This window comes from Priestia endophytica, assembly GCF_026790145.1.
GTDB classification, from domain to species: domain Bacteria; phylum Bacillota; class Bacilli; order Bacillales; family Bacillaceae_H; genus Bacillus_I; species Bacillus_I endophytica_A.
In genome coordinates this window covers 1-57,671 of sequence record NZ_JALAMS010000002.1, presented here as the reverse complement: position 1 = coordinate 57,671, position 57,671 = coordinate 1, and the positions used below count along the sequence as shown (strand labels likewise).

Genomic DNA, 57,671 nt, shown 5'->3' with positions numbered 1-57,671 from the left:
AAGTAGAGAAAACGCCAGAAGCAATTGCGGTAGTGTGCGAAGATGAAGAACTAACATATCGAGAATTGAACGAACGCTCGAATCAGCTGGCACATTATCTACAGAAACGGGGAGTGGGATGCGAATCATTGGTTGGGATTTGCGTTACACGTTCACTCGAGATGATTGTCGGCCTCTTAGGAATCATGAAGGCAGGAGGAGCTTATGTTCCAATTGACCCAGCGTATCCGGAAAGTCGGCTGCAGTATATTTTAGCGGATGCTCATATAAAGGTACTGGTGACACAGGAAAAGTTACAGCAAAAAATGATTTTACCTAAATCCGTTGACATGATTTGCATTGATCGTGACCGAGCAGAAATTGAACAGGAAGTAACGACGGTGTGTATGAGTGAAGTGACAAGCTATAACTTAGCTTATATTATCTATACCTCAGGGTCCACTGGAAATCCTAAGGGAGTGATGATTGAGCACCGGAATACAGTAACAATGATTCATTGGGCGCATCAAACTTATTCCAGAAAGGATTTAGCAGGAGTGTTAGCTTCAACTTCGCTATCCTTTGATTTGTCAGTCTTTGAAGTGTTTGTTCCCTTAACAATGGGTGGCAAGGTGATTGTTGCTGAAAATGCTCTTCACCTAGATAAGCTGTCTACCAAGGGAGTAACTTTGGTCAACACTGTACCATCAGCAGCAAAGGAGTTGGTTCGAGCAAATGCAATCCCTTCTTCGGTAAAGGTGATGAATTTAGCTGGAGAGCCATTGCAGCACTCACTTGTCCAAGACTTATATGAGAGAAGTACGATTGAGAAGGTGTACAACCTATACGGTCCATCCGAAGATACTACGTATTCCACATATATGGAATTAGAAAAGGGTGTCATGTACAGGGTACCACCAATTGGTAAGCCCGTCTTCAATACAGAAGTATATATACTGAGCGCGAACCAGAAAATGGTTCCAATTGGTGTAATCGGTGAGCTTTACATTGGGGGAGCAGGATTAGCACGTGGATACTTAAATCACCCTGACTTAACAAACGAGCGTTTTATTCCGCATCCGTTTAAAGGAGAAGAGCGAGTATACCGGACTGGAGATCTTGTCAGGTATCTGCCGGACGGAAATTTGGAGTATCTCGGTCGAATCGATCATCAGGTGAAAATCCGTGGGTTCCGGATTGAACTAGGGGAAATTGAAGCAACATTACAAAATCATACATTGATTAACGAAGTTATTGTGATGGTGCGTGAAGATTATCCTGGTGATCCGCGTTTGGTTGCCTATGTAGTGGGGGATGGGGATGTTCATACGTGGCGTAGTTATCTCAAGACCCAGTTACCAAATTATATGGTTCCAGATCATTTTGTCAGATTGACCGCATTTCCACTCACCCCCAATGGAAAAATTGATAGAAAAGCATTGCCTGTACCAGAGTGTAAGGAAATAGCGAGTGGTTATATTGCTCCTCGTACACCTACGGAAAAAACCATCGTTTCAATATGGCATCAAGTTTTAGGTATAGAAAATATCGGAATTCAGGATTCGTTTTTTGAAATCGGTGGCCATTCATTACTTGCTACACAGGCTGTTTCCAGTCTTAAAGAAGCTTTTGGAATTGATTTACCATTGCATGATGTATTTACGTATCATACGGTGCAGGAATTGGCAGAACGGATTAATCAATTGCTCTATAGCGAAAATAAAGAAATGCAGAATGATAGTAAGGAGAATGTAAGTTTTCAAGACTATATTCAAAAAGAAACAGAAGTGAGTAATGATGAAGAATTACTTGAACTTCTTAAGCAATTGGAAGAGTTATCAGAGGAAGAAGCGCAAGGTATATTCGAGAGTAATTTGCTTGAGAAAGGGGTAAAAAATGAGAAGTGATTTACTTGCAAAGCTGAGTTCACTTTCTCCTGAGAAGAGAGCTTGGCTTCAGGAGCAGATGCAAAAAAAGGGGAATAAAGAAGCACTTCCGTTGTCATATGCACAACAACGTTTGTGGTTTATGGATAGATTTAACCCAAACAGTTCATTATATAATATCCCGACAGTATGGCGTCTAAAGGGAACCTGGATACCTGAAGCTTTGGAAAAGGGATTCAATCGACTGATTGAACGTCATGAATCGTTACGTACCGTTTTTAAGGAAGTAGGAGAGCAACCTGTACAACATATTGTCGAATTCCTTCCTAGAACATTACCTGTGAGGGATTACTCTCACCTTCCTCTAGAAGTAAAAGAAAAAGAGATAAATAGTTTAATTACGAGAGAAGCGCAAGAACCATTTGATTTAATGAATGGCCCTTTAATTCGTAATCAGCTTGTTCAATTAGGAAAGGATGAATGGTTATTGCTGTGTACCATGCATCATATTATTTCTGATGCGTGGTCTATCGGTATATTAATGAATGAATTACTTGCTTTCTATGAGGAAGAAACGAGCGGAAACCCTGCTAGATTAAGTTCACTATCAATTCAATATGCAGACTTTGCGAAGTGGCAAAAGAAGTGGTTGCAGGGTGATGTGCTAAATCGTCAACTCACGTATTGGCAGGAAGAATTGTCTGGGGAGCTTCCCATACTACAACTGCCAGTGGACCGCCCTCGACCGGTTACGCAAACGTACGCTGGAGACACCTATCACGTGGTTTTTCCTCATAAATTACTCAGTCAATTGAAGGATATAAGTCGCCAAGAAAGGGCTACCTTATTTATGACTTTAATGGCTGCATATCAGAGCTTTCTTGCTCGTTATACGGGGCAAAAAGATATTCTCGTCGGAAGTCCGATTGCGAATCGGAATCATAAGGGAGTAGAAGGATTAATCGGTTTCTTTGTTAATACGTTGGTTTATCGAGCGGATTTGAGTGGAACTCCTACTTTTCGGGAGATTTTGTTTCAAACAAAGAAAAAGGCGTTAAAAGCGTATGAATATCAAGATATACCGTTTGAAAAAGTGGTAGAAGCTGTGCAACCCGAACGAAGTATGAGTCATTCTCCTGTCTTCCAGACCATGTTTACACTACAGAATATAAAACCAGAACGACTAGAGCTGTCTGGTAGAAGCTTAGAAATGATAGAAAGTAATATTTCTATTGCGAAATTTGATTTGAGTTTAACTGCTTACGAAGTGGAAGAAGGTCTATTTGTCTCTTTTGAATACAATACAGATTTATTTGATAGTAGTACCATTGCACGTATGGCAGGGCATTTTGAGAACTGGTTAAATGAAATTGCGTATCATCCAGATGAATCATTTACAAAGCTGTCAATGTTATCGGACACAGAGCAGAAACGGCTCTTAGAAGAATGGAATGACACTGACGTAGCTTATGGACATGAGAGCATGATTCATGAACTGTTTGAACAGCAAGTTGCACGTACACCTCAAGCGGTGGCGGTAGTTTATGAAGATGGACAGCTAACGTATCAAGAACTCAATGAAAAAGCGAATCAAGTGGCGCATTATTTACAAAAGCGAGGTATAGGACCTGAGTCATTGGTCGGTATATGTGTTGAACGTTCACCTGATATGATTATTGGTCTCTATGGAATTCTTAAAGCGGGTGGGGCTTATGTCCCGCTGGACCCAAGTTATCCTGAAAACCGCCTGAGATACATTTTAGAGAACTCACAAATTCAAGTAATTTTAACAAAAGAAGCACTACAGGACTGGTTACCTGAAGATATCCAAGCAATTTGTTTAGACCGTGATCAAGCAACGATTTCTAAAGAGAGTAATTTGGCTCCAGTGAGTGGAGTAACAGCAAATAACTTAGCGTATATCATATACACTTCGGGTTCGACAGGGAATCCAAAGGGAGTTATGATTGAACACCACTCGGTTATCAACCGACTACAGTGGATGCAAAAAAAATATCCATTATCTGAGGAGGATGCAATCCTACAAAAAACGCCATTTTCGTTTGATGTTTCTGTCTGGGAATTATTTTGGTGGTCATTTGTAGGAGCACGTGTTTGTTTACTTCCACTCGGGGGTGAGAAAGATCCTGCGATGATTGAGAAGTATATCGAACGATATCGTGTGACCACGATGCACTTTGTTCCGTCGATGTTATCTACTTTCTTGGATTATATGGAACAATCTAAATCGAAAAAGAATGTATCGTCTTTAAGTCAGGTTTTTACTAGTGGAGAAGAGTTAAACATTGAACAGGTTCGCCGGTTTAAGGGGGTATTTTACGATATTCAGCAAACGAAGTTAAGCAACTTGTACGGCCCTACCGAAGCGACTGTGGATGTCACTTATTATGAATGTGATTTAGAAAAAGAACTAATGCTTATTCCAATTGGTCGTCCGATTGATAATACAAAATTGTATGTGTTGGATCAAAATCAACAGGTGGTACCGATTGGTGTGGCGGGGGAACTTTACCTTGGTGGAGTAGGCTTGGCACGTGGCTACTTCAATCGATCAGAGTTAACTGCCGAACGTTTTATTCCGCATCCATTTAAGGAAGGGGAACGACTCTATCGGACGGGTGACCTGGTGAGGTATCTGAATAATCGTAACTTGGAGTATATCGGAAGAATAGATAACCAAGTGAAAATCAGAGGCTTCCGAATTGAGTTGGGAGAAATTGAAGCGGCCTTACATGATCACTCATCTGTAAAAGAGGCTATCGTGTTGGTGAAGGAAGATCGTCCAGGAGACAAGCAGTTAGTAGCTTATGTAGTGGGTGAAGGGGACGCTGGAGAGTGGCGTGAGTATCTCAAGAAGCAACTGCCGCATTATATGGTTCCGGCATACTTTTTCAAAATTGAAGCGATGCCACTCACTCCAAATGGTAAGGTTGATCGGAAAGCCTTACTGGAAATGGAAGCACAGTTCATAAGTGAAAATATTACTTCACCACGAACACCAGTGGAAGAGCTCATCATTTCCGTATGGAGTCAAGTGCTAGATATAGAAAATATTAGTGTTCAGGATTCTTTCTTCGAACTTGGTGGTCATTCATTACTTGCTACTCAAGTAGTTTCACGCTTACAAGAAATTTTCCAAATCGAATTACCGGTACGTGAACTGTTTGAGTATTCAACGGTAGAGGCACTGGCAAAGCGATTAGATCAGTTGTGTAAGGGAGACAAAAAAAGAGAGATTCCACCACTGATTCCGATGGAACGAGGGGAAGCCATTCCGCTTTCTTATGCCCAACAGCGCTTATGGTTTATCGATCAATTTACGCCTAATAGTGCACTTTACAATATACCGATGGTATGCCGCCTTACAGGGAATTGGATACCCCAAGTATTGGAAAGGGGATGGAATCAGCTGATAGAGCGTCATGAATCATTGCGGACGGTCTTTCATGAAGTGAACGGTCATCCTGTGCAGCAGATTCAACCGTATGCTTTCTGCTCCCTTCCACAAATGGATTTAACTATGCTTTCTCCAGAAGACCGAGAAGCAGAAGTTAAACGTTTGATTCAGCAAGAAACAGAAGTGCCATTTGATTTAGGGGAGGGCCCACTGATCCGGGCAATTATTTTGCAAGTGGGAGAGGAAGAATGGATTCTCCTTTGTACTCTGCATCATATCATTTCGGATGGATGGTCCATAGGAGTTCTACTTGAAGAGTGGATGGCCTTCTATGAGAAAGCCATGGATGGGAAGGTAGCAGAATTTGAACCATTACCGGTTCAATATGCAGACTTTGCCCAGTGGCAAAAGGGATGGTTGAAGGAAGAAGTGCTTGAGCAACAACTCCAATATTGGAAGGAAGAATTGTCTGGGGAGCTTCCTGTACTTCAACTGCCTAGGGATCGTCCTCGTCCCGCAATACAAACCCATCGTGGTTCGACATACACTGTGTTGCTGCCAAGTACGCTGCGCGACAAACTGAACGAATTTAGTCGTCAAGAAGGGTCGACACTCTTCATGACCCTGTTGGCTGCTTATCAGAGTTTTCTATCTCGCTATACAGGACAGGAAGATATTCTCGTTGGAAGTCCGATTGCAAATCGAAATTACAGAGAGATAGAAGGGTTAATTGGTTTCTTCGTCAACACGTTAGTCTATCGGGCTAATCTGAGTGGCGAACCGACATTCCAGGATATCTTATCTCAGGTTCGTCAAAAGGCATTGAAGGCGTATGAATATCAAGATATTCCTTTTGAAAAAATTGTAGAAGTTGTACAACCAGAGAGGAGTACAAGTCATTCTCCAATTTTTCAGACCATGTTCATCTTGCAAAATATGAAACAAGAGTTCCCAGTGTTGTCTGGTAGAAGTATCGAAATGATAGAAAGCCATAGTCCAATCGCAAAGTTTGATTTAAGTGTAATGGTAGTTGAGACGGAAGAAGGATTAATTTTTACTTTTGAATACAATAAGGATTTATTCAATGTTACAACTATTGAACGGATGGCAGGACATTTTGAGAAATGGTTACACGAAGTTTCTCATCACCCACAAAGACCATTGAATAGTCTGAGTATGCTATCTGAATCTGAGCGTGCTTTGTTATTAGAAACATGGAATGACACTGCAATAGAAATGTCACATCAGGGCCTTATTTGCGACAGATTCGAGGAACAAGTAGCAAGGCGTCCTGATGCGATTGCAGTAGTTGATCAAACAAGAGAGTGGACTTACAGTGAACTGGATGCCCAAGCAAATCAGTTGGCAAATGCTTTACAGAAAAAAGGAGTTACTCCCGAATCAGTTGTGGGCGTTTACCTTCCGAGGTCGGCTGAGCTCATGGTAAGTTTACTGGGCATATTAAAAGCTGGTGGGGCTTATGTCGTCTTAGATCCGTTGTATCCAAAATCAAGGTTACAATACATGATTGAAGATGCAGGAATTCAAATCGTGGTGACGACGGCAGTGCAAAAAAGCCTTTCCGAACAGGTCGAAACGGTGAGGTTAGAAGAAATAATAGAGGAAAGTGTAATAGCACCGAAGCGACATATAAATCCAGAGCACTTAGCTTATATCGTCTACACCTCTGGTTCTACTGGAAAGCCAAAGGGTGTCATGGTTGAATATCGCTCATTAATGAATATGGTCTCTTGGCATCAAGAAGTTTATCAAATTACAGCAGAGGATCGTGCGACTCAGATTGCGGGGATTGCTTTTGATTCGGCTGTCCAAGAGATTTGGCCGTATCTTACTGCTGGTGCAGCACTCTACCTGTCAACAGAGGAGTTGAGAATTAATCCAGAGGCGCTACGAGATTGGCTCATTGATTCGCGGATTACGGCTAGTTTTGCACCTACACCTATTCTGGAAAGACTCTTGAAATTATCTTGGCCAGAAAAGATTGATCTTCGTTTTATTATTACGGGAGGAGATCAATTAACACAGTATCCATCTGAACAAATTCCCTTTGCGGTAATTAATCAGTATGGTCCATCAGAAAATACCGTCGTTACCACGGATTGTTATGTACCTGTAGGAATGACAGCAGGTATGCCATCGATTGGTCGACCGATTGCGAATACAGAAGTTTATGTGTTAGATTCTCATCTTCAGCCAGTACCAATTGGTGTGATTGGAGATCTCTATATCGGAGGAAAGAGTCTTGCTCGCGGATATGCCAATCGTCCGGATCTCACAAAGGAAAAATTTATTTCAAATCCATTCAAGTCAGGGGAACGCCTCTATTACACCGGAGACAAAGCAAGTTATCTTCCTGATGGTGCTCTCCAGTTCCATGGGCGTATAGATGACCAAGTGAAAATTCGTGGTTTCCGGATTGAATTGGGAGAAATTGAAGCAACTTTACAGGCGCATTCGTCTGTGAAAGAAGCTGTTGTATTGGTACGAGAGGATGAGCCAGGTGACAAGCGATTAGTAGCTTATGTAGTTGGGGAAAGAAGTGTTCATGAATGGCGAGAACATCTACAAACACATTTACCAAATTACATGGTTCCAGCAAACTTTGTTGAGATGGCATTTTTACCACTTACACCAAATGGAAAACTTGATTTGAAGGCATTGCCTATACCTGGTGAACTATCTACTGAAAATAATGTATACCCAAGAAATCCAATGGAAGAGCTTATTGCCTCAGTATGGAGTCAAGTGCTAGGGATAGGAAATATTAGTGTTCAGGATTCTTTCTTCGAACTTGGTGGTCACTCATTACTTGCTACTCAAGTAGTTTCACGCGTACAAGAAATTTTCCAAATCGAATTACCGGTACGTGAACTGTTTGAGTATTCAACGGTGGAGGCACTGGCAAAGCGATTAGATCAGTTGTGTAAGGGAGACAAAAAAAGAGAGATTCCACCACTGATTCCGATGGAACGAGGGGAAGCCATTCCGCTTTCTTATGCCCAACAGCGCTTATGGTTTATCGATCAATTTACGCCTAATAGTGCACTTTACAATATGCCGATGGTATGCCGCCTTACAGGGGATTGGGTACCCCAAGCATTGGAAACGGGATGGAATCAGCTGATAGAGCGTCATGAATCATTGCGGACGGTTTTTCATGAAGTGAACGGTCATCCTGTGCAGCAGATTCAACCGTATGCTTTCTGCTCCCTTCCACAAATGGATTTAACTAAGCTTTCTCCAGAAGAGCAAGAAAGAGAAGTGAAGCAATGGATTCAAACTGAAGTCGAAGCTCCATTTGACTTAGAGCAGGGGCCGTTGTTCCGTGGGCAAATCGTGAAAATCTCAGAAGAAGAATGGATTCTTCTTTGTAACATGCATCATATTATCTCGGATGGATGGTCGATGGAAATCTTGCTCCAAGAATGGATGGCATTTTATGAGGGGGCAGTTGGCGGAAAATCAACAGAGCTCGCACCATTACCAGTTCAATATGCCGATTTTGCTCAATGGCAAAGGGAATGGTTGAAAGAGGAAGTACTAAATCAACAGCTCGCATATTGGAAGGAAGAGCTGTCTGGTGAGTTACCGGTCTTAATGTTGCCAATGGATCGTCCTCGTCCTGCGATACAAACTCATCATGGATTAACACACACTGTGTTGTTGTCACGCTCATTACTGGACAAACTTAACGAACTTAGTCGTCAAGAAGGGGTAACGCTTTTCATGACCCTATTAGCATCGTATCAAAGCTTCCTTGCTCGATATACAGGACAATCGGATATTCTTGTTGGAAGCCCGATTGCAAATCGAAATTATAGAGAGATTGAAGGACTGATCGGTTTCTTTGTCAATACGTTGGTTTATCGAGCTGATTTGAGTGGCACACCGGCATTTCAAGAGTTGTTGTCTCAAGTACGGAAAAAAGCATTGAAGGCATATGAGTACCAAGATGTTCCGTTTGAAAAAATTGTAGAAGTTATCCAACCTGAGCGAAGTACAAGTCATTCTCCGATTTTCCAAACTATGTTTACTTTACAAAATACTAGACAAGAGCTACCAGAGCTTCATGGACGGAATATTGAAGCAATGGAGAGTTACGCTTCAATCGCTAAGTTTGACTTGAGTTTAAGTGCCACAGAAGTAGAAGAGGGTTTATTGCTTTCTTTTGTTTATAAGACTGATTTATTTGACAGTGGAACTATCAGATGCATGGCTGAGCATTTTGAAAACTGGTTGAATATAATTGTGGAACATCCTGATAAACCATTATCGAAGTTGCCGATGCTATCAGAATCTGAGCAGCAACAACTTGAGGAGTGGAATGATACTGCCATAGCGTATCCCCGTGAGAGTGTGATTCATAAATTGTTTGAAGAGCAAGTGAATCGTACACCTGATACGGTGGCAGTGGTAGATGAAAATCAGCAGCTGACATATCGAGAGTTGAATGAAAAAGCAAACCAATTGGCCCATTATCTTCGGAAATGCGGGATTGGGGCGGAATCATTGGTCGGGCTTTGCTTCCAGCGTTCAGTTGAGATGGTTGTTGGTCTCATGGGAATCTGGAAGGCTGGGGCAGCCTATGTTCCATTAGATCCATCCTATCCAGAAAGTCGCCTACGATATATTCTGGATGACGCAGGAATCCAAGTATTAGTTACGAACGAGGAATTAGAAGGTTGGATACCTAAAGAAGTCACGGCAGTTTGTTTGGATAGGGATCAAGAAATGATTTCGCAAGAAAGCAAACTGTCACCAGTATGTGAGGTAACAGGAGAAAACCTAGCGTATGTTATCTATACTTCTGGTTCGACAGGGAATCCCAAAGGGGCTTTAGTACAGCACCATTCTGTAATAAACCTGTCGTATGGTTTACAAAAAGAAGTTTTCTCACATGAGATACCTGCTAACATGCGTGTTGGTTTAAATGCTTCCATTGCCTTTGATGTATCTATTCAACAATTACAAATGCTGTTGTATGGTTCGAGTTTGTATATTATTCCGAACGAAGTTCGCAGTGATCCTCAACAGTTTGTAGGGTATATTCGTGAGAACAAATTGGAAATGTTCGATATAACACCGTCGTTACTCCAATTACTCCTCGATAGCGGGTTGTTAGAAACAAATGATAGTGTTCATGTTCCAAGCAAGGTGTTGGTTGGTGGAGAAGCAATTATGCCGTCATTATGGGAACAACTAGTAGGAGCTGACAAAATTGATTTTTATAACGTATATGGCCCTACAGAATGTACTGTTGATGCAACATGCTATCATATTAAAAAAGATAGCACGAGAGTTACCATCGGGCGTCCGCTACCAAACGTTCAAACTTATGTATTAGATAAGAATTTGTTACCAGTTCCAGTTGGTGTGATGGGTGAACTTTATATCGGTGGAGCAGGTCTAGCGAAAGGATACTTGAATCGTCCAGAGTTAACGTCCGAACGATTTATTCGTCATCCATTCAAAGAAGGAGAGAGGTTATATCGGACGGGAGACCTCGTGAGATATCTTCCTGATGGTAATTTAGACTATCTAGGCAGAATAGATAATCAAGTGAAAATTAGAGGATTTCGGATTGAACTTGGAGAAATTGAGGCTACCTTACAAGAGGACTTCTTGGTAAAAGAAGCAGTTGTGATGGTTAGGGAAAACCAGCCGGGAGATAAGAGGCTGGTAGCTTATGTAGTGGGAGAAGGGAGTAAGGAGGAATGGCGCGAGTATCTCAAAACAAAAATGCCAAACCATATGGTTCCTTCCTACTTTGTCGAAATGGAAGAGTTACCATTGACCATAAATGGAAAGATTGATCGAAAATCTTTGCCTATACCAGATTATCAAGGCACACAAGAAGGTTACGTAGCTCCAAGAAATGAACGTGAACAAATACTTTCTGTAATTTGGGAACGTGTGCTGGGTTTAAAACGTATTGGCATTCATGACAACTTTTTTGAAATCGGTGGAGACTCAATTCTCAGCATTCAGATTGTCTCCCGTGTGAAGCAAGCAGGTTTACAGTTGACTCCAAAACAAATATTTGAACACCAAACGATTGCCGAGCTGGCGCAAGTAGTCAAAGAAGAAGAGGGGGTACAAGCCGAACAGGGAATTGTAACTGGAGATATGATTCTTACACCTATTCAGCAAAGTTTTTTTGCACAAAATCATTCTAACCCACATCATTGGAATCAATCCATGTTCTTTAGAACAAAAGAGCGACTGGACATAGTATCACTGGAGAAGTCAGTGCGTAACCTTCTGCTTCATCATGATGCCCTGCGTTTAAGATATGAATGTTTACCTGATGGAGCTTGGAAACAGTGGAATGAAGGAATAGAAGAACAATCGACGCTGATTGTAATTTCATTAGAAGAAGTGCCGCAAGCAGATTGGTATCAAGTGATTCAAAAAGAGATTAATATTGCACAAGAAAGTTTGAATTTACATGCCGGTCCGTTAATGAGGATGGTATATTTTGATGAAGGTGAGAAGAAGACTGGCCGATTATTTTGGTCAATTCATCACTTAGCAGTAGATGGTGTTTCTTGGCGGATTTTATTGGAAGATCTGCAAACTGCATATACTCAAGCAATTCAGGGACAGAAAATTCAATTACCTATGAAGAGTACATCCTTTAAAGCGTGGTCGGAGAAATTACATCATTACGCTGAATCTACAATATCGCAAGAAGTGCTTGATTACTGGAAGCAGCAGTCCAAACAAGAAGTAGTTATGCCACCAGTGGATGTAACTGTTAATGATTCAATAAACGAAGTAACTGAGGAAATTACCGTGGTACTAGATGAGAAAGAGACCCGTACGTTATTGCAAGAGGTTTTAAGCACTCATCGTGCCCAAATTAATGAAGTACTATTAGCAGCATTGGTACAAGCTACGACAGTATGGACAGGACAGCCGATACTGACCGTGGATTTAGAGGGGCATGGTCGAGAAGAAATTATTGAAGACGTTGACCTATCGAGAACAGTGGGGTGGTTTACAAGTATTTATCCTGTTCACTTAAATATTACCGGTGCCCACACGCCAATTGCAGCATTAAAAGCAGTTAAAGAACAAGTGCGCAAAATTCCTAATAAGGGCGTTGACTATGGGATTTTGCGGTACTTGAACGCAACAATGTGTGAGCAATTGGGGTCTCAACATACACCGTTCATTAGTTTTAACTATCTTGGACAATTTGACCAAATGTTTTCTGACGATGCAATGTTTGTTCCAGAGAACGGATTTAAGCGTTTAGATCATGCTTCTGGGTCCAAGCGATCGCATTTAATTGATGTAATTGGGATTGTAAAGGATGGAAAACTTCAGTTCACTTGGGTGTACAATGTTGGACAATTTGCGAAATCAACTATTCAAAGTATTGCAGAGAATCTGATCCATCAATTGAGCAGATTGATTCAATCTTCGGATGGAGAATCTGCAATGACCGTTTCGGATTTTGCGATGGCTAATCTTAACCAAGTAGGTTTGACAAAAGTACTATCCAAGATGAATCGTGGAAAGAACTATCCGATTAACGATTTGTATCCACTATCGCCTTTGCAGGAAGGTATGATTTTTCATACACTACATGACCAAGAGGATGAACATGTAGCGCCGTATATAGTGCAATTAAGTTTCATGATTAGAGGGGAATTGGATATTCCTACCTTCGAGCAGGCGTGGAAATTGGTGATTCAGCAGCATGAGATTCTTCGTTCAGCATTTGTTTGGGATGAAATTGAAGAGCCTTTACAAGTGGTGTATGACAACATTCCATTTAAGATGAATGAAGAAGATTGGCGTACGCTGACTGCTGAAGAAAAAGAGGCGAAAAGAAAAGTCTTTTTGGCATTAGATCGAAAACAAGCCTTTCTTTTTGATAAAGCGCCATTGATGCGGGTGACTGTCATTCAAGAGGGTGAGGAAGAATATCGGGTTGTTTGGACACATCACCATATTCTGTTGGATGGATGGAGCCTACCACTGGTCTTTACCGAATTGCTTACAGTGTATCAGAAGATAATGAATGGAGAAGCTGTGAATTTACCTAAGTCATCGCCATACAAGAAATATATCCAATGGCTAAGAGAACAGAATCAGGATCAGGCGGAACAATTCTGGAGAGAGAAACTTAAAGGTTTTACAGCGCCAACCCCGCTGGGCTTAGAAAGTAAAGAGCAAGAAAAAGGTTACACAGAGAAGGTTACTCATTTATCAGAAGAGCAGACCCAAGCTTTACAAAGCTGGGCGAAGCGCAATAAGCTCACTTTGAGTACGATAATTCAAGGTGCGTGGGCGTATCTCATGAGCCGGTATAGTGGTGAAAATGACATTGTCTTTGGTGTAACTAGCTCAGGGCGCCCTACGGAGATTATCGATGTTGAACACATCGTAGGTCCTTTTATTACCACATCACCGACGCGAATCCAGTTGATAGATGATACAAAAGTAAGGGATTGGTTGCAAAAGATACAAGAGGAAGAGATAGAAAGAAGACAATATGAGTATGCTTCTTTGACAGAGATTCAGGGATGGAGTGAAGTTCCTAGAGGAACACCGCTGTTCAATAGTTTGTATGTGTTTGAAAACTATCCAGTGAAAGAGGAGTCTTCAGGAACTTTAGAAATTGGCGAGTTGGAAGGAGTAGAGCAAACCCACTATCCATTAGGGTTGGCTGTTGTTCCAGGAATCCAGTTATCATTAAAGTTAATGTATGATCGTAGCAAGTTTAATAGATTAACCATTAAACGGATGCTGGTGCATTTACGCCAAGTGTTAAAGCAAATGATTGAAAACGTTGATCAAACTCTGTCGGAGCTAGTGTATGTTACGGAAACAGAACAGAAGCAACTGTTAGAACAATGGAATGATAATGCTATATCATATCCACGTGAGAGTGTGATTCATAAATTGTTTGAAGAGCAAGTGAATCGTACACCTGATACGGTGGCAGTGGTAGATGAAAATCAGCAGCTGACATATCGAGAGTTGAATGAAAAAGCAAACCAGTTGGCCCATTATCTTCAGAAATGCGGGATTGGAGCAGAATCATTGGTCGGGCTCTGCTTCCAGCGTTCAGTTGAGATGGTTGTTGGTCTCATGGGAATCTGGAAGGCTGGGGCAGCCTATGTTCCATTAGATCCATCCTATCCAGAAAGTCGCCTACGATATATTCTGGATGACACAGGAATCCAAGTATTAGTTACGAACGAGGCATTAGAAGGTTGGATACCTAAAGAAGTCACAGCAGTTTGTTTAGATAGGGATCAAGAAATGATTTCGCAAGAAAGCAAACTGTCACCAGTATGTGAGGTAACAGGAGAAAACCTAGCGTATGTTATCTATACTTCTGGTTCGACAGGGAATCCCAAAGGGGTTTTAGTGCAGCACCATTCTGTAATAAACCTGTCGTATGGTTTACAAAAAGAAGTTTTCTCATATGAGATACCTGCTAACATGCGTGTTGGTTTAAATGCTTCCATTGCCTTTGATGTATCTATTCAACAATTACAAATGCTGTTGTATGGTTCGAGTTTGTATATTATTCCGAACGAAGTTCGCAGTGATCCTCAGCAGTTCTTATCTTATATTCGGGAAAATAAGTTGGGAATGTTTGATATAACACCTTCAGTGCTCCAATTACTCATAGATGAGGGGCTGTTAGAAACAAATGATGGTGTTCATGTTCCAAGTAAGGTACTATTCGGTGGCGAAGCGATTGTACCGTCACTGTGGGAACGATTAGTAGCAGTCGATAAGATTCATTTTTATAACATGTATGGTCCTACAGAATGTACTGTTAATGCGACATACTATCATATTAAAAAAGATAGTAAGAGGGTGACCATTGGGCGTCCGTTGCCGAACGTTCAAGTCTATGTATTAGATAGAAATTTGCTACCTGTTCCAATTGGTGTAACGGGTGAGCTCTATATTGGTGGTGCAGGCATAGCGAGAGGATACTTGAAGCGCCCAGAGTTAACAGCTGAACGATTTATTCGTCATCCATTTAATGAAGGAGAACGATTATATCGGACGGGAGATTTGGTTCGCTATTTAACTGATGGCCATTTAGATTATTTGGGAAGAATCGATAATCAAGTGAAAATTCGAGGCTTTCGGATTGAACTTGAAGAGGTTGAAGCGAATTTAGAAAGTCATCCATCGGTGAAAGAAGCAGTAGTCTTGGTAAAAGAGGATAAACCAGGAGAGAAGAGATTGATCGCCTATGTAGTTGGAGAGGGAAGTATGCATGAATGGCGTGAACATCTTAAGACACAAGTACCGAATTATATGGTTCCTGCACACTTTATTGAGGTAGACGCGATTCCGCTCACAACGAATGGAAAGGTTGATCGAAAAGCATTGAACAGCTTAACCATTCAAAGAGAAAATAACTTCTCTACATCAATTATACCAAGGGATGAAATTGAGTATCAGCTGATTAAAATCTGGCAGGATCTGCTACAGATAGAAGATGTCTATGTAAACGATGATTTCTTTAATAGAGGGGGGCATTCTCTCCTTGTAATCAAATTGATTTCAAAGATTAGAGAGACATTTGGAAAAGAGATTAAGGTGTCCACACTGATTAAGAATCCAACAGTGGAAGGAATCGCCTGCCTCATTCGTGACAAGCATGATATGACAAAATCTTTATTGACTCTGGTTCCCCTACAAGAGTCAGAGAAAAAGCCTTTCTTCTGTGTTCATCCGTTTATGGGGAATGTATTCTGTTACATTCAACTAGCAAGATTACTCAAGAACCACTGCTCATTTTATGGTCTACAGAATCCTCTCGTAGAGAAAAGACAAATGGATGGGTTGACTTTGTCGGAAGTAGTTCAACTCTACATAGAGGAAATAAAGCGCGTTCAGCCAGAAGGACCATATCGTCTAGGAGGATGGTCTTTGGGTGGTGCCATTGCCTATAAAATCGCAACTGTACTAAGGAATCAAGGAGAAGAAGTTGAGTTGTTGGTACTTATGGATACTAAGGTGCCTTCAGAACAGGATTACAAAACAAAGGAAGATGTGATCTCTTATATAACTAAGCATTTCATTCATTTTGATCAAGTAGAACAGGGAGAAGAACTTGTTCATCAACAGGATATACTTGTTGATCGGTTAATTGGGGAAGGAGTGCTCCCACCCGATGCGGATCTTACGAGTTTAAAACAAATGGCCAATGCTCACAGGAAATGTCTAAATTTAATGGCAGAGGATGTTTTAACGCCATATTCTGGGGAAGTAATCTACTTTAGTGCTGAAGAAGGTATAGAGTTGTTTACGGATTGGCAGCCTTTATTACGGGGGAAAGTGAATAAGTATTTGGTTCCTGGGTCGCACGAAGAAATAGTCTTTTCCCCAGCTGTGGAAAAGATATCTAAATATCTCGTAAATAAATTAGAAGGGATAAAGGGAGTTGACTTTTTGTTAGCTCGAAAGTAGAGAACCTAGAAAGATAAAAGTTTATCAGTATGGTCCTGAATTAGGTGAGCGAGTACGGCGTCACCTTAAGCTAACCAATGATTCTTAGGGAGTCGATGAGACGTATGTGAAGGTCAAAGCGCAATGGGTATACCTATATTGTGCTGTTGAGTCGGAAGGAAATACGATTGATGTTTATTTAAGCAAAACAAGAGATCATCAGGCTGCAAAGCGCTCTTTCAAGAAAGCTTTGCAGTCTTTTTATGTTTCAAAAGCCTCGTGTTATCACAGTAGACAAGAACCCAGCCTATCCTATAGCAATTGAAGAGTTGAAGAAAGAGAAAAAGATGCCTGTAGGCAACCAAATAAGACAGGTGAAAGATCTTAATAACATCGTAGAACAAGACCATCGTTTTATTAAAAAGAGAGTTCGTGCGATGTTAGGATTGAAATCTTAGCGTACAGCCAAGAATATTTTGAGTGGAATAGAAGTGATGCATATGATCAAAAAGAAGCAAGTTTACCAAGGGGTGAAGTCTGCCCAAAATTAAAAAGAATTCATTCATAAATTGTTTGGATTAGCTACATAAACTAGCAATGTAAAGGAAATTGATATTCTATGTTTCTAGCGAGTAGTTTTTGCGCCAGAACCAAAAATATCCGTACTATGAAAACGAAAGTACTTTCATTAGTATAATAAGTGAGTTTTAACCAGTAAATGGTTTTTTGAACAATATATAAAGGGATGATAAAAATGAAAGCTATTGTGTTTGGAAGTACAGGGTTTATCGGAAGTCATACTGTTGAGCAATTAGTATTAAAAGGTCATGAAGTGACAGCTGTTGTGCGTTCACATCGTAACGTTGCTTTTTTAAAGTCTTTAGATGTTAGGATTGTTGAAATAGACTACTCGGATACTGCATCCATCAAAGAAGTAATCGAAGGTCATGAAGTTGTTTACAACTGTATAGGGAGTGTTGGTTTAAGTTCAAAGATTGATTTAGAGCATTCAGTAGAAATTGAACTTACAAAAAAGTTAGTGAGAGCAGCTTCTTTAAGTGCTGCAAACCGATTCATTCAGCTAAGTTCTATTGTGGTATACGATTTTCATAGCAGTGAGCCGTTAGATGAGTCATATTGCATAAAACCACAATATCCCATTCAACAACTGCTCCTGAGACGAGAAGAAGTAGTAAGGAAAATAGGGGAAGAAACAGGTATAACAACAATTATACTACGCCCAGCAAGTGCAATTGGTCGTCGGGATTATACGTCTTTCTTCTCACGCTTATTTCAACAGCACATGAATGATCAGTTTCCACTCGTTAAAAATGGTAAAACGAAAGTATCGCTTGTTGACACAAGAGATGTAGGGCAAGCAATGGAGTGGCTCGGGAGGTATCCATTTCCTACAGGAAGCACAAATATATTTGTATTAAAAGGGTTTGATACAACGTGGAGAAACTTGAAGGAAGAGATTGACGAAGCAAGAGGAATGAAGGCTAACATTTACGATTTATCTTGTGTTGTTGAGAATCCAATGTCATATAGTTTAAAGACGTTTCATACGGACCGGATTTGGAATGATGAAAAAATAAGGAAGCTTGGATTTACAACAAAATATTCTCAAAAAGAAAGTATCAAAGATGCGGTTCAAAGTTTACTCGAAAGGGAAAAAGATACAGGTGTTGAAGGCAGATGAATTGACTCCAAAAAAGCAAAATTCATATAATAAATTCGTAAGTCTGATGAGAAGGTGAATCAAAGCGTTACGCTTTGATTATCATGAAAATTGCTGAAGGATTAGAAATACTGAAGTTAGAAATGGGTTCTGGAGAATAGAAAATGGTTGTTTATCCTACGGTTATCTATGATAAAGAGTCTTGTGTGCTTGTTGATACAGGAATGCCTGGTTATGCAAAAGAGCTTTACAACTTAATGAGTGAAGAAAATCTAAATCCTGAACGTCTTACAGGAGTTCTGTCAACACATCAAGATATTGATCATATCGGAAACTTGCCACAGCTGATAGAGGAGAACGAGAACCTACATACCTATGCTCATGAAGAAGATAGGCCATATATTGATGGAGAAAAGCCGTTTATTAAATTAGATGAAGAAAAGAAGAAACACGTGACAGGTTCACTAAATGAGCATGAACGCTTATTGTTTGATGAGACGTTTTATAATCCCGAAAACAAAAATGTGACACATGTATTAAAAGATGGCGAGACGTTGCCTATTGCGGGTGGAGTAAAAGTGATTCATACACCAGGTCATACGCCAGGACATATTTCTCTTTATCATGAACAAAGCAAAACATTGATTGCAGGAGACGCAATGATTGTAGAAAATGGCGAGCTTTTAGGTTCGAATCCTCCATTTACGCCAAATATGGAACAAGCTCTCGAATCTCTCAACAAATTTAAACACTTAGAGATTGAAACGTTAATTGGTTATCATGGAGGAATACTTAAAGGAGATATCGAGAAACGTCTTCAAGAATTAACGTCACATTCTAAGTCTTAATACTTGACCTATGAAATAATAAGTTCCTTCATAATATAATTTCTTTGAAAAGAAGAAATGCTGTTCAAAAAGGGGCGATGGAATGGCTAATGAGAAGATTTGGCACGATGTTGATCAGTATTTGAACGGTAAATTAGTTGGTGCTCATGATGTCTTTGAAGAAGTGTTAAAAGAGAATGAAAAAACAGGGTTGCCTGCAATTGATGTATCACCTACTCAAGGTAAATTTCTTCACTTACTAGCAAAGATAAAAGGAGCAAAACGTGTTTTAGAAATTGGCACACTTGGAGGATATAGCACGATTTGGCTTGCGAGAGCTCTTCCTAGTGATGGCAAACTTGTGACATTAGAAGTGAATAAAAAGCATGCAGAAGTAGCACGGGGTAATTTGAAGAGAGCACATGTAGATCATCTTGTTGAAATTATTGTTGGTTCTGCACTTGAGACGCTTCCATTGTTAAAAGAGAAGGGAGATCCGTTTGATTTAATCTTCATTGATGCTGATAAGCCTAACAATCCACACTATTTAAAATGGGCTCTTCAACTGTCAAAGAAAGGTACGGTTATTATTGGAGATAATGTTGTACGAGAAGGAAGAGTTATTGAAGAAGACAGTGAAGATGAAAGCGTAAAAGGGATTCGCGAATTTATCGATCTATTAGCGGGTGAAAAACAAGTTGATGCAACAGCTCTTCAAACGGTTGGAAGTAAAGGGTATGATGGTTTAGTTTTCGGTATTGTAGGGTAAAGAAAGCATCCATTCTTTATACAAAGAATGGATGCTTTTTGGGGGAGGATTAGGTTAAAGGGAAGGTTTCTTAGGGTGGTTGTGATGAGACTCTACAAAGTAATCATCAAATGTTTCGATCTTTTCAACTTCAAGCGATTGTCCGTCGCTTTTTAAGCAGAAGTAAGCAGAAAGATAAATAATAAAACAGAGAATAACAATAGAAAGCATCGTAAATCTCTCCTCACTTTCGATATTTGCTTCAAGTGTAGAGTATGAAACGCTTTGCAGGTCAAATAGAAAATGAGGGAAGGATGAGAACATAAAAAATAACGGAGGAAACTCGCTAAAAAGTAACGAGCTTCCTCCGTTATTCATGTGTGCTATAACTTGGATGATTAGCTAACGATGAAATAAATGGCTACAGCGACCAAGTTTGGCGCAGCGACTGAGAGCAATCGCTTTGATTTTTTCCAACTCTTCATGTTGCGGTCTTTCTTTTCGAAAGAAAATTTATTTTTATCTTTTAATGTGATACTGTGAACGAAGTAATCGGCTGAAAATAAGAACGAAACCCAGCCTACGCCACCTGAAATAAAGTAAAGATATGACCCATTCCCTGTAAAATAAAAGGCGGCCAATGACACCAACAATATAATAATGCCAATCATAAATCCTTTTTTAATCAAATTGATTCCTCGATTCCTTGATGGATTATTAATTCTATTTTAACATATTTCTGCAAGAAAGTGTTAGATAACGCTAAATACGATCATTAATGTTGTTTGTAAAACTAATAATCCTATCATATATAAGCCGAAATTTCCAGAGTCAGCTTGCCCTTTTTTTCGATTGAAAGTAACGAAATAGAGCGTGATTAAAGCAATTGTGAGGACAATATTGATGTCCAGAGTCTTGAAAAAAATGCATAATAACAAATTAGAGGTGATCCATTGAAAATTAGAAAAGCAAGTGAAAGAGATATAAAAGAGATTGCCAAAATCTATGTTGATAGCTGGCGAACAACATATGATGGTTTGGTACCTAGGACGTTTCTAAATGAATTATCATATGAGACGTCACAGCATAAATGGCAGTCGTTTTATGATGATGACGTAAATGAAACGGTTATGTATGTAGCGGTGAATGATATGGAGAAAGTGGTAGGATTCGCAGCAGCTCGGTGTATGCTTCATAAGAAACGTGAAGGTGAACTGTATGCTCTATACCTTTTAGATCAGTGCCAAGGGAAAGGGGTAGGAAGATCTCTTGTTAAAGCGGTCGCAGCTCATTTTATCCAAAATGACGTTTCTTCCATGTTTGTATGGGTGATGAAAAATAATCGTGCTGGTCGGGGGTTTTATCAATCTTTAAAAGGTACATATACAAGAGGGCGTCAAAGCGAATTTGGGGGATATGTTGTTGAAGATGAGGCCTATAAATGGGATGATCTTTCCCTTTTAACATAATAAAAAAAGAGACCTATTATATTATATTTAGATTAGACAAGTAAAACAGTTGGTAATAATAAGACCCCACATATTAGACATGTCTAATATGTGGGGTCTTATTATTATATCTTCGTAAAGTAATCAGTAAATTTTTCATTTTCTTTTGCCCATAATTGCTTATTTTCTTTTTCTAACTTTTTCATTCCTTCATAAAACCGGTAATTTGACGATACAAATCCTCAGGATGAGTTAACGTAACCATATGATCTGCACCAGAAATTTCAACAATTCGAGCGTCTGACTGCTTTCGAAAGTAGTCAGCGACACGAAGGTTATCGGGTAATTCCTCCGTACCAATCATAAATAAAGTTTTAACAGTCAACTCATCCAGTCTTTCGGCTGCAGGAGGATTCGGCCAAATCATATCAAAAGCTGGCCAATTAAATGTCCTTTTGATATGGTGTCGAAGCATTTGTTCAGTAAGCTCTTTGTGGGGACTAGCCTGGACAACACGATACGACAGTGCACTTTGTGAAACCTTAATCATTTTGTCTATATCTGGTGCAGCCGCACTTACCTTATTCATGTATTTTGCAAACTCCGATGAATAGTTAAACCCTGTCAATGCGGGTGCGATTAAAACCAATTCCGATACGTATTCAGGATATTCTAATGAAAAGTCTGTTGCAATCTGTCCCCCCAGAGAATGTCCGATCAATGTGGCCTTATGAATATTCAGATGGTCAAGAAGCCCCTTCAAATCTTCCACACAATTAACATCTCCTACTGGATTCGGTGATTTCCCGGCTCCGCGTCCGTCAAAAGCAACGACCTTGTAGTGTTTTGCTAAAAGTGGCGCAACAAATGTCCAGTCCCGTAAATCAGCGCCACCACTGTGAAGAAGAACGACAGGGCGCCCGTTACCATTAACCTCATAATACAAATCCATTGAAATCCCTCCATTACAATTTAATATTATAATTTAATAATTAAAACTATGTTATCTTTCTCAAATAATTCTTCCTTTTCCTGGATTAACTTACGCTTCAAGAAGCGCCTTTTAATTTCCTTCCTTATTCTAGAATATGGCCTTTTTATGCAAAAAAGGCGCATATCCTTACTCTGGAAATGCGCCCTTTTCATGAAGACTTGGTTTCAAGGTAATATTAATAACAAGCTTCCGCATTAGTCCCCTTTACTTTAAGTGAATTTCGCTGAAATCTTCGGGATATACCGAGTGTTTTTTTTTGTAAATAATAAGATTGTTAAACAATAAATTGAGGAGGACTTGTATGCAACAGCATCAACAAGCTAAAGAGAATTTGGGTTCTATTATGAAACCAGAATTTTCCGGAACTGATGCACAAAAAGTAAAACAAGAAATTCAAAAAGATGTAAGCGAAGGACAAGGAGCAGTGACTTCCCGAGAAGCAGGAGCAATACGTGATTAAAAAACCACTCTGAGTGGTTTTTTTCTGCTTCAAGATTAAACACTTTACATCTCTCATTTGGATTTGATCGAGATGCTGCAAATTTAATAATTAAGCACGGTTGGTTTGAAAGACCACCTCAAGAAACGCATTTTATACATACTAAACTATATTTTCAACCTTTATTTTCTTAATACAAAATGTAAATAAAAAAGGATAATTAGCCCTCATAATAGACTAACTATCCTATTAATTATTATCTTAATTTAATGTAGTAGGTCTCTTTTTTTGATTTTTTTACATATATTTATAATATTGTAATATAAAGTTTGTTTTTATTGAATATATAGTGAAATACTTTATGTGATAAATACCATGCAATTAAAAGCTTATATTTAAACATTTTATTGTGTATTTAATTATTTTTTGATTTTTTTATATAATTTTATTGACGTACATAATACTTTTTTAATAAAATAATAAAAGATTATATTCATTACAGTATGTATATTCTGACTTTTTTGTTGATTCACACAAATGAAAGACGATATCAGGCTGTGAGATTTTTTAGGGGGATTCATCATGGAAGCAGCTGTAAAGAAAGAAACACAGCAGCCGGCGGAATTAAAAAAGAAACATCCGCCTGGACTCTACTTATTATTTGCCACAGAGGCATGGGAACGCTTTAGTTATTACGGAATGAGAGCTATTCTTGTTTTGTATTTAACAGCTACTGCCGCAAGCGGCGGGCTTGGTGTTGATAAAGCAACAGCATTAAGCTTATACGGCACATTTACAAGTGCAGTTTATATTACGCCAATGATTGGTGGCTATTTAACAGACCGTTATCTTGGCCGAAGATTAGCGATTACGCTCGGCGGTATCATAATGGCGGTCGGGAACTTCTCTATTTTCCTTCATCAAAGTATGGCGGCTTTATACATTGGACTTGCCCTACTTATTATCGGGAATGGATTTTTCAAACCGAACATTTCAACGCTTGTTGGAGACTTATACGAAGAAAACGATCCTCGACGCGACGGAGCGTTTACAATCTTCTATATGGGAATTAACGTTGGAGCATTCTTCGCACCGCTTGTTGTTGGATTAATGAGCTATAAATATGGTTTCCTAACAGCGGCAATCGGAATGATTGTTGGACAAGTTTTATTTAATACATTAGCAAAACGCTACTTAGGTGATCTTGGTCTTAAACCAACAAGAAAAATTCAGCAAGAAAAAACACATACAACAAAAGCACCATTAACAAAACAAGAAAAAATGAGAACACTTGCGATTGTTATTTTAGCTTTCGTGACGATTGCTTTCTGGACAGCATTTGAACAAGCAGGAAGCTCGCTAACTCTATATACGCAAGAACACATTGACCGTCATATTGGAAGCTTCACAGTTCCAACAGAATGGTTCCAATCGTTAAATGCAATGTTTATCGTTCTATTAGCGCCAATTATGTCTATTGTTTGGTACAAGCTTGGGAAATCAAAACGCGGTGACTTTAAAACACCAACAAAAATGGGTATGGGATTAATCACCGTTGGTTTAGGGTTCTTAGTATTAGTATCTGCTGTATTACAAACAGGAAACAGCTCAGAACTAAAAGTAAATTTATTGTTTATGGTTTTCACTTACTTCCTACACACGCTAGCTGAACTAATGATTTCACCAGTTGGACTATCAATGGTAAGTAGACTTGCTCCACTGAAACTTGCTTCTCTTCTAATGGGAGTATGGATGGCAAGTTCTGCAGTAGCAAACAAGCTAGCAGGGGTGTTAGCAACATATACGCAATCATTCGGATATTTGAAAATATTTGGTGTAATTAGTGCCGTAACCATTGTTCTTGGAATTATCGTCTTATTCCTTTCAAAACCAATTGCAAAATTAATGGATTAATCGAAAGCTGCCTTTTTAGAAGGCAGCTTTCTTTTAGTATATTCACTTCATGAGGAAAACGTTTTCCTTACCTTGATTGTAAAGCCTTTTTCAAAAGTGTTAAGAAACAGGATAATAATGAGTAATAAGACTCTATATAGTAATTATGTCTTGTTTTTATAGGGGAATAAAGTTGTTGACTTCAAACTAAAGGCGAGTATATAATCAGAAACATAAGGAAAACGTTTTCTTTAATTTCATTATCAAAAGACTGAATATTCGATATTGTATTAGTTATCTTTTTTTACTCACTCGCGATAAAACGGTAAGCGTTTACTTCGGAGGGTGAGAAACACCATACTAAAGGGAGAGGTAGGAATCTATCATGAAAAAAGTGAAAGTTGGAATCGTTGGACTTGGACGTTTAGGAAGACAGCATGCGGAGAACTTAGCGTTTCGTATCCCAAACTGCGAACTTACTGCTGTATGCAGCATTATTGAAGAAGAAGCGAAAAAAGCGCAAGAAGAGTGGGGTGTAAAATATGCCTACACAAACTACGATGAAATGATTAAAAATGAAGAATTAGATGCTGTTTTAATTGCGTCTCCATCGGGTTTTCATTGTGAGCAAATTGAAAAAGCGCTTCGGGCGAATCTTCACGTTTTTAGTGAAAAACCGCTTGGTCTTTATTTAGAAGAAGCAGTGCGCGTTGAGAAAGCGGTTAAGAAGCATGAGGACAAAGTATTTATGCTTGGTTTTATGAGAAGATATGATAAATCATACGCATATGCCAAGAGAAAAGTAGAAAAAGGAGCAATCGGAGAACCTGTCTTGATTCGCTGCTACGGACTTGATCCAAGTAAAGCAATAGGTGGCTTTATGAGTTTTGCGAAAAACAACTATAGCGGTGGTTTATTTTTAGACATGGCTATTCATGATTTAGATCTAGCACGTTGGTATCTTAATTCAGAAGCAAAACAAGTATGGGCAATTGGTGGTGCTTATGGATATCCTGAAATCGGACAATTAAATGATGCTGAAACAGGGGCTGCCTTAGTGAAATTTGAAAACGGAACAATGGGTGTTTTTGTAGCAGGTCGAAATTGTTCACACGGCTATCATATTGAAACCGAAATTATCGGAACAGAAGGAACCTTAAGAATTGGAACAACACCAGAGCGAAATATGGTCACAGTATTCAATGAAACAGGAGCTGTAAAAGAGTGTTCAGAAGGATTTTTAGAAAGGTTTGAACAAGCATACTTAAGTGAAGTAGAAGAGTTTATTAATTGCATAAGAGAAGAAAGAAAACCAGCCGTAACAGTAGAAGATGGCGTTTTATCCACTGCTTTAGGATATGCTTGCAAAGAATCATTTGAAACAGGAGAGCTTGTTAACGTTCAATCTCCCTATAACGTGGCTCGTTCTACAACATAACGCTTGTTCCATCGTAGAAAGATATCGTTTGCTTGCTATGAAAAAGAGAAGATAAGTTATAATTGAAAGCGTTATCAATTATAGGTTTCATAGTTTATGAGAACGGGAGGAACACGATGTGGGAGAGAATACAGGGAAACAAAAGGAGCCAGCGAAGAAAATAAAAGTAATTGCGTTTATTTCAACGTTTGGCGGTTTGCTTTTTGGGTATGATACAGGGGTAATTAACGGAGCATTACCTTATATGTCAATGCCTGATCAGCTTAACCTTACTCCATTTACAGAAGGACTAGTTGCAAGCTCCCTTTTGTTAGGGGCTGCGTTTGGGGCCTTGTTTGGAGGACAACTTTCAGATCGTCATGGCCGTCGCAAAAATATTATGTTTCTAGCTCTATTATTTTTTGGCGCAACGCTTGGATGCACACTAGCGTCAGATACAACGCTAATGATTGTTTTTAGGTTTTTACTCGGTCTAGCTGTTGGCGGTGCTTCTGTTACAGTGCCGACATTTTTAGCTGAAATGGCACCAGCTGAAAAAAGAGGCCAGATTGTGACTCAAAACGAATTCATGATTGTGACCGGTCAGTTTTTAGCTTTTACATTCAATGCTATTTTAGGCAATACATTAGGAGAAATTGGACATGTTTGGCGCTATATGCTAGTCATTGCTTCTCTTCCTGCTGTAATTCTATGGTTTGGAATGCTTATTGTGCCAGAAAGCCCGCGCTGGCTTGCTTCAAAGGGGAGAATAGGCGAGGCATTAAAAGTGCTAAAACAAATTCGAAAAGAAAAGCAAGCAAATGAAGAGTTAACAGAAATTAAAACGTCGATAGCTAAAGAATCTAAAATGAAAAAAGCTACGATAAAAGATTTATCAACACCATGGATACGACGCATATTATTTTTAGGAATCGGGATTGCAGTTGTGAACCAAATTAATGGTGTAAACGCTATTATGTATTACGGAACAGAAATCTTAAAAGATGCTGGGTTAGGAATTAAAGCTGCACTAATCGGAAATGTAGCGAACGGCATCATTTCGATGGGCGCCATGCTCGTTGGGATTTGGCTGCTTGGAAAAGTGAACCGTCGTCCAATGCTTATTATTGGGCTTTGTGGAACAACGACTTCTCTTTTTCTAATCGGACTTTTCTCAATGCTTTTAGAAGGATCTCCCGCTCTTCCTTATGTTGTTCTTTCACTCACGGTTCTCTTCCTTGCTTTTATGCAAGGGGCAATTGGTCCTGTAACATGGCTTACGCTTGCTGAAATTTTCCCTCTCGGAATGAGGGGATTAGGGATGGGCTTTAGCGTATTTTGGATGTGGATCGTTAACTTTTCAATCAGCTTAACGTTTCCCATGTTACTTGCTTCAATTGGGTTAGCTATGACGTTCTTTATTTTCGCCATTCTCGGTGTGTTTGCCATTGCTTTCGTTTATAGATACTTGCCTGAAACAAGAGGATATTCACTGGAAGAAATTGAACAGCGTTTTCGTTCTTATGATGATAACAGAGTTCAATCAGAACTGCAGAGACAAGTGAAACAGTAATAAGAAAAAGACAGCTTAAATGAAGCTGTCTTTTTTTAGGTATAGGATTGATAGAAGAGGAGGATTTCTTAATATGAAAATTCATCAATTTACCATAATGTGTTAAAATTTTATTGTAAATGATTAAGACAAGGTTTATGGAAAGAGGATGAAAAAATAAAGGTGAGAATGAGAGAAAACGGGGTGTAATAATGAGTGGAAAAAAAGAAACACCTGAAAGAAGAAGAGAAAGACTAAGAGGAGAAGAATTAAAAAGAAACCCTACTGGAAATATGAACGATGCGTTTAATAGGGCTGAAATGGGAAACCTTGCTGATTTAGTAGGGGGCTTAGGTTGGAAAGGGATGGGAATACTCCTCCTTGTCATCATCATAGGTTTTATAGTCGCATTCCTATTTTGAAGTGAGGCGACCTCTTTCTTATACAAAAACAGCCGTTAATAAAGTTAGAAGGACTCCGTTAAATTTTTATCTACTTTAATGTCTGGATTGGCTTCTTTTAATAAAGAGATAAACTCCCGTGTGTTTTTAGGAGACACAAGTAGGATGCTGCTATGAGAATGCGACGTAATTTCGATTCTATCTAGTGAAAGAGCAGGAGAGGCTAACGGATTTTTCGTTCGTTTCATCTTTTGGATATCTTTGATTGAAACTTTCTTTTTTAGGGGACCATTGTGGATGATTAGCATTTTCTCGTCTACCATATATCCTGTTTTAAAAAAGCATAACAGGAGAAAGAGTGCTAATGGAAGAGTGAAAAAAAGAGCTTCATAGTCTCTTTTAATAATAAGAGGTGTGAAACAAGCGAAAATAACAATCCAATTTATAATAATAACCCATATGTCTTTTTGGGATGGAAAATACATGGTTCTTTTCCTCCTTTCTTTTTAAGAATACGGTTTAAAGTCTAGGAGTAGAGTGGCTGTGCTGTAGAAAAAAGTTCTATGCTATAATAAATAAGTTCATTTACGTTCATTATTACATAAATACATACTCATTTCTGGAGAGAAAGGAGGAAAAAATGAAAATTACGATCCGTAGCGTTGCCGAAGAGGCCGGCGTTTCTATTGGAACGGTTTCAAAAGTAATCAATGATAGCGGGAAAATTAGTGAGAAAACGCGAAAAAAAGTGTTTCAAGCAATGCAAAAATTAAACTATAAGCCTGATGCAGCAGCAGCTTCTTTAAGAGGAAAGCGAACCAAATTAATTGGACTTCTTGTTCCTGATATATCGAACCCTTTTTATGCAGGAATCGCAAGAAGCATTGAAGATCGCAGTCATGAAGTAGGATTAAATGTAATGTTGTGTAGTACAGATAATAATACAGAAAAAGAAAGAAATTACTTAGCTCTGTTAACGAGTCAACGAGTAGACGGACTTGTTGTTGCTTCTGCATTTAGAAGCACGGTTTTGCTACAAGAAACAATTGAAAGAGGAATTCCAAGTGTTTTAATTGCTTCCGAAATCCCTCAGCTTTCGATTAACACGGTCACTGTTGATGATTATAAAGGAGGCTATTTAGCAACATCACACTTGCTTGATTTAGGACATAAAGACATTGCAATCATTTCTGAAAACGTTCGCAGTAACGAACCTCGTTTAGCGGCCTATAAGGACTCTATGAGAGAAGCGGGCATAGATGTGAAACCAGAATATATCATGAAAACAGAAGCGATAATTCAAAAAGGATATGAATGTGCTAAAAAGCTTCTCTTATTGGATGAGAAACCAACCGCTATTTTTGCATGTAACGATTTGCTAGCAGCAGGCGTAATTCAAGCAGCTAAAGAGCTTGAACTTGACTTGCCACGCGAGCTTTCTGTTGTTGGATTTGACAATACGGTTTTATCCACAACAACAGCTCCAATGCTGACAACCGTTTCTCAGCCGATAAAACAAATGGGCGCAAAAGTTGTTGATTTATTACGGAAAGAAATGGAAGAGTCCAAAGGATATAAGGAGCGCCTGCTTATGGCTCCTGAACTTATTGTACGACAGTCTACAGCAAGTGTCTAAAGTAATGAGGAGGGATGCTGTGAGAAAAACGGAACTATATTCTTGGACAGAACAGTGGGGGACTCTATATGAACAAGAGAAAGAGCTGCTCCATGAAATATTAAAAGATAATGTTATCCATATGTTTCATATTGGCAGTACCTCTGTTCACACTATTCCATATGCAAAGCCTATTATCGATATTTTAGTTATAGTGTCTAATATTGAGAGAATCGCTTCTTATGAAAGAGAAATGATTGGAGTGGGCTACAGTGCTAAAGGAGAGAATGGTATTACTGGAAGGCGCTACTTTGTAAAAGGAAAAGAGAAGAGAACACATCATGTTCATATTTTCCAAAGCGGTCATGCGCATATTGAACAACTCCTAGACTTTAAAGAGTATTTGCTTCACCATCCTCTAGAAGCAAGAGCTTATGGAGAATTAAAGAGAAAGCTAGCGCGAGAATTTCCAGATTTTCATTATAAGTATCAAGAAGGAAAGAGGGGGTTTGTAACAGCACTAGCTCATAAAGCATCTCTTTGGGGAGAAGAACGACGAAGGAGAGAGGGAAAGTGAACCGCATTATGGTTGTGGGGATTTCTCCAGGAGTCGGAAAGTCGACGTTTGCACGGAAACTCGGAGAAAGATTGCATATTGAGGTTCATCATTTAGATGCATTGTTTTGGAAACCAAATTGGGTAGAAGCATCGTTAGAAGAGTTTTCAAAATCTCAGCAAGACATTATCCCTCATGAGCAGTGGATTATAGAAGGAAACTACAAAAACACTTTTCAAATTCGCTTACAAAGAGCAGACACGATGATTTATCTTGAACTTCCTCTTCGTGTTTGTCTTTACCGCGTGCTAAAACGCTTTTGGATGAATAGAGGAAAAACGCGCGCTGATTTAGGCAAAGGATGCGAAGAAAAGCTAGATTGGACATTTCTTAAATTTATCTGTACAACTTATTACGGTCGTAAGAAAAGAATGGCTGAACACTTTGAGGCTTTTCAAAAGCTAAATCCAAGCAATAAGGTTATTCTTTTAAAAAGTAAAAAGGAAATTAAGAGATATTTAGAAAATCTAAAATAAAAAAGTGTTTCTTTAATAGGAGAGAAACACTTTTTTCATTATTAATTCACTTTGTGAACTTAATGAATGAAATATATCTAAAGAAAACAAAACATTAAACACTCACAATATTTATGTTACTTTCTGAATACTATCTCATTTTTGGAAATGAGCATTTTTTATATTTGTTTTTTAAATAAACTATGTGCTAAAAGAAAAATTACTACTACTATAAATTCAATCCTTTGCTTTTTAAATCCAGAAAAGAGTATTCTGTTTCTAGAGATGATAGAATGGGAAAACGTAAAAAAGTTGTGGCTATTTCAGGAAGCATAAGAGAGAGTTCAATAAATACGAACATATTAGAAAATCTAGCTTCTTTTTTCAAAGATGATATTGACTATTCTATTTACGATAAGATTGGAGAGTTTCCGCATTTTAATCCGGATTTAGATAATGAAGAAGGACCAATAGTTATCGAGGAGTTCAGACAGGAATTAAACGAAGCGGATGCCCTTATTTTTTGTACGCCAGAGTATGCTCGTGGCATACCAGGAGTACTGAAAAATGCAATTGACTGGCTTGTTTCATCAGGTCAGCTGTTAAATAAGACTGTAGCTGTTATTACGGCTTCTCCTATGGTAGCGGGAGGAGAAAAAGCACAGGCGTCTTTTCTACAAACATTAGAAATGCTGAATGTTAATATGGTGAAAAATGGAACGCTTGTCATTTCATCTGTTGGAACGAAATTGAATTCAAAAGGTGAAGCAATAGATAAAGATACAAGACTCTCTTTAGAGTTATTAGTAGAAAGTATTATTACGGAGATAAAAAAGAAGAAAGCGCCCCTTGCCTAAATAAAAAGGAACTTCTACAAGAGAAGTTCCTTTTTATTCTATTTGTAGATGATTTTCAAAAAGGGGGATTAGTAATTATATAAATAACAACCGAGCAATATCAATGTTCAAAAAATAACTAAAGAAGAGAATTCAACGAAAAACGAAATAGAATGGTTAATGGAGTAAAGTGTATGTAGGGTGTCACACTAAAAAATGTAGAATAACCCAGAAAACAGGAACGAAATAAGCTCCACTTTTCTAGGTTGGGAGAAAAAAGATAGAGTTATACTTTCTCAAATTGATTTCGCAAAGAAATGTAATGAGCGGCAAGGTAGATTATAACGAGAATCGGAAAAGAATAGATATATTCCCATTTTATTGGTTTATAAATGCCAAGCCATGTGAGGAGAGGGAGACCAATAAAGGAAGAGAATCCTGCATAAATAATGCCTTTTATAAAGGGGTTCATGTTGGGCTTAATTTGTAAGGTAATCATAACTGAAATAGGCAAGAGAAAAAGATCCCAAGGAAAATAATTGTGTGTTAAAGGAAAAACTTCATATCGATAATCCCACAATCCGAGAAAATCGCCAACCATATCAAGAAAAGAAGCTAAAACAGCAACAAAAAGCCCTGTATACAACAGTCTGTCTGTACTTTCTTTTTTTCTAAATTTCAGCCATATTCCGGTTAAACAAACGATTATAAAGACGCCTAATCACCATCTCCAGCTAAAAACGGTATAATCAAGCCAAATCTGTAGCTTTTCATGATTTAAATCATTTTGTTTTTCAAAATAGTTGTTATAGATGGAGGTTTTGTTAGCCATATTTTTTCCTTTCTAATAATGTTTTTTCATGATCTAATCTGGATAAAAAAAGCTTAACAAAGAAGGGATTTTCGGACGGATAGATTTGATATACAAAATATCTTTTATAGTGTGCACGAGCGATGAAGAGTTATTCTTTTTAACTGAAAGAACAAAATATCATTTAAATAAACTATGTTCTAAAAGAAAAATATAAAAATAAAAAACGGTATTTTAAAACACAATAGGAATTAAAAATACAGATTATAATCAACCTCTTTTCCTTATACTTTAAATAGAGCAGAAACATAAAAAAGCCGTTTTTTTACGTTTTTTGCTTTTTAAAAAAAGGGGGGATATCACCATGACAAGAGGACAGTCAAGAAACAATAAACATAAAAACAAAGCAAAATTATCCCAAACACCTCGAAGTGGAAAAATGGTAAACGGGGAATTTGCAGACGAGATCACAGAACGCACAAAGATGCGTTTTAAGCGTAAATAAAGAATTTATAAAAGCCCTCAATTACTAAAGTGATTGAGGGCTTTTGTCATTACATAACAACAGTCACGTTCATAAACAAGAAAGGGGTATAAAAAATCAAATTCAGGAAAAATTATCAATTAATGATAGCAGAAAACATCGAGCTCTTCATTCGGTGGCACTTGGAGGGGCATAAGACATGAACAGTGGATGGAAACGTCTAACAAAAAAACAAAGAAAGTCAAAAAAAGAGGCTCCTTACTATGAAGAAACAGAGGTTGCTTCAAATGAGGAGGCGCTTAAGTCTTCTTTAGAAGAGAATTTAAAAAAGATACAGGAAACTTTTGGGAAAAGCGAGGATGTAGTGGTTAGGAACTTTACGATGGGGAAACCTTTTGTTCGTAAGGTGGCTTCTATTTATATAAATGGCTTAACAGATAAGGAAATCTTGGGAAGAGGTATTATTAAACAGCTCATGAGTAACGCAAACCTAGCTGAAGAAGAAGATTTCTCTTTACCAAACCAAGTAGGAGCATACATAAAAGAACACATGCTAACCATCACACATGTAAACGATGTAGTGGACTGGAACAAACTATTTTTTTCTTTATTATCAGGAGAAACGATTGTTTTAATTGATGGGTGGAATCAGGGGTTTACTTGCGCTGTACAAGGAGGAGATCTCCGGGCTATTTCAGAACCTGTTGCTGAATCTTCAGTAAGAGGACCTAGAGATAGCTTTACGGAGTCACTCATTAGTAATACAGCAATGGTCCGTCGCCGAATTAAAAGCCCTAATCTCTGGTTAGAGACAATGGAATTAGGGGAGATTACCCAAACAACAATTGGGATTATGTATGTAAAAGGAATTGTAAATGATAAATTGCTTACGGAGGTTAAAGAAAGACTCCATAAAATTAAAGTTGATGAAGTATATGGTTCTAATACAGTTGAAGAGTGGATTTCAGATGAAACATGGACACCATGGCCAACCATTTTTGCTACAGAACGACCAGACGTAGTCGCAGGTAATTTACTAGAAGGCCGAATTGTCATCTTTGTTAATGAAACACCAATTCCTCTTATCGTGCCTGCGACTTGGAATCAATTCTTTCAAACAGCAGAAGACTATTATTTACGATGGACAATGGCTAGTTTTTTACGATTACTGAGAATCACTTCTTTTTTAATTACTCTTCTAGGTCCATCGTTGTTTGTTGCCTTTATTTCCTTTCATCCTGAATTGATTCCAACTCCTTTGTTAGTTAATTTAGCTGCACAGCGGCAAAACATTCCTTTTCCGATTATTATAGAAGCACTATTAATGGAATTTACTTTTGAAGTATTACGGGAAGCAGGAATTCGGATGCCTCGTCCTGTAGGTCAGGCTGTTTCTATCGTAGGAGCTCTTGTATTAGGGGAAGCAGCGGTTTCAGCTGGTATTGTTTCAAGTGCAATGGTTATTGTTGTAGCTGCAACGGCTATCGCTAGTTTTACAATTCCTCATTATGCGATGACAGATGCGACAAGGTTGCTTCGCTTTGGGATGATGATTATGGCAAGCTTTTTTGGACTTTATGGAATTGGATTAGGGGTTATTGTGTTAGTTGCCCACACGTGTAGTTTGCGTTCATTTGGTATTCCTTACTTAACTCCTTTTGCTCCTATCGTGCTAGCTGATCAAAAAGATACCATTATTCGATGGCCCTTACCATTTTTATCTAAACGCCCCCGTCTAATTAGTCAAGTCAAGACCAAAAGAGTAGATCATAACCAAGATCGGGGCCCTTCAAAGAGAGAAGGACCTATGAAAAATCAAGAATCAAAGAGGGATCCTAATGAGACATAAGCTAGTAAGATTTCTTCTTCTTTTCGTTTGTTTATCTTTATTATCTGGCTGCTGGGATCGTGAAGAACTACAGAAGTTGAGTATTGTATCAGGACTGGCAATTGACAAAGGTAGTGACAAAATAAAGAACAGATACGAAGTTACGGTCCAAATCACTAATCCTTCTCAAATTGCGGGGGGCCAACAAGGCGGAAAAGTCCAAGCTTCTCCTGTAACTACATTCACAGAGAGGGGAAGTACTCTTTCAGAAACGCTTCGGAAAATCTCCACAAAAGCGCCTGGCGAGCTCTTTTTTCCTCATCTTCAAGTAATGATTATTAATGAAAAAGTAGCGAAAGATGGGATTAAAGAATTGTTTGATGTTATTGAACGAGATGCTCAGTTTCGCGTTCTTTTTCCTGTTCTAATTACAAAAGGGAATGCAACAGCCAAAAGAACGTTAGAAGTAGCAACACCGTTAGAAGATATCCCTTCTACTAAGATTTCAGAGACCTTGAAATACTCCGAAAAAGAGTGGGGTGTCTATAAAAGTACACGTGCTGACCAAGTTATCCAAGGCTTAGAACAAGGGAGTTTAAGTGTTACAGGAGTACAAGTCGAAGGGAAAGCTAGCGAGGGAAATGCGATAACAAATATACAACAGATTGACCCAAGCGCGAGAATTGAAATAAAAGGTCTTGCTCTTTTTAAAGATGGCAAATTAAAAAAATGGCTTAATGGTGATGATGCCCGTGGAGTGACATGGGTGATGAATGAAATGAAGACTACCGTTTTAAACCTTGACTGTGGAAAAGCGAAAGATGCGATTGCCATTGAAATCTCCCGGGCAAAGTCGAACGTTCATGTGAAATTTAAACATCAAAAACCCATTATCTATGTTGATGTTCATGCAGAAGGATTAGTGCTAGAAAATAATTGTGCTAAAGACCTTGGGAAATCAAAAGTACTAGCAAAGTTAGATGAAGAAGTAGAGGAAGAAATAAAGAAAGAAATCCTTTTAACAGTCGAAAAAGCTCAAAAACAAAAAAGTGATATTTTTAATTTTGGTGAACAAATTAATATTGCGAATAAACATGTATGGAAAAATATAGAGTCCTCATGGCAAAAGGAGATCTTCCCACAGACAGAAGTCCATGTGAATGTGCAGGCTATTATTCGTCGAACAGGTCTGATTACGAGATCTTAATAGGAGTAAGTGCGAAATGGCAAAGAAGGGAGTGATAGAAATGGAGAAGGCAAAAATAAGTGTTATTCAGCTATTTTCCCTTATGCTTATTTTTAATATGGGAACAGCGGTAGTGATCAGTTATGGTGCTACGGCTGGGAAAGATGCATGGTTAGCTATTCTTCTAGCCATATGTGGAGGAGTAGCTGTATTCTTCATTTACTATTATCCCTTTCGTCAATATTCTCATTTGTTGTTCACTGAATATATTAGGAAGATATTTGGTAAATATTTAGGCTGGGTGCTTGGCCTAGTATACTGTCTCTTTTTTCTCTATATTTGCGGAAGAAATGTACGTGAATTTGGAGATTTAATTATTTCCTCCACTTTGACAGAAACGCCGTTACTGGCCATTAATCTCACGTTTATCCTTGTTATTTGTTATGTCATTCATTTAGGAGTAGAAGTATTAGGAAGATCAGCAGAAGTATTTATTGTCATACTGGTAGTGCTCGGAGCATCAGGGAACTTCTTAGTGCTTGTATCAGGAGATGTAGATTTCGAGCGTATACGTCCTGTCCTTGAACATGGCTGGAAGCCGATTATGAGTACAACTTTTCCAACCCTTATTACTTTTCCATTCGGTGAGATGCTTGTTTTTACGATGCTTCTGCCATATTTAAATCGGCCACAATTAGTGAAGAGAGTATGGCTATTAGCTGTTATTTCAAGTGGATTGATTTTAGGCTGGACTGTCATACTAAATATATGTGTTCTTGGTTTAAGGGCCATGAAAAGATCAACTTTTCCGTTATTAATGGCGGTAGGAAAGGTCAATTTGCTTGAGTTTATTGAAAGGATGGACGCGATTGTCGTCTTTACTTTATTAATTACCGTGTTTTTTAAAGCCTCTATTTATTTATATGGAGGGGTTATCGGAATAGCCAATTTATTCAAAGTAGATAACTACAATCACATTCTTTTACCAATTGGAACCATTGTTATTTTTTTATCTCTTGCAATGTCTTCAAGTTTTTCGGAACAGACGGAAGAAGGTGTTATTAATCAATATATGGGTATAGTCTTATTCATCCTTATTCCTTTTATTATGTTAGCTGTGCTAATGGTTCGTCAGTGTATAAAGAGGAAAAAACATTAGACTGTAGGAAAGAGGATGAGCAAATAACTAGCTCTATCATAGAAAGGAGCCTAAAAAATGGAGAAAGCAAAAATAAGCGTTATTCAACTCTTTGCTTTAATGTTTATTTTTAACTTAGGTACTGCTTTAATTGTTAGTTATGGAATTACAGCAAAGAAAGACGCTTGGTTCTCTATTCTTTTAGGAATGGGTGGAGGAATCTTCTTATTCTTCATTTACTATCTATTATTTCGTCAATATCCTAACCTTCCCTTTACAGCATGTATCAGAAAAATCGTAGGAAAATACATTGGTTGGGGATTAGGACTGATATATTGCTTACTTTTTTTGTACATAGCGGCTAGGAACATACGTGATTTTGGTGATTTGCTTCTTTCCTCCACTTTGCCAAGAACACCGCTACTAGCAATTAACCTCACCCTTGTTTTAGTAATTTGTTATATCATTCATTTAGGGATTGAAGTTATAGGGAGAACAGGAGAAGTATTTATTGTTATTTTACTTTTACTTGGAATTGCAGCAAACTTCTTTGTGCTTGTATCAGGGGATATTGATTTTGAACAGGTACGGCCTTTTTTAGAACATGGTTGGAGGCCTATTCTAACGACAACGGTCTCTTTCACGATGATTTTTCCATTTGGTGAAATGTTGGTGTTTACGATGCTATTACCTTATTTAAATCGGCCCGAATTAGTAAAGAGAGTGTGGGTGCTTTCTGTTATCTCAAGCGGTCTTGTTTTAAGTTGGACAGCTGTTTTGAATATGGCTGCACTTGGTATAAATGTAATGGAGAGATCTACGTTTCCTACATTAGCTACGATTGGAAAGGTCAATTTGTTGAATTTTATTGAAAGACTAGATGCCATCGTGGTTTTTACTTTACTAATGACCGTTTTCTTTAAAGCCTCTGTTCTTTTGTACGGTGCTATGATAGGAATTGTTGACTTATTTAAATTGGAAAGTCACAAACCCATTATTCTTCCGATAGGAATTGTGGCCATTTTTTTATCCATGACAATAGCTTCTAGTTTTTCTGAGCACATGGAAGAAGGATTGGATGTAGTGCTTAAATATCTCTCCATGCCGCTTTTAATCATTCTCCCTTTAGTGTTATTCCTTATTTCTATGATACGAAATATCTTAAAGAGAAAAGCTAATTAGATTCATCTTGTTTATTCGTTCTTTTTTTCACGATTGTATAGATTTGCTGTCCAATAACAAGTAAAAAAAGTCCTGCTAGCATGACATACTCTGCGCTGCTTATGACCCAAAATGGATTTAGAAGGTGTAATACTGACTCAGAAAAATCAAAACCTAAGAGAAAATCCATAAATAAAAGGTTTAAAATAGATAATAGAAGAACGATAAGTGTGATTGCTAATATTTTCATCATTGTTCCCTCATTTGCGATTAAATGGTTATAGGATATTTTAACGAAGAGCGTTTCTCCCAGAATGCGATCAAGAGAAAGGTTATTGTTTACATCAGTTCTTTATAGTATGAGTATGTAGTGTTCTGATATACTTCCTGAAATCACAAAGAATAAAAATTTTAATGGGAGAAAAGGCAATTTTTTTTATTATTAAGAATAAAGGTTAGGGAAGAGGAATGCAGAAAATATGTTGAGGTTTTTGTGTGTATTACCTTTAATGAATTTTCATCTTGAAAAACGTTTAGAGAATATATCAAGCTCATATTAAGGAACCAAGATATTATCAATAGGGTGTAGCTTATTGATAAAAATAGACTGATCGGTTTTTACCGTTCAGTCTATAAATAATTATTTATTCTAGAAAAGCGCCCTTTAATGGAATAAGAGAGCTTCTATTAGCTTGTTTAGCTAAACAAGCAGCAATAGTTATTATATTCGCCCTGAAAAATGTTAATTTTTTTTACATATATCAAATAATTTGTTCAATTTGTCAAGTTTACTTTAACGCAAGCCATTCAAAAACATTTGAGTAATTTGAGGGCCATATTTTATCAAATTCTCAGTATTAATCGCTTGACTTTTCAATCCCTCCGTAAAAATATGCATTAACATCAGTAAAACCTCATCAGAATATGCGGGATTAATTTTTCCTTCTTTACGCCCTTTTTGAAACATTCTTAAAACCAATCTATCACTTGTTTCTTGTGCATCCTTATTAAAAAAAGTCGGATCGCTTGCAAATTGCTGCATCACATTATGAAAAAACATGGATGTCATACTTTGGATTTTTTTTATTTTATATTGCGTGAGTTCCATATATGTTTGCTCAAATGATAAATCACTTTCAATCAAACGTTCATATTCTTCTAGGACAGAGGCAAATGAATTATGAATCGTGGTATTAATTAAATTATCTTTTGTATTGTAATAATTAAATAATGTTACTTTACTAACAGCGGCACTATTATTGTTTTTTGTTCATCATTTAGTGCATGGTCAATCTGATGATAGATGGCACGATATAATTTATTTTGAACATCATTTGCTGCATCTTTTAAGGTATTATAGACGGGTAATTCGTATTGTAGTCTTATTAATTCTGCAATTGCAGCATTGACTAAGTCGGCCGGATCAGATTAAAATCTGATGGGCTTCATGATTAAACGGTCGTAGCTGAAGATAATCTCATGTAAATATCAATCCCCGCTCATTACAGTTCTTGTGAAAAACAAATAAGAGTATGAATCATCTATGTAAGCAAAATAATAGTAATGAATTCAGGCTAATTATATAATTTTCGTATATTCTTAGAAATAGGAAGGTTGTTTAGAAATGCAATTACAATTAAAAGACAAACTTGTATTAGTCACAGGATCAACAGCAGGAATTGGAAAAGCAACAGCAAAAGCTTTTTTAGAAGAAGGAGCTCATGTGATTGTTAATGGAAGATCTCAAGAGAAAGTAGAAGCCGTTGTGGAAGAACTATCTTCTCTTGGAACTGTTCACGGCCTTCACGCTGATTTATCAACAGCGGAAGAAAGTAAAGAACTTATCGAAAAAGTAAACAAAATCGGTGCGCTTGACGTACTTGTTAACAATTTAGGCTTTTTTGAAGTAAAAGAGTTTGAAGATGTGACAGATGAAGAATGGACAGAATACTTTGAAGTAAACGTAATGAGCGCTATTCGTCTTTGCCGAGCTTTTTTATCTGGAATGTTAGAGCGAAACAGCGGACGTATTTTGAATCTTTCAAGTGAAGCAGGAGTCAAACCTCTTCCACAAATGATTCCATATTCTTTAACAAAAACAGCATTAATTAGCTTATCAAGAGGATTAGCTGAGCGAACAAAAGGAACGAACGTTACCGTTAACTCTGTGCTCCCTGGTCCAACATGGACAGAAGGTGTTGCAAACTATATGAAGGGAGCAGCAGAAGCTGCTGGACAAGACCTTGATACGTTTGTAAAAGATTATTTTAAAGTCAATGAACCAACATCTCTTACACAGCGCTATGCAACACCAGAAGAAGTAGCAAGTGTTATTGTGTTTCTCTCTTCAGAAAAAGCAGCGGCTATTAATGGAGCGGCACAGCGAGTTGAAGGCGGGATTATTCGTTCGTTATAGGGAGAGAGACAGTGAGGTACTATGTGATGGAAGAAGATGAGTTTGATTCTCCTTCCTCTGAAGAAATGATTTATGTGTTTGAGCATGAAAGAAAAAACACATGGGGAGAGATTCGATCTCTAGAAGATTTTGCGACAAAGTGTTTGTTCATTGAATCAAGAGATCATTATATGTATCAAAAAAATGCTGTAGAAGATATGGATGTAGTTGAACTAGAAGGAAAGCTGAGAGAAGAATTATCATTACAAGAAGTCACTTACGATGAATGGTTGCAATTAAAAGAGGAGTTTTCAGAACAAATTAAACCGTTTATTTTTCCAGATAATATCGTAAGACGTGCTTATGCATATGAACCAGATTGGAATGATCGTTTCTTTGTAGCAGAAACAGAGGAAAAGTACTTTGGGCTATATTGGTGTACAACGGCTTAAATCATAAAAGCAAATATATATTAGACTGTTCGTAAAGTTTGTACGACAACTTACGAGCAGTCTTTTTTTGTGTTTTTTCAGAAAATAATAAAAATAGATTGTTTTCTTTTTTTAGCTATGCTAGTATTTAAATTGTAAAAATCATATATAGAATTACGAATCACATATGTGATTTAAAGGAGTGCTTTATGTCAGTTAAGTCAGCAGAACGTGTATTAAGGGTTTTTGAACTATTAGCTCGTTATCCAGAAGGGCTAACAGTAAAAGAAATTAGTAGCTCACTAGCTTTTCCGCAGAGTAGTACATTTAACCTCGTTACAACGCTGCATGAGGAAGGCTATGTAAATCAAGATCAGCTAAAAAGATATAAGCTTGGGCCAAAACTAATTCAAATTGGAACTGCGGCAATGGATTCTTTAGATATTTCGGCTGAAGGAAAACCCTATTTAAAGAAGCTTATGGAAGATGTACAGGAAACGGTGTTTATGGCTTTATTGTCGGATGGAGAGCTCATCTATGTAGTGAAAATCGATAATAATCGCTCTATTCGTACAACTGCTCAGCTTGGAAAGAGAAAACCACTATACTGTACAGGGTTAGGAAAAGCATTTCTAGCATTTTTACCGTTAGAACGAAGAAAAGAGCTACTTCAAGGAATGGAGCTTGTTCCGATTACGGATTCTACGATTACAAACAAAGAAATGTTAGAGCAAAATTTAGATTCTTTTGTGGAAAGTGGTTACTCCATTGATGATGAAGAAAATGAAGAAGGGCTATTTTGTCTAGCAGCTCCTGTTTATGGAGCAAGCGGCATAATGGAAGCGGCCATTAGTGTCGCAGGACCAAAAGAAAGAATGCTAAAACATAAGAACATGATTGTAGAGAAGCTTCTTTCTACATCAAAGAAAATATCGGGGATTGCTGGATATACAGGAGAGAAAGAATAAAAAGGAGGGGTATGATGGATGTGATTAGTTTGGGGGAGACAATGGTATTGTTCAACCCCCATTCAACGGGAAAAATGAGATACTGTCAAGATTTCTCCACAAAAGTAGCGGGAGCAGAAAGCAACACATTAATTGGTCTTTCTAAGCTTGGTTACCAAACAGGCTGGATTAGTCGAGTTGGAAAAGATGAGCTAGGAGCTCGAATTTTATCTACTCTTAGGGGGGAGGGAGTCGATGTAAGCTTTGTCATACGTGATGAAGAAGCCCCAACAGGTTTGTTTCTCAAAGAAAAAACAAATGAGAGACAGACAAAAGTATTTTATTACCGAAAAGGATCTGCTGCGAGCTTTATGAGCGAGAGAGACATTAATGAGGAATACCTCTCTAGCGCAAAATACTTGTATATTACAGGTATTACACCTGCTTTAAGTTCATCCTGTTATGAGAGCGTTTTCTATTCTATTAAAATAGCAAAAAAGCATGGATTAAAAGTCGTATTTGATCCAAACTTGCGCAAAACGCTTTGGGGAGAACATGAGGCCCGAGAAACATTGATTGATGTAGCAAAAGAGGCCGATATTATCCTACCTGGTATTAGTGAAGGAGAATTTTTATTTGGGGAACAGACTCCGGAAAAAATTTGTTCTCAATTTCATCAACTTGGAGTTGAAACAGTAGTTGTAAAACTAGGAGAAAAAGGAGCTTATTATTCTAGCGTAGAGGAGGCTTCTTATATAGAAGGTTATCCTGTTCATAAAGTAGTAGATCCAATCGGAGCTGGTGATGGATTTGCGGCGGGTTTTCTATCAGGACTCCTTGATCATGTTCCTCTACAAGAAGCTGTTAAAAGAGGATGTGCCATTGGGTCTATTGTGGTAACTGTTGAAGGAGACATTGAAGGATTACCAGATAAAGAGGAACTATATCATTTTATGAATACGGTTACAAGTGAAGATGTTACAAGATAAAAAGGAGTGTAGAAGATGAATTTACTTTCCCATATTTTAGAACATAAAATTGTGGCGATTGTCCGCGGTGCCGAATCAAAAGATGTTGTCCAAATTGCTTCAGCTTTACATGAAGGCGGAATAAAAAATATTGAAATTACGCTTAACAGCCCAAACGCACTTGAAGCTATTGAGAAAGTAGCAAAAGAGTTTAAAGGAGAAATGCTTGTTGGAGCAGGAACTGTACTAGATCCAGAGACAGCTAGAGCAGCTATCTTAGCTGGAGCTCAATTCATATTGGCTCCTACTGTAAATATTGAAACTATTAAAATGACAAAGAGATATGGAGCAATAAGTATTCCAGGAGCATTTTCACCAACGGAAATCTTAACCGCTTATGAAAAAGGAGCCGATATTGTAAAGGTATTCCCAGCAAGTATTGGAGCTCAATATATTAAAGATATCCGAGGACCGCTTCCACACATTCCACTGCTGCCTACTGGGGGTGTTAACTTAGGTAACATTGGGGAGTTTCATGCGGCAGGTGCAGTAGGGTTTGGGATTGGTAGTTCCCTTGTCAATACAAAAAGAGAAATAAACGCTAGTTATTTAAAAGAGCTAACAATAAAAGCTCGTCAATATGTAGAAGCTGTACACTCAAAACAAAAGGAGAATGTTTAATATGAAAATTACAAGTTATGAACTCTTTCAAGTACCACCACGCTGGTTATTTTTAAAAATTGAAACAGATGAAGGAATTGTTGGTTGGGGAGAACCGGTTATTGAAGGAAAGGCAGCGACAGTTGGAGCAGCTGTACATGAATTAATGGAATATCTTATTGGCAAAGATCCATTGAATATTGAAGATCATTGGAATGTTATGTATCGAGGTGGATTTTACAGAGGTGGTCCCATTTTAATGAGCGCCATTGCAGGAATTGACCAAGCGTTATGGGATATTAAAGGGAAATATTATAATGCTCCTGTTTATGAGTTACTAGGTGGTAAGGCGAGAGAATCCATTAAAGTATATTCATGGATTGGGGGAGATCGTCCATCAGATGTTGGAGAAGCCGCTAAACATGTCGTTGAAAAAGGATTTACAGCCGTGAAGATGAATGGAACAGAAGAACTGCAATATGTTGATTCATATGAAAAAATTGATGCTGTAGTAGAAAGAATTGCAGCTGTAAGAGAAGCTGTAGGCCCTTATGTTGGCATCGGCATTGATTTCCATGGACGTGTCCACAAACCAATGGCAAAAATTTTAGCAAAAGAGCTTGAAGTTTATCGCCCAATGTTCATTGAGGAACCTGTTTTACCTGAAAATAATGAAGCATTGCGGGAAATTGCTCATGCTACAGCGATTCCAATTGCCACAGGTGAAAGAATGTTTTCCAAATGGGACTTTAAAAAGCTTCTTACAGACGGATATGTTGATATTATTCAACCTGATCTTTCTCATGCAGGAGGAATTACGGAAGGTAAAAAGATTTTATCAATGGCAGAAGCATTCGATGTTGCGGCAGCTCCTCATTGTCCATTAGGACCTATTGCATTAGCCTCTTGTCTCCAAGTAGATGCGACGTGTCATAACGCATTTATTCAAGAACAAAGTTTAGGCATTCACTATAACCAAGGAAGTGACTTGTTAGACTACATCGTTGATAACAAAGTATTCAAATATGAAGACGGATATGTGAAAATTCCAGATGGTTCTGGTTTAGGGATTGAAATCAATGAAGAACATGTACGAAAGATGGCAAGTGTTGGGCACAATTGGAGAAATCCAGTATGGAGACATAGGGATGGTTCTGTTGTGGAATGGTAAAAACTAGAATTTGTCTAGTTATGTAACGAAATTTGCAATAAGGGGATGACGGTGTGAAGGGGTACAGTGAGAAACCAACTCGGGTAAGATTTAAAGTTTTAGCCTTTATTTTCGTAAGCGTTGTCATAAATTATATGGATCGAAGCAACATCTCTGTAGCCGCAACGGCCATCGGAAAAGATTTAGAATTAACATCTGTTCAGCTTGGTCTTATCTTTTCTGCTTTTGGATGGGCATATGCTGCTCTTCAAATTCCAGGAGGCGTGATGGTTGACCGGTTTGGTGCTCGGCTTACATATGCATTCAGTCTTATTACATGGTCACTTGTTACATTACTCCAAGGGTTTACAAAAGGATTTGTTGGACTCTTTGGTTTGCGGCTTGCAACAGGGGCATTTGAAGCCCCTGCTTTTCCGACAAATAATAAAGTTGTGACAAGCTGGTTTCCAAATCAGGAAAGAGCATCTGCCATCGCGTTTTATACATCTGGTCAGTTTGCAGGGCTCGCCTTTTTAACTCCTGCTCTTGTTACAATTCAACACTTTTTAGGATGGAGAGGGCTATTTATTACAACAGGAGCTATCGGTATCTTATGGGGGATTATTTGGTATATTTTCTACCGGGATCCGGCGAAACATAAAAAAGTAAATAAAGCAGAGCTAGATTATATTAAAGAAGGCGGAGGACTTGTTACACAGGTTAATGAAAAGGAAGAAAAAGCAAAGTTTGAGTGGGGAAATTTAAAAGAAGTGTTTGTTCACCGTAAATTATGGGGGATTTATTTAGGTCAGTTTGCTGTAAACTCTACGCTTTGGTTTTTCTTAACGTGGTTTCCAACATATCTTGTTGAGTACCGCGGACTAGACTTCTTAAAATCAGGGTTCTTAGCTTCTGCTCCGTTCTTAGCGGCTTTTGTCGGGGTTTTATTATCTGGTTTTCTTTCTGACTTTTTAGTAAAAAAAGGAGTTTCTCTAGGCATTGCCCGAAAAACGCCCATTATTGTTGGATTGCTCTTATCAACTTCCATTGTAGGCGCCAATTATGTAAATAATACTTCTCTTATTATTATGTTTATGGCCATTGCCTTTTTTGGAAATGGTTTAGCATCTATTACGTGGGTATTTGTTTCAACACTTGCTCCTAAACATCTTGTCGGATTAACAGGAGGCGTGTTTAACTTTATTGGCGGATTAGCCTCTATTGTTGTTCCGATTGTGATTGGGTTTCTAGCTCAAGGTGGCAGTTTTGCTCCTGCACTCGTCTTTATAGCTATTGTAGCTTTACTTGGTGCTTTATCGTATATTTTCCTCGTTGGGAAAGTGGAAAGAATTAAAGTAACTCAAAAACCCGACTCAAATCTTCCAATGTAGAAAACAAGCAGTGATAAGGGATAAACCCTATATCTTTCGAGTCAATGAAAGATATAGGGTTTTATGGTATAATAAGGATAAAATAGCGGTCTTCGCATTGTGAACAAAAATGAAAGGAAGTGATTTCACATGCGCGACTTCATTACGTCTAAAAAGTTTTTACCCGTCTATTTTATCGTCGGTTTTTTATCAGCGCTGTTGTTTAAAAGTCTAGGATGCTCACCCCTACAAATTGCACTTCAAAGCTTTCCTTGTTTTTTCATCGGAGTTGTATTTTCTCTTCAGCATTTTGTTTGGAAAGATCCTAACTTTTTTAATAAAGGATCCAAATGACGAAGACCATACTTATCCTGATCACTCAGTTATTAAGCTAAACCTTACAATAAAAAAACCTCTATTATTTAGAGGTTTTTTCTATTATATAAGGTTAGTATTCTTATAAAAAAGGAGGGGGACAAGTGAAGAAACCTTGGTACTTAAAAACTGGATGGTTTTTTGTGTTTTGTATATTAACGCCACCAATTGGCTATTTAATCATTCTCACAAACCTTAAGAAATTTGACAATAAAGATAAAAAACAGTTTGAGCAGAAAACTTTTTATTTAGCGATTGCAACGATCGCAATGGCTTTTTGGGTACTTAAATTTACACCACCTATCGTGCAAGAGGTTGTATTATGCGGATTGCTTGCTATTTTTATTGGTCGAAAATTAAAACGAATGTTTAAAAAATAAGAAAAACCTATATTCATTTTTAGAATGTAGGTTTTTTTGAGGGAGGCATGAAGTTTAGTTACCTATATTCCTCTTTTTTCTATATACAACAGAGGCACCTTTATGTAAAATAAAAACAGGTCTATTATACTGTTGTTTTTGTTTGCTATAACAGACAAAAGAAAAGAGGGAAGGTTATGCCATTAGTATCTTTTTTGCTGTATATTTTTGTTACGAGTTTTACCCCAGGGCCGAACAATATTATGGCAATGGCTTTTGCAAACAAGTATGGACTAAAGAGAACGCTCAAATTCTGTTTTGGAGTGAGTGCGGGTTTCCTTATTATTATGCTTTTATCAAGTTACTTCAATTTGATGCTCAAAAGCGTTGTGCCAAAAATTGAATTGATTATGACAATTGTAGGGGCTTTGTACATGATCTATCTTGCCATTAAGATTATGAAAAGCAAAGATAGTAGTAATAATGGGGGAAACGAGAAAGAAAATAGCTTTTTTATGGGGATGGTTTTGCAGTTTATTAATCCAAAAGGGATTCTTTATGGAATTACGGCTATTGCTACCTTTATTCTTCCGTATCATTCCTCACATGGGAGTTTAATTCTTTACTCGATTATTTTAGCATTTGTTGGTTTTTTAAGTACCTTTTGTTGGAGTTTATGTGGTAGTGTTTTTCAGAAATTTCTATCAAAATACTACCGTCAGTTTAATATTGTAATGGGATTATTATTGATTTATAGTGCGGTATCTATTGTAGTACACTAAGAGTTATACATATTTTAGATAAGCTCTAAACAATCGTTTTAAGTTTATCTACTATAAAAATATTATGTTAACTAAAAGAACTGCAAAAACAAGCGAAAGGAGCGGTAAAATGAAAAAAGAAAAGCTATTTTATGAACGAGGAACAGAGGAGTTACAAAAGAAAAATAGGCGGGCACATAAACTTGTTCAGCAGTTTAATCGTGCTCATGTTGAAGATGAGAAACAAAGAGAAGAAGCGATTCGTGAGCTATTTGGAAGTGCAGGGGAAAACGTGAGTATAGAGCATAATTTTCATTGTGATTTAGGCTACAATATTCATGTTGGAGATCATTTTTATGCAGGATACAACTGTACGATTTTAGATATGGCAGAAATCATCATTGGTGACAACTGTATGATTGGACCTGATGTTGGAATTTACACCGCTGGACATAATATTGCACCAAAAGGACGAAATAAAACAGGATATGCAATGCCAATTCGGATTGGAAATGACGTATGGATTGGGGGAAGTTGCGTTATTTTAGGAGGGGTAACAATTGGTGATCACTCTATTGTTGCTGCTGGATCTGTTGTAACAAAAGATGTTCCTCCTAATGTAATTGTAGCTGGTAACCCGGCAAAAGTTATAAAAACAATTGAAGAGGAAGAGTAAAGGGGGGGAGAGCCTTCTATTCTTGCTCACAAAAAAGCAGGCTGACCTTTAGTCAGCCTGCTTTTTTTGTAGGACAAGTCATATGGACAACGTACTTTGGTAACTGTTATTTTTCTACTTTAACACAATTTAACTAGAATCATTTCTTCGAATCTTAACCGTTATTTCAAGATTTGTAATTCCTTCGATTTCAGGCTTTGTTAACGATAAAAGGGACGTTTCAATTCTGTGTTGGTTCATAACTTGGTTTTGTTTATCAAACTCTTGCAGCCATTTTTGCACCTCTTTGAAATACTGTGCTTCTGTAAAGTTATGACTTCCTGTTACTAAAGAATCAGGAGATTCCCCCTGTTCCTTTAACATCATTTTTCCTTCCCTTATAAAGGACTCCTCTCATAAATTTGAATTGATTTATACCTATTTCCCATGGTTTAGTCCAGCTTCTCATTGACAAAAGTATTTTTCATCCTGTACATTAATAGACGTAGTGTTTAGTAATGTACATCGTGTGTAAATCATACTTTAATGGTACAGCACAATTTGAATAGAGGTCAATAAACAGTAAAAGCGGAACCGTTCATAACAATACATAGGAAATTGTTTTGTCTACAAAGTGCCAGAAGTTATACAAGGAGGTAGAAAATGTCTAAAAAACCCAAAGTAGATCCGCGCATAAGACGCACAAGTAAATATTTACGAAAAGCGTTTATCGAGCTTTTAAAGGAGAAAGATGTAGGGGCTATTACGATTCAAGAAATTACAGAAAGAGCAGATTTGACCCGTGGAACCTTTTATCTTCATTATCAAGATAAGCAAGATTTTTTGTTTCAAAGCATGCGTGAAATGTTGGAAAATCTTATAGAAGAAGTAAAGGCTCCAAAAGAAGAGAACCAGCAAATCTCTTTCGTCCGGCTTTTTGAATTTATTCACGAGCATGCGGACTATTTTAAGGTGATGCTGAGTGACCGAGGGATTCCACAGTTTCGAAGCTATATGACGAAGATTGTTCAAGATAAAGTGTATGGAGAATTAATTTCTTCTATTGGCGAAGCAGAGGAAGAGCTTGAAGTTCCAAAAGACATTTTAATTAGCTATATTGCTTCTGCTCATATTGGCGTTATTAGTTCTTGGTTAGAAAATGATATGAAATTCAGCCCGCTATATATGGCAAATCAATTAACTCGTTTAACGCTTCTTGGACCAATTAGAGTTGCTGGATTAGAGGATAAAATAAAGCTTCTACACTGAAGCTTTATTTTTGTTCCCTACATTTGTGAACGAATGAACAAATAATAAACATAGAAAGGAAAAGTGTAATGAAAATAGAAAGACACTGGGGAATTTCACTATTAGCTATTTTAGCGGTTGGCCCTGGCCTTATGTTAAACAGTGCGCTTACCCCACTTCAAGGGTTGCTTCAAAAAACGTTGGACTCTTCTTCTTATCCATCGATTATACCTATCCTGACAGGAACAATTGCTTTTGCCCTGTTTGTTCCTTTAGGTCCTTTTTTACGTCATAAGTGGGGAGATAAAACAACGTATATAACATCAGCCTGTATTTCGCTGTTAGGTGTATTATTAAGCTTAATTTCAACAAAATTTATCGTATTTGAAGCAGGGAGAGTGTTACAGGGCATGGGAGCAGGTATGGCTCTCATGATGATGCTTCCTATGCTTGTTCTTGCTTTTCCTATTAGTCGCCGTAATTTGGCCCTACTCATTCTTATCGGCGGGTTTTATGGTTCAAGTATGATCGGTGTTTGTTTCGGAACGCTTGTTAGTCATACAGGGCATTGGAAAGAAATCTTTTATGTAGCTGTAGTCTGTTCTATCCTCGCTATCCTGTTAGGATATACGCTCCTTTCAAATGAAGGGACTCGACATGCAAAAGAGAAAGCACATTTTGACTGGATGGGTTTTGTTTGGGCAGGAATTTTCGCTTTATTAACATCTTTTACAGTTCTTAGCTTACAAAAATGGGGTGGATCATCGCTTTACGTATGGATTGGATTAGGTGGCAGTGTTCTTTCTTTTCTTTTTCTATTTATTACGGAATATAGCACTACAAAGCCGCTTCTTTCATTTAAACTCATTTTGCACAAAAAACCGCTTCTAGCCATCTTAGTCGTTATAACAGGATATATAGCAATGACGTTAAGCTTAGCTTCACTACAAGGCATCTTAAAAACTGTCAATGCGCTCCCAAATAAAGAAATGGTCATTGTTTATCTATGCCTGCTTGTTGGAGTAGCCGTTGCCGCCATTTTAAGCTGTTTACTTTATGATAAATTAGGTCCTGGAATTCTAGGAATGGTAGGGGCTCTCCTTATTATTGGTGTAAACTTAACGTGGATGTATGCCGGGGATCATGAACCGTATACGTTCTTTGCCATCAGCTTCTTTGTACTGATTTTAGGCGTTGGCTTTACGATTGCTTCAGGGCTTATGGGGGCTGCTTTAGGCGGACCATTGCCAGATTTAGTGCCACGTATGGCGACTGTTCAATTTTTACGCATGATTGCATATGCCGCGATTCCGGTTATAAGTAATTATATATTAAACAGATTCTCTGAACATCACTTAACAAATGGAAGTTCACAAGATGTAAGTGAACAAAGCGTTGAAAAATCGCAATTATTAGCTTATCATGACTTATTTTTTTCTTCTTTTAGTGCAAGTTTAGTATTGTTATGTTTTTCGTTTCTTATGGCATTAACAGGGAAAGGACATAAGTTAGCTCATAAACCACATCATGGGCAAAATGAAGAGCGTAAAGGGAAGTCACAGGTAGATGAAGAGGTTGTGCAACCCACTCAGCCCGCTCTACTTCATACAAAAGATGCTGTAATTCCTGATCATGATTATCGAAAAGCACTTCAGAAATTTAAACAGCTTAAACAGACTCAAACAAATGATGATGTTTTTAGAGAAGCATTGAAAAAATTTAGAGAAAAGTAGAATGATATCCGGAAAATAAACAAACGCAACTTTGTTTATTTTCCGGTTTTTATATACAAGAGAAAATGTAAGGATAAAACCTGTTATTCGGAATAAAAGATTTTGAAGATGAATACATATATAACCATAAAATAAAAAAATGAAAGCGCTTTATAGAAGAGGGTACAAATGAATAATACGATTCTCAATCAAACAGTGATTCCATCTGTACGAAATTTAAAACATTTAGACTTAGCTTTAAAATCACCTTCTCCTTTTATCCTGTTATCTGAGACACATATCGGCAACCTACAGTTACTAACCAAAAGATGTCATGCAGTGAATAAAAAAGTACTTGTTCACCTTGACTTAATAGGGGGGTTAAGTAAAGACCAAATAGGATTAAAAATGCTTCGTGACTTATACAAAATAGATGGAGTCATTTCACCAAACGCTAATTTGTTAAAGCGGGTAAAAGATTTAGGGCTTATGAGTATTCAGCGTCTTTTTCTTCTTGATTCTCGTTCGCTTGAATCAGGCTTAAAGGCAATGGAAGAACGCCATTTAGATGCCCTTGAACTTTTGCCAGGTCCTTTTTCTCTTTATGTAATAGAGAAAGTGAGGAAGACTACGTCATTACCGCTTCTTGCAGGTGGGTTTATTTCCGAAGATCAGATGGTGAAAAAGCTGTTTGAAGGAGGCATCAAAGGAATTACAACAAGCGAGAAGCATTTATGGAAAACAAAATAGTATGCGAAGGGAGGCGATGATGAGAAACCCTACAAAGCTCTAGTATTAGCTAGAGCTTTGTAGGGTTTCTTTTTTTAATAAGGTAGGACAACATCTTCTAAGCTTCACTCTCATGATAAAGGAGGAAGATAAAATGAGTTTTATTAATGAAATTATTGAGTTAGGTCCAACGGTGATGATGCCGATTATTTTCTTTATTCTTTCCTTGATTTTTAGAGTAAAGATTGCCCAAGGCTTCAAAGCTGCCATGCTTGTTGGAATTGGATTTGTCGGGATTAATCTTGTCATTGGGCTTTTGCTCGATACATTAGGTCCTGCAGCAGAAGCGATGGTGCAGCGGTTTAATTTAAATTTAACTGTTGTTGATCCAGGATGGCCCGTTGGAGCAACGATTGGATGGGGAACGCCTATTGTTCCATTTGTCGTATTTGGAGCCATTATTTTAAATGTTGTTCTTCTGTTATTAAAACTTACGAAAACCGTAAATATCGATATTTTTAATTATTGGCATTTCATGCTAACAGGTGGCGTTGTGTACGCTGTGACAAATAGTATCGTAATCTCTGTTGTTAGTGCATTACTTCATTTTCTAATTGCCATCATTATAGCGGATTTAACAGCCAAAAGAATTCAAGAACAATACAATTTAAAAGGAGTTTCTTTTGCACATGCAACATCTGCGATCTATGTACCAATCGGAATTGCGATGAACTGGATAATAGAACGCATTCCTGGATTAAACAAAGTAAAAGCGTCCCCAGAAGAAATTACAAAGAGATATGGCGTAATGGGAGAACCGCTAACGCTTGGGACGATACTAGGTATTTTATTAGGACTTCTTGCAGGTCTTCCACTTGCAGATGTTGTGACACTCGGCATTAAAGTTGCTGCAGTTATGGTTCTACTTCCTGCAATGATTAATATACTTGTCCAAGGGCTTGAAATTGTTCGAGAAGCAGCAGAAGTCTTGTTGAAAAAGAAATTTCCAGATCGGGAGTTTTACATTGGACTTGATACCGCATTGCTTGTTGGAAATCCAGCTGTTTTAGCAACAGGGCTTTTACTTATTCCAGGTGCCCTTCTTTTGGCTATTATTTTACCAGGAAATAAAGTTCTTCCATTTGTTGATCTAGCTTCACTTGTCTTTCTTTTACCAATGGCAGCTCCTTTTTTAAAGAGAAACCTTGTCCGACTTTTCTTAACAGGAATGGTGATCGTGACATTTGTTCTTTATGCAGGAACGTCCATTTCTTCTTATTATACGAAAGCTGCCGAAATGGTAAATGTAACGCTTCCAGAGAACGTTCAGTCAGCAACAGGCTTATCGAACTTAGTTGGTGGAGCGACAACACCTCTTGGTTGGCTCATCATTGAAATTTCAAAGCTATTTTAACGAGAAGGGGGAAGTAAAGATGGGGAAGTATGTGCTAGGGATTGATAATGGGGGAACCGTAACAAAGGCAAGTCTCTTATCAATTGACGGAAAAGAGCTTGCTGTTGCTAGTCGAAAAACAGAGATGTATATGCCATATCCAGGACATACAGAAAGGGACTGTAAAGAATTATGGGAAGCAAATGTAGCTGTTATTCAAGAAATAATTCAAAAATCTAAAATAGATGGAGAAGAGATTATAAGTGTTGCAGCAACAGGACATGGAAATGGATTATATGTTGTGGATGAAAAAGGAGAAGCTGTTCGGAAGGGAATTATTTCAACAGACTCACGTGCAAAAGAGATTGTTGAATTTTGGAAACAGCAGGGAATAGAAGAGAGAATTTTGCCGAAAACAATGCAGTCGGTATGGCCAGGTCAACCAGCAGCTCTTTTAGCTTGGCTTCAAAAATATGAACCTACTACTCTTCATAAAACAAAGTGGATTTTTATGTGCAAAGACTATATTCGCTATCTTCTAACAGGTGAAGCATATGCCGAGATTACCGACATTTCTGGAACTAGTTTATTAAATAGCAGAGAGAAAAAATATGATGAAGGTCTTCTAAAAGAACTTGGGATTGAAAGCATATACGAAAAGCTGCCTCCCATTCTTTATTCCGGAGAAATTGGTGGATATATTACAAAAAAAGTAGCGCAATTAACAGGCTTAAAAGAAGGCACTCCTGTTGCGGGTGGGTTATTTGATATTGATGCAGCTGCTATTGCGACTGGTACAACAGACGAAGAAAAACTATGTATTGTAGCAGGAACGTGGAGTATTAATGAGTTTATTACAAAGAAACCAATTGTTGATAAAGATCTATTTATGACATCTCTTTTTTGCATACCAGGGTATTGGCTCACATTAGAAGGAAGTCCAACATCGGCAAGTAACTTAGAGTGGTACGTAAAAGAGTATTTCAATTCAGAACATGAAGAAGCAAAGAGAAAAGGGATTTCTGTTTATGATCTTTGTAACGAAATGGTAGAGAATATTGAACCCCACGAATCGAACATTCTCTTTTTTCCGTTTCTCTTTGGGTCAAATGTTCATAGGGATGCAAAAGCGTGTTTCTTTGGGTTTAATGGCTGGCATACAAAAGCACACATGCTTAGAGCTCTATATGAAGGGGTTGTTTTTGGACATAAAATTCATGTTGATAAGCTTATGGAATATAGAGAAAAGCCAAACGTTATCCGGATTGCTGGAGGAGCAACAAAGTCTGAGGTATGGATGCAAATGTTTGCCGATATTCTACAAACACCTGTTGAAGTTGTTGTAGGGACAGAACAAGGAACACTTGGAGCAGCCATTTGTGCAGCGGTAGCAGTAGGAGCATATCCTTCCTTTGAAGAAGGAGCAAAAGCAATGGTTCAAAAGGGAAGAACATATAAACCAAATGAAGCACTAAAAGGAATATACGAGGAGAAATATAACTATTTCACTTCAGTATTAGCTGCATTAGAACCGGTTTGGAAGCCTTAAAAGGAGGGGCAGAGCAATATGGATCTTTGTTTAAAAAGAAAAACGGCCGTTATAACGGGGAGTTCAAGAGGTGTTGGAAGAGAGATTGCACTCACCCTTGCTAAAGAAGGAGCAAATATCGTGCTTCATTACAATCGAAATGTTGAAAATGCAATCGAAATTGCAGATCTTATTAATCAAAATTACAGCAAATGCGTTGCTGTTCAAGCTGACTTGGCTCATGAAGAAGGATGCAAAAAAATCATTCAAAAAGGAAAAGAAGCTTTTGGAGAGCTTCATATTTTAGTAAATAATGCGGGAATATGGCCTAAAAGCTGGGTGAAAGATATGTCTCTTGCCGAGTGGGAAAACACGATGAAAGTGAATCTTACCGCTGTTTTCTTGACGTGCCAAAGCTTTGTAAATCATTTACTTGAAGAAGAGCGAACAGGGACTATTTTAAATTTAACGTCACAAGCAGCATTTCATGGTTCAACAACAGGGCATGCTCATTATGCAGCAAGTAAAGCAGGAGTTGTTTCTTTTACGGTTTCATTAGCACGGGAAGTCGCGAAAAATGGAATTAACGTAAATGCCCTTGCATTAGGAATTGTGGAAACAGATATGATTGGGGACGCACTACAAGAAAACAGAGACTATTATGTAAACCGGATTCCAATTGGAAGAGTAGCACAACCAGAGGAAATAGCTGAAATTGCGGCGTTTCTCGTTTCAAGAAAAGCCCGCTATATGACGGGAGCAACAGTTGATGCAACAGGCGGAATGTTAATGAGGTAAGGAGTGAAACTATGCTTGTTTCGTTAAAAGAAGTAGTAGAGGATGCAAGAGCCCAGCAGTATGCAGTGCCTGCTTTTGATTGTATAAATGATGTTATGGTTCAAACCATTCTTGACAAAGCTGAACAACAGCGTTCACCCGTTATTCTAATGTGTCTTGAGCATAACTTAAGAGAACGGAAAGGATTTGTATATTTAGCCGAGTATATTAAAGCTGTTGTGCCTTTTTATGATATACCGGTTGTGCTTCACCTTGATCATGCAATGGACGTAGAGTTAGTGGAAGAAGCGATAAAATTTGGTTTTTCTTCTGTTATGATTGATGGCTCAAGCCTTCCTTTTCAAGATAATATTGCTCTAACCAAAAGAGTGACAGATCTTTCTCATCCTAGAGGAATCAGTGTAGAAGCAGAGCTTGGGCATGTTGGAGGAGCAGAGCTTGGTGGGGATTATGGAAGCGACTCTAAACTAACAGAACCTTCCCAAGTGGAAGCATTTATTGAGAAAACAAATGTTGATGCTCTTGCTGTCTCTATTGGAACTTCTCATGGAGTGTATCAGGCAGAACCCTTTTTAAATATAGAAAGAACAAAAGAAATTAACAAAGTAAGCAAAGTACCACTTGTTCTTCACGGTGGTTCTGGTACACCTCCTGATCAGATTCAAAAAGCGATTGAAAACGGGATTAGTAAAGTGAACTTGTATGCAGACTGCCGTATTGCGATGACAAAAGGATTAAAAGAATCTGCAAAACAAATTAGGAGAATTGATCCTTTACCAGAAGATTTATTTGCCCCTGTGAAAGAGCATCTTGCTCATGTTGTTGAAGAAAAAATAATCTTGCTTCGTTCAAACAACCGAGTATAAAAGGAGTGAGGAAATTTGAAACTGCTTGCAATTGGAGACGCTCTTATTCCAGCAGACGTGATGGAAGAAGGCTTATCCTCCTTATCTCTTCATGGGATAGAAGTAGAAGTACGTGAGTGGAAACACGATTCTGTTGAGGCTCTTCAAAAAGATAACTTGCTTGTTGAAGGAAATGGCCCAGAAGCCATTACAGTCGAAAAAGAACTTTTTGACGGAATTGAAACATTTGATGCTATTGTTGTTCAGTTTACTCCTCTATCAAAAGAGATTCTTCAAAGAGGGAAGAAATTGAAACTCATTGGGGTATTAAGAGGGGGAACAGAGAATGTCGATCATATAGAAGCAAAAGCACTCGGTATTTCGGTCCTCAATACACCTGGCCGAAATGCTAGAGCAGTAGCGGAATTTACGTTAGGGATGATTCTATCTGAAGTGAGAAATATTGCTCGCTCCCACGAAGCTTTAAAAAAGGGGAAATGGGAAAAAGATTTTCCAAATGGTGAAGGAATTCCAGAACTTAATGAAAAGAAAGTTGGCATTATTGGCTACGGCAATATTGGAAGATTGCTTGGATCATACCTACATGCACTTGGATGTGAACTGTTAATCTATGATGAATATACAGATGACATTCCTTACTACAGTAAAAAAGTATCGCTAGATGAACTTCTCGAGCAGGCAGACATTGTATCTCTTCACCTCCGTCTCACAGAAGAAACGTATCATTTTATTGGTCAAAGAGAGATTGAGAAAATGAAAGAAACAGCAGTTTTAATTAATACAGCTCGTTCAGGACTTATCGATGAGGAAGCCCTTGTTCAAAGTTTACAAGAAAAAAAGATTATGGGAGCTGCATTAGACGTATTCGACCACGAACCACTTCCTTATGATGATAAGCTTCTACATCTTGAGAATGTTACGATTACGCCACACCTTGCAGGGAGTACAATTGATGCGTTTAGACAAAGTCCAAAAAAGATGGCGGAATATATAGTAGAGTGGATGAAAGCAAGATAAAAAAGACGGGGAGGCAGTAAGTGAATATACCCCTGTCAA

46 protein-coding genes and 1 pseudogene (1 of these 47 running past the window's edge) are annotated in these 57,671 nt (G+C 38.0%); 39 read left to right on the top strand and 8 right to left on the bottom strand.

The genetic code is table 11. The features are described from left to right. The 6 genes and pseudogenes from MOC86_RS04215 to MOC86_RS04190 form a co-directional block, all read left to right on the top strand. On the top strand, nt 1–1,886 hold the 3' end of the coding sequence (locus tag MOC86_RS04215) for a non-ribosomal peptide synthetase (protein WP_268582930.1). Its footprint begins 4,591 nt before the window's first position; the window shows 1,886 of its 6,477 coding nt (coding positions 4,592–6,477); its start codon lies beyond the left edge, outside the window; its stop codon occupies nt 1,884–1,886. Further along, nucleotides 1,876–16,761, top strand: a complete 14,886-nt coding sequence (locus MOC86_RS04210; RefSeq protein ID WP_268582929.1) for a non-ribosomal peptide synthase/polyketide synthase — start codon at nt 1,876–1,878, stop codon at nt 16,759–16,761. Before MOC86_RS04215 ends, MOC86_RS04210 begins: the two co-directional genes overlap by 11 nt. A 19-nt stretch (nt 16,762–16,780) precedes the next feature. Continuing rightward, a pseudogene (locus MOC86_RS04205) lies at nt 16,781–17,291 on the top strand (IS6 family transposase); the annotation flags it as partial. 203 nt (nt 17,292–17,494) lie between these two features. Further along, the gene (locus MOC86_RS04200) at nt 17,495–18,442 is read left to right on the top strand and encodes an NAD-dependent epimerase/dehydratase family protein (protein ID WP_268582928.1); all 948 of its coding nucleotides are present in this window, start codon (nt 17,495–17,497) and stop codon (nt 18,440–18,442) included. A gap of 143 nt (nt 18,443–18,585) precedes the next feature. Then, entirely contained in the window at nt 18,586–19,269 is a 684-nt protein-coding gene (locus tag MOC86_RS04195) for an MBL fold metallo-hydrolase (protein ID WP_268582927.1), read from the top strand. Nucleotides 19,270–19,351: 82 nt separating this feature from the next. Next, nucleotides 19,352–20,017 (top strand): O-methyltransferase, encoded by a 666-nt coding sequence (locus tag MOC86_RS04190; RefSeq protein WP_268582926.1) that lies wholly within the window; start codon nt 19,352–19,354, stop codon nt 20,015–20,017. Between the two features lie 54 nt (nt 20,018–20,071). Here the strand turns inward: MOC86_RS04190 and MOC86_RS04185 are convergent, their stop codons facing one another. Then, nucleotides 20,072–20,227, bottom strand: a complete 156-nt coding sequence (locus MOC86_RS04185) for a hypothetical protein (RefSeq protein WP_268582924.1) — start codon at nt 20,225–20,227, stop codon at nt 20,072–20,074. 167 nt (nt 20,228–20,394) lie between these two features. Next, nucleotides 20,395–20,685 carry a DUF5316 family protein gene (locus MOC86_RS04180; RefSeq protein ID WP_268582922.1) on the bottom strand — a complete coding sequence of 97 codons (291 nt, stop codon included), beginning with the start codon at nt 20,683–20,685 and terminating at the stop codon, nt 20,395–20,397. Nucleotides 20,686–20,949: 264 nt separating this feature from the next. On the opposite strand from MOC86_RS04180, the gene MOC86_RS04175 reads away from it, so the two are divergent. After that, nucleotides 20,950–21,465, top strand: coding sequence for a GNAT family N-acetyltransferase (locus MOC86_RS04175; protein WP_268582921.1), 516 nt, complete (start codon nt 20,950–20,952; stop codon nt 21,463–21,465). Between the two features lie 181 nt (nt 21,466–21,646). Here MOC86_RS04175 and MOC86_RS04170 read toward each other — a convergent pair whose 3' ends face one another. After that, entirely contained in the window at nt 21,647–22,396 is a 750-nt protein-coding gene (locus tag MOC86_RS04170) for an alpha/beta fold hydrolase (protein WP_268582919.1), read from the bottom strand. 343 nt (nt 22,397–22,739) lie between these two features. On the opposite strand from MOC86_RS04170, the gene MOC86_RS04165 reads away from it, so the two are divergent. From MOC86_RS04165 to MOC86_RS04145, 5 genes are all read left to right on the top strand, one after another. Further along, nucleotides 22,740–22,898 (top strand): hypothetical protein, encoded by a 159-nt coding sequence (locus MOC86_RS04165; RefSeq protein WP_268582917.1) that lies wholly within the window; start codon nt 22,740–22,742, stop codon nt 22,896–22,898. 561 nt (nt 22,899–23,459) lie between these two features. Continuing rightward, nucleotides 23,460–24,791: a peptide MFS transporter gene (locus tag MOC86_RS04160; protein WP_268582916.1), complete on the top strand. Its 1,332-nt coding sequence runs from the start codon at nt 23,460–23,462 to the stop codon at nt 24,789–24,791. A gap of 364 nt (nt 24,792–25,155) precedes the next feature. Further along, nucleotides 25,156–26,208, top strand: a complete 1,053-nt coding sequence (locus tag MOC86_RS04155; protein ID WP_268582915.1) for a Gfo/Idh/MocA family oxidoreductase — start codon at nt 25,156–25,158, stop codon at nt 26,206–26,208. A gap of 118 nt (nt 26,209–26,326) precedes the next feature. Further along, nucleotides 26,327–27,760, top strand: a complete 1,434-nt coding sequence (locus tag MOC86_RS04150; RefSeq protein ID WP_268582914.1) for a sugar porter family MFS transporter — start codon at nt 26,327–26,329, stop codon at nt 27,758–27,760. A gap of 191 nt (nt 27,761–27,951) precedes the next feature. Continuing rightward, the gene (locus tag MOC86_RS04145; RefSeq protein ID WP_268582913.1) at nt 27,952–28,161 is read left to right on the top strand and encodes a DUF6366 family protein; all 210 of its coding nucleotides are present in this window, start codon (nt 27,952–27,954) and stop codon (nt 28,159–28,161) included. Between the two features lie 44 nt (nt 28,162–28,205). On the opposite strand, the gene MOC86_RS04140 is transcribed toward MOC86_RS04145, so the two are convergent. After that, a complete protein-coding gene (locus MOC86_RS04140; protein ID WP_268582911.1) occupies nt 28,206–28,625 on the bottom strand; it encodes a PH domain-containing protein in 420 nt (139 codons plus the stop codon). Between the two features lie 155 nt (nt 28,626–28,780). On the opposite strand from MOC86_RS04140, the gene MOC86_RS04135 reads away from it, so the two are divergent. From MOC86_RS04135 to MOC86_RS04120, 4 genes are all read left to right on the top strand, one after another. Next, nucleotides 28,781–29,776 (top strand): LacI family DNA-binding transcriptional regulator, encoded by a 996-nt coding sequence (locus MOC86_RS04135; RefSeq protein WP_268582909.1) that lies wholly within the window; start codon nt 28,781–28,783, stop codon nt 29,774–29,776. 19 nt (nt 29,777–29,795) lie between these two features. After that, nucleotides 29,796–30,332 (top strand): GrpB family protein, encoded by a 537-nt coding sequence (locus MOC86_RS04130; protein WP_268582908.1) that lies wholly within the window; start codon nt 29,796–29,798, stop codon nt 30,330–30,332. Further along, a complete protein-coding gene (locus MOC86_RS04125) occupies nt 30,329–30,847 on the top strand; it encodes a topology modulation protein (RefSeq protein ID WP_268582907.1) in 519 nt (172 codons plus the stop codon). Before MOC86_RS04130 ends, MOC86_RS04125 begins: the two co-directional genes overlap by 4 nt. Before the next feature lie 272 nt (nt 30,848–31,119). After that, nucleotides 31,120–31,683, top strand: coding sequence for an NADPH-dependent FMN reductase (locus tag MOC86_RS04120; protein WP_268582906.1), 564 nt, complete (start codon nt 31,120–31,122; stop codon nt 31,681–31,683). A gap of 265 nt (nt 31,684–31,948) precedes the next feature. On the opposite strand, the gene MOC86_RS04115 is transcribed toward MOC86_RS04120, so the two are convergent. Then, nucleotides 31,949–32,344: a CBO0543 family protein gene (locus MOC86_RS04115; protein ID WP_326847705.1), complete on the bottom strand. Its 396-nt coding sequence runs from the start codon at nt 32,342–32,344 to the stop codon at nt 31,949–31,951. Between the two features lie 493 nt (nt 32,345–32,837). Between MOC86_RS04115 and MOC86_RS04110 the strand changes: the two genes are divergently transcribed. From MOC86_RS04110 to MOC86_RS04090, 5 genes are all read left to right on the top strand, one after another. Continuing rightward, nucleotides 32,838–32,978: a YfhD family protein gene (locus MOC86_RS04110; RefSeq protein ID WP_268582904.1), complete on the top strand. Its 141-nt coding sequence runs from the start codon at nt 32,838–32,840 to the stop codon at nt 32,976–32,978. A gap of 178 nt (nt 32,979–33,156) precedes the next feature. Continuing rightward, a complete protein-coding gene (locus MOC86_RS04105) occupies nt 33,157–34,806 on the top strand; it encodes a spore germination protein (protein WP_268582903.1) in 1,650 nt (549 codons plus the stop codon). Beyond that, entirely contained in the window at nt 34,796–35,992 is a 1,197-nt protein-coding gene (locus MOC86_RS04100) for a Ger(x)C family spore germination protein (RefSeq protein WP_268582902.1), read from the top strand. Before MOC86_RS04105 ends, MOC86_RS04100 begins: the two co-directional genes overlap by 11 nt. A 16-nt stretch (nt 35,993–36,008) precedes the next feature. Continuing rightward, on the top strand, nt 36,009–37,130 hold the full coding sequence (locus tag MOC86_RS04095; RefSeq protein ID WP_268582901.1) for a GerAB/ArcD/ProY family transporter: 1,122 nt from the start codon (nt 36,009–36,011) through the stop codon (nt 37,128–37,130). Nucleotides 37,131–37,187: 57 nt separating this feature from the next. Beyond that, on the top strand, nt 37,188–38,291 hold the full coding sequence (locus MOC86_RS04090; protein ID WP_268582900.1) for a GerAB/ArcD/ProY family transporter: 1,104 nt from the start codon (nt 37,188–37,190) through the stop codon (nt 38,289–38,291). On the opposite strand, the gene MOC86_RS04085 is transcribed toward MOC86_RS04090, so the two are convergent. Together MOC86_RS04085 and MOC86_RS04080 are read right to left on the bottom strand one after the other, a co-directional pair. Beyond that, nucleotides 38,284–38,523, bottom strand: coding sequence for a hypothetical protein (locus MOC86_RS04085; RefSeq protein WP_268582898.1), 240 nt, complete (start codon nt 38,521–38,523; stop codon nt 38,284–38,286). The two genes, MOC86_RS04090 and MOC86_RS04085, sit on opposite strands and share 8 nt — an antisense overlap. 540 nt (nt 38,524–39,063) lie before the next feature. Beyond that, nucleotides 39,064–39,414 (bottom strand): hypothetical protein, encoded by a 351-nt coding sequence (locus tag MOC86_RS04080; protein WP_268582897.1) that lies wholly within the window; start codon nt 39,412–39,414, stop codon nt 39,064–39,066. A gap of 480 nt (nt 39,415–39,894) precedes the next feature. Between MOC86_RS04080 and MOC86_RS04075 the strand changes: the two genes are divergently transcribed. The 10 genes from MOC86_RS04075 (at nt 39,895) to MOC86_RS04030 (ending at nt 48,362) form a co-directional block, all read left to right on the top strand. Next, nucleotides 39,895–40,686 (top strand): SDR family NAD(P)-dependent oxidoreductase, encoded by a 792-nt coding sequence (locus MOC86_RS04075; RefSeq protein ID WP_268582896.1) that lies wholly within the window; start codon nt 39,895–39,897, stop codon nt 40,684–40,686. An 11-nt stretch (nt 40,687–40,697) separates the two neighbouring features. Continuing rightward, nucleotides 40,698–41,117 (top strand): hypothetical protein, encoded by a 420-nt coding sequence (locus MOC86_RS04070; protein WP_268582895.1) that lies wholly within the window; start codon nt 40,698–40,700, stop codon nt 41,115–41,117. A gap of 188 nt (nt 41,118–41,305) precedes the next feature. Further along, the gene (locus tag MOC86_RS04065) at nt 41,306–42,064 is read left to right on the top strand and encodes an IclR family transcriptional regulator (RefSeq protein ID WP_268582893.1); all 759 of its coding nucleotides are present in this window, start codon (nt 41,306–41,308) and stop codon (nt 42,062–42,064) included. A 14-nt stretch (nt 42,065–42,078) separates the two neighbouring features. Beyond that, entirely contained in the window at nt 42,079–43,032 is a 954-nt protein-coding gene (locus MOC86_RS04060) for a sugar kinase (RefSeq protein WP_268582892.1), read from the top strand. Between the two features lie 15 nt (nt 43,033–43,047). Beyond that, nucleotides 43,048–43,692, top strand: a complete 645-nt coding sequence (locus tag MOC86_RS04055) for a bifunctional 4-hydroxy-2-oxoglutarate aldolase/2-dehydro-3-deoxy-phosphogluconate aldolase (protein WP_268582891.1) — start codon at nt 43,048–43,050, stop codon at nt 43,690–43,692. Between the two features lies 1 nt (nt 43,693). Beyond that, a complete protein-coding gene (dgoD, locus tag MOC86_RS04050) occupies nt 43,694–44,842 on the top strand; it encodes a galactonate dehydratase (RefSeq protein WP_268582890.1) in 1,149 nt (382 codons plus the stop codon). Nucleotides 44,843–44,895: 53 nt separating this feature from the next. Continuing rightward, a complete protein-coding gene (locus tag MOC86_RS04045) occupies nt 44,896–46,212 on the top strand; it encodes an MFS transporter (protein WP_268582889.1) in 1,317 nt (438 codons plus the stop codon). 458 nt (nt 46,213–46,670) lie between these two features. Further along, complete coding sequence (locus MOC86_RS04040; RefSeq protein ID WP_268582888.1) at nt 46,671–46,946, top strand: hypothetical protein; 276 nt, start codon at nt 46,671–46,673, stop codon at nt 46,944–46,946. A 176-nt stretch (nt 46,947–47,122) separates the two neighbouring features. Then, nucleotides 47,123–47,707 (top strand): LysE family transporter, encoded by a 585-nt coding sequence (locus MOC86_RS04035; RefSeq protein ID WP_268582887.1) that lies wholly within the window; start codon nt 47,123–47,125, stop codon nt 47,705–47,707. A gap of 109 nt (nt 47,708–47,816) precedes the next feature. Further along, nucleotides 47,817–48,362: a sugar O-acetyltransferase gene (locus MOC86_RS04030; protein WP_268582886.1), complete on the top strand. Its 546-nt coding sequence runs from the start codon at nt 47,817–47,819 to the stop codon at nt 48,360–48,362. Between the two features lie 129 nt (nt 48,363–48,491). Here the strand turns inward: MOC86_RS04030 and MOC86_RS04025 are convergent, their stop codons facing one another. After that, nucleotides 48,492–48,725 carry a hypothetical protein gene (locus MOC86_RS04025; RefSeq protein WP_268582885.1) on the bottom strand — a complete coding sequence of 78 codons (234 nt, stop codon included), beginning with the start codon at nt 48,723–48,725 and terminating at the stop codon, nt 48,492–48,494. A 279-nt stretch (nt 48,726–49,004) separates the two neighbouring features. Between MOC86_RS04025 and MOC86_RS04020 the strand changes: the two genes are divergently transcribed. From MOC86_RS04020 to MOC86_RS03985, 8 genes are all read left to right on the top strand, one after another. Further along, on the top strand, nt 49,005–49,610 hold the full coding sequence (locus MOC86_RS04020) for a TetR/AcrR family transcriptional regulator (RefSeq protein ID WP_268582884.1): 606 nt from the start codon (nt 49,005–49,007) through the stop codon (nt 49,608–49,610). 68 nt (nt 49,611–49,678) lie between these two features. Continuing rightward, nucleotides 49,679–51,322 carry an MFS transporter gene (locus MOC86_RS04015; RefSeq protein WP_268582883.1) on the top strand — a complete coding sequence of 548 codons (1,644 nt, stop codon included), beginning with the start codon at nt 49,679–49,681 and terminating at the stop codon, nt 51,320–51,322. A 168-nt stretch (nt 51,323–51,490) separates the two neighbouring features. Next, nucleotides 51,491–52,051, top strand: coding sequence for a glycerol-3-phosphate responsive antiterminator (locus MOC86_RS04010; RefSeq protein WP_268582882.1), 561 nt, complete (start codon nt 51,491–51,493; stop codon nt 52,049–52,051). A gap of 133 nt (nt 52,052–52,184) precedes the next feature. Beyond that, nucleotides 52,185–53,444, top strand: coding sequence for a PTS transporter subunit IIC (locus MOC86_RS04005; RefSeq protein WP_268582881.1), 1,260 nt, complete (start codon nt 52,185–52,187; stop codon nt 53,442–53,444). Between the two features lie 19 nt (nt 53,445–53,463). After that, a complete protein-coding gene (locus tag MOC86_RS04000; RefSeq protein ID WP_268582880.1) occupies nt 53,464–54,972 on the top strand; it encodes an FGGY-family carbohydrate kinase in 1,509 nt (502 codons plus the stop codon). Between the two features lie 18 nt (nt 54,973–54,990). Continuing rightward, nucleotides 54,991–55,749 (top strand): SDR family NAD(P)-dependent oxidoreductase, encoded by a 759-nt coding sequence (locus MOC86_RS03995; RefSeq protein ID WP_268582878.1) that lies wholly within the window; start codon nt 54,991–54,993, stop codon nt 55,747–55,749. Nucleotides 55,750–55,760: 11 nt separating this feature from the next. After that, nucleotides 55,761–56,615: a class II fructose-bisphosphate aldolase gene (locus MOC86_RS03990; protein ID WP_268582877.1), complete on the top strand. Its 855-nt coding sequence runs from the start codon at nt 55,761–55,763 to the stop codon at nt 56,613–56,615. A gap of 15 nt (nt 56,616–56,630) precedes the next feature. Further along, nucleotides 56,631–57,632 carry a 2-hydroxyacid dehydrogenase gene (locus MOC86_RS03985; RefSeq protein WP_268582875.1) on the top strand — a complete coding sequence of 334 codons (1,002 nt, stop codon included), beginning with the start codon at nt 56,631–56,633 and terminating at the stop codon, nt 57,630–57,632. Nucleotides 57,633–57,671: the final 39 nt, after the last annotated feature.

Excerpts from the sequence above, each read along its gene's own strand:
- MOC86_RS04005 (WP_268582881.1), top strand. The coding sequence starts at position 52,185 with ATGAGTTTTATTAATGAAATTATTGAGTTAGGTCCAACGGTGATGATG.
- MOC86_RS04200 (WP_268582928.1), top strand. The coding sequence starts at position 17,495 with ATGAAAGCTATTGTGTTTGGAAGTACAGGGTTTATCGGAAGTCATACT.
- MOC86_RS04095 (WP_268582901.1), top strand. The coding sequence starts at position 36,009 with ATGGCAAAGAAGGGAGTGATAGAAATGGAGAAGGCAAAAATAAGTGTT.
- MOC86_RS04030 (WP_268582886.1), top strand. The coding sequence starts at position 47,817 with ATGAAAAAAGAAAAGCTATTTTATGAACGAGGAACAGAGGAGTTACAA.
- dgoD (WP_268582890.1), top strand. The coding sequence starts at position 43,694 with ATGAAAATTACAAGTTATGAACTCTTTCAAGTACCACCACGCTGGTTA.
- MOC86_RS04210 (WP_268582929.1), top strand. The coding sequence starts at position 1,876 with ATGAGAAGTGATTTACTTGCAAAGCTGAGTTCACTTTCTCCTGAGAAG.
- MOC86_RS04135 (WP_268582909.1), top strand. The coding sequence starts at position 28,781 with ATGAAAATTACGATCCGTAGCGTTGCCGAAGAGGCCGGCGTTTCTATT.
- MOC86_RS04105 (WP_268582903.1), top strand. The coding sequence starts at position 33,157 with ATGAACAGTGGATGGAAACGTCTAACAAAAAAACAAAGAAAGTCAAAA.
- MOC86_RS04065 (WP_268582893.1), top strand. The coding sequence starts at position 41,306 with ATGTCAGTTAAGTCAGCAGAACGTGTATTAAGGGTTTTTGAACTATTA.
- MOC86_RS04165 (WP_268582917.1), top strand. The coding sequence starts at position 22,740 with ATGCAACAGCATCAACAAGCTAAAGAGAATTTGGGTTCTATTATGAAA.
- MOC86_RS04075 (WP_268582896.1), top strand. The coding sequence starts at position 39,895 with ATGCAATTACAATTAAAAGACAAACTTGTATTAGTCACAGGATCAACA.
- MOC86_RS04020 (WP_268582884.1), top strand. The coding sequence starts at position 49,005 with ATGTCTAAAAAACCCAAAGTAGATCCGCGCATAAGACGCACAAGTAAA.
- MOC86_RS04035 (WP_268582887.1), top strand. The coding sequence starts at position 47,123 with ATGCCATTAGTATCTTTTTTGCTGTATATTTTTGTTACGAGTTTTACC.
- MOC86_RS04025 (WP_268582885.1), bottom strand. The coding sequence starts at position 48,725 with ATGTTAAAGGAACAGGGGGAATCTCCTGATTCTTTAGTAACAGGAAGT.
- MOC86_RS04010 (WP_268582882.1), top strand. The coding sequence starts at position 51,491 with ATGAATAATACGATTCTCAATCAAACAGTGATTCCATCTGTACGAAAT.
- MOC86_RS04015 (WP_268582883.1), top strand. The coding sequence starts at position 49,679 with ATGAAAATAGAAAGACACTGGGGAATTTCACTATTAGCTATTTTAGCG.
- MOC86_RS04085 (WP_268582898.1), bottom strand. The coding sequence starts at position 38,523 with ATGATGAAAATATTAGCAATCACACTTATCGTTCTTCTATTATCTATT.
- MOC86_RS03990 (WP_268582877.1), top strand. The coding sequence starts at position 55,761 with ATGCTTGTTTCGTTAAAAGAAGTAGTAGAGGATGCAAGAGCCCAGCAG.
- MOC86_RS04055 (WP_268582891.1), top strand. The coding sequence starts at position 43,048 with ATGAATTTACTTTCCCATATTTTAGAACATAAAATTGTGGCGATTGTC.
- MOC86_RS04195 (WP_268582927.1), top strand. The coding sequence starts at position 18,586 with ATGGTTGTTTATCCTACGGTTATCTATGATAAAGAGTCTTGTGTGCTT.
- MOC86_RS04155 (WP_268582915.1), top strand. The coding sequence starts at position 25,156 with ATGAAAAAAGTGAAAGTTGGAATCGTTGGACTTGGACGTTTAGGAAGA.
- MOC86_RS04100 (WP_268582902.1), top strand. The coding sequence starts at position 34,796 with ATGAGACATAAGCTAGTAAGATTTCTTCTTCTTTTCGTTTGTTTATCT.
- MOC86_RS04090 (WP_268582900.1), top strand. The coding sequence starts at position 37,188 with ATGGAGAAAGCAAAAATAAGCGTTATTCAACTCTTTGCTTTAATGTTT.
- MOC86_RS04140 (WP_268582911.1), bottom strand. The coding sequence starts at position 28,625 with ATGTATTTTCCATCCCAAAAAGACATATGGGTTATTATTATAAATTGG.
- MOC86_RS04000 (WP_268582880.1), top strand. The coding sequence starts at position 53,464 with ATGGGGAAGTATGTGCTAGGGATTGATAATGGGGGAACCGTAACAAAG.
- MOC86_RS04120 (WP_268582906.1), top strand. The coding sequence starts at position 31,120 with ATGGGAAAACGTAAAAAAGTTGTGGCTATTTCAGGAAGCATAAGAGAG.
- MOC86_RS04190 (WP_268582926.1), top strand. The coding sequence starts at position 19,352 with ATGGCTAATGAGAAGATTTGGCACGATGTTGATCAGTATTTGAACGGT.
- MOC86_RS04060 (WP_268582892.1), top strand. The coding sequence starts at position 42,079 with ATGGATGTGATTAGTTTGGGGGAGACAATGGTATTGTTCAACCCCCAT.
- MOC86_RS03995 (WP_268582878.1), top strand. The coding sequence starts at position 54,991 with ATGGATCTTTGTTTAAAAAGAAAAACGGCCGTTATAACGGGGAGTTCA.
- MOC86_RS04145 (WP_268582913.1), top strand. The coding sequence starts at position 27,952 with ATGAGTGGAAAAAAAGAAACACCTGAAAGAAGAAGAGAAAGACTAAGA.
- MOC86_RS04160 (WP_268582916.1), top strand. The coding sequence starts at position 23,460 with ATGGAAGCAGCTGTAAAGAAAGAAACACAGCAGCCGGCGGAATTAAAA.
- MOC86_RS04110 (WP_268582904.1), top strand. The coding sequence starts at position 32,838 with ATGACAAGAGGACAGTCAAGAAACAATAAACATAAAAACAAAGCAAAA.
- MOC86_RS04185 (WP_268582924.1), bottom strand. The coding sequence starts at position 20,227 with ATGCTTTCTATTGTTATTCTCTGTTTTATTATTTATCTTTCTGCTTAC.
- MOC86_RS04170 (WP_268582919.1), bottom strand. The coding sequence starts at position 22,396 with ATGGATTTGTATTATGAGGTTAATGGTAACGGGCGCCCTGTCGTTCTT.